This window comes from Stenotrophomonas sp. YJH_SMC_10 (genome assembly GCF_059371555.1).
This window is the reverse complement of sequence record NZ_JCAFUS010000017.1, coordinates 1-54,639: the sequence shown is the minus strand read 5'-3', so window position 1 is coordinate 54,639 and position 54,639 is coordinate 1. Positions and strand designations below refer to the sequence as shown.

The following is a 54,639-nucleotide window of genomic DNA, read 5'->3' as shown; positions in this document are numbered from 1 at the left end:
ATCAAGATCGATGATCTGCCTGGCGGCCTCCAGGACCCCCAAGCCAAGCTCCACCTCGCAAAGAGGAGGGGCTTGGTCCGCTTCTGAAAAGATTCCGTCCCTGTCATTCACAGGTTGCTGATTAGAGTCGCATCGGAAGGCCAGTGAAACCATATTTGGAACTGTCCCGCTACGATAGTAATAGGCGCTTAACAGCTTCAGTGATCGTTGGGGAGGCTCGCCGACTAGCATGCGCAGAAGCCACTTTGAAAAGCCGAGGGTAAAAACACGCAGTAGATCACTGCCATCAGCAGCCCATGCTTCTTCCAATTTCTCGGAAAGGTCATCAGATGATGTCGCTAGTGATTCTGCCAGCAAGCTTCTGAATTCATCGCTTGCATCTATGTTGGCTCGAATTGCGTTGTCAAATCCAAGTTTGACTTGTTCCGCGACCAACTGCGGCTCGACCTTAGTTGTTATGAATAGTAGCCACGGCTGATTGGACTGAAGTTGGTGAGCGAGTATTGAGCGCATCGCACCAAGAGCCCCGCCTTCAATGTCGCCGTGACTTAGCGATCTGCAGAAGTCAAGGTTTATTGCATGGCAATGACCGATCTCATTCAATCGTCGTCTGCTCGGGCTATTAGGGTTTGATAGAGTTTCAAGTCGATCCTCCTCGATATGCGAAAAATCATCTACTAGGCCGCTTGATCGAACCTCAGCTCGAGAAATATTCATCTCTCTCTGGCTTTGACTTCCTCGCGCAACCGAATTGAAACCGAGGTAGCGGAGCTTGCCTCGCGCGCGCTGCATTACGCCTACCAATGCGCGGATATCAAGGAGATCATCCCCAGGAAGAGTGAGGTAGTTGAACGTCTTTCCGTTTCCGATGGTAATCTCTCTCGCAAGCTGGGCAACTTCACGGCACCATTGGTGAATTCGGATGTACTGCTTTCTCGGCAGATGCCACTGCGAAAAATCCTTCTTTACGTTGGAATCAATTGGTGCCGGCTCACGATGGAAGAGTGCCGCATCCTCGTCATTGAGATCGTCCAGAGATTGGAGTCCATTCATCACTTGGCCTCCTCATAGAAGATTTCCATGATGGAATCAATGAGTGAGGATTGGCGCGAATAGTCCATTGTTTCAAGAATTCCGTATGCATCTAACACTACTGCCAAAGCCCGAGCGCGAGCCATTCTCGAATCGAGCTCTTTTCGTCCGCCCTTTTCAAGTGAAGGGATTTCCTCTAGAACTACGGCTAGTAGTCCTTCGCTCCTTAAGCGTGAAGCATCAGCAGTGGATGCAACTGTTGCCTCTGGGGGGAATGAGTCGCTTGAGCCGCGGAGCTTCAGCCACTTGTCTTCTGCCAGCCTTTCTAGCTTGGACGCTGTCGCCGCCCTCTGTTCCGTTCGGATTCTCTCGCGAATTTCATCGCCAATACCCTTGTGAGTATTGGCCAATTGCCGAAGAGCGCGGTGGGTCCACTGGGTTAGAATCTGATAATGCGGATGACCAAAATTAAACGACTCCCGATCAATATTAAGGGCCGCATCCATGCCCTGCTCAACAAACACCTCTGAAGTGATCTGCCGAAGCCTGGTCTGCTCTGATACTTGATACTTCATGAATGTATCGTCAAATAGTGCGCCGCTGGCTCCGTTAACTCTAACTATAATTCCGTTATTTTCTTTAGGGACTATCTTCTGATTCCAGAAGAGGTACGCTTCGAACTCAAGGTCCCCGCCCTTGAAGGCCGCCGGTATTTTTGAAAGATCAGGCCTGTAGGAGCCAACAAAAAGCATGGGACGTTGTTCTCTGTTTCCTCGTGCAAACTTCCTAAACGTAATGGGTCGCTTGAGTTCAACTTCATCGATGTAAACGTTGAACGCACCTGCTGGATCGCTGGATCCCTCCTTCAGGTTCAGGGCATCGCGCACGGTCTGCCCACTTTTCAGCTCGACACGATCTGACTTTCCCCTTCGATTGTTGACGATCTTGAAGACGTCAACTTCATCCTCAGATGTAATATCGAATGGGTGCTTCTCCACGTATGGAAGTGGCGCAGATACGCTCAAGGCCCAGAGAGTGCCGAGATAACCATCCAGGACGGTCTCTAAGTCTGGGCGCTCCTTTGTAGTATTGGCCAAGTCCACAACGCGGTTAAATAGCTTTTCAAATTTCTCCGTGGGCGAGTCAGACTGGAGCCAGGGTAGCGATGGTTCGACTTCGTACTCAGCATCGGTAGTTGACCCGATGCGCATGAAGCCGGAATGAAAATTTGGGGCTGAGAGTTTGGTCTGGGGTGACGCCTGGGCATTCTCCTCCGAAAGAATCTCTTCCCAACGATCCTTGCTTCTTAGAATATCTCTTACTCGCGTGGAAACATCCAGAAGTATGATCTCAGTTCCATGTGCTTCTGAGTCGTCCGCGTCTATTTGGGTGACTCGGACGGTGCCGCTTTCAAACAGGACGTTCGCTTGTTCTTGGCTTTCTTCGCTGTACTTTCTCAGCTGGATGTCAGCAACCAATCGGAACGGTGAGCCCTTCTTCTTGGTTATTATTTGAAACTGAGACGTGAGCTGGCTTACTGAGAAAAGCCCGATGCCAATTTTCCCAATAAGTCTTCGCCCCTTTGGCGACAAGTTCGAATCTTTCTCGTCAGTTGTGCCAACAGATTGGCCTTCTGCCGTACGCTTAGAGCTTCCCCCGATGTGATGAATGAGTCGCGACAACGCCACCTCATCCATTCCATTTCCATTGTCGCTTATGCGGATTGTGGAAAATCTAGGGGCGTCCGTGTCAATGAAGACAGAAGTGGCATCCGCATCATACGCGTTGGATATCAACTCACGCAGTGCTGCAGATGGTAGCCGGTAAATTCCATCTGTTACTCGTGCAAGCACTCGTTCGTCCGTCTGAAGCCTTGTGACAGCTGCTTCGCCTGTCTTATGGCTCAAACGTATGCTATCGACGAAATCTATTTCTTTGGGTATCGCAGTTGGCATCCGTGTCGCCCCTTGTGATCGCTCTACTAGCTACTTGCCTTTGATGGCTCAATGCCATGGGGAGGAGACTATCATCTGGCGAGGGGGCCTAGCTAGACTGCAGAGGGAATAGATAGTCGTGGATGTGTCGATATCTCGTCGGAAGAAAGCGTCAATTTTTCGACTCGACACCGGCCAATGCTGGTTGCAGTTTCTCCAGCTGGGACGGCGATCTTAGTTAACTTGGATGTGTCGCCCTACGACACTGCCAGATTCCCTTATTTGTCACTTAAAAGGCACAGTGAAATTGTAGTGCTTTCAGTTTCCAACGTGGTGGCAGGGATACCGCAATTTTCGGTTCTCCATTGCCGACGGAAGCTCTGGTTCGGTCTCCTCCCTAGTTCCCGCGACGCACGGCGTAGAATGGGTGAATGTGAATTAATATCTGACGCAGAGACAAAGCGATAGGGTCGACTACTACCTAGCGAAGTGTGCTGAAGAGTTTGATCTGCCCCTGCGTTAGGGCCGGGGTCTACTTCGTAGAGTCCGTGGCTGCGAGCTTATCGCCCGGGTTCGTGGTTGCAAGGGTTCCATGCTCGCGGAGCAAGGCGACGAACTCGGCGGGGGCGCTCTTGCCTAGCGAGCTGTGCGGGCGTGCTTCGTCGTAATCGCGTCGCCAAGCAGAGATCGTCGCCTTGGCATGCTCCAGTGAGGTGAACCAGTTTTCGTTGAGGCATTCGTCGCGGAACTTGCCGTTGAAGCTCTCGATGCAGGCGTTCTGGGTGGGTCTGCCTGGCTGGATCAGCAGCAGCTTCACGCCGTTGGCGACGGCCCACTGGTCGAGGGCTCGTCCGGTGAACTCCGGCCCCTGATCGTTCCGGATCATGGCCGGATAACCGCGGAAGCGGCACACCGTTTCCAGGATGTCGGCCATGCGCTGCCCGTTGATGCGGCGGGCGACCGCGATCTCCACGGCCTCCTTGGTGCAGTCGTCGACCACAGTCAGGCACTTGATCGGCCTGCCGTTGGCCAGGGCGTCGAACACGAAGTCCATCGACCAGGTGTGGTTCGGACCGGAAGGGACCTGCAACGGGCAGCGTCCGACCGCGACGCGCTCGCGCTTGCGCCGTTTGCGCACGGCCAAGACAGCTTCGCCATACAGCCGATGGACCCGTTTGTGGTTGGCCACGAAGCCCTGGCGCTCGACCAGGATGTGCAGCTGCCGGTAGCCGAACCGCCGACGCTTGTCGGCCAGTTCGACCAGGCGCTGCTGCAGCTCGTCATCCTTCCGCTGGGACTGGTAGTGCAGCACGCTGCACGCTGCGCGACAGGCCCAGCAGGCGGCAGGTCCGGCGCTCGGAGAGTTGGGTATTTGCCCGCACGGCCACCACGGCGTTGCGCCGTGCCTGCGCGCTCAGAATTTTCCCCGCGCCACCGACGTCCCCCCGAGATTGAGTAGCGCGACGGTTTGGGGTCCAATTCTCAACGACAGGGAGATTGGACGTGAAGAAGCGCTTTTCCGAAGAATAGATCATCGGCTTCCTGCGCGAGGCCGAGGCGGGCATGCCGATCAAGGACCTATGCCGCCAGCATGGCTTCAGTGAGGCCTCGTACTACCTGTGGCGCAGCAAGTTCGGTGGCATGAGCCTGCCCGACGTCAATCGGCTCAAGGACCTGGAGGCCGAGAACACGCGCCTGAAGAAGTTGCTGGCCGAGCAGGTGTTCGAGAACGACGTCATCAAGGATGCATTGCGAAAAAAGTGGTGACCGCACTGGCGCGCAGGTTGCTGGTGCGGAGCATGGTCGAGAAGGGGCTGAGCGAGCGGCGCGCGTTGGTGGTTGCACGCATGAGCGCCAGCGCGCTGCGTTACGAGCCCAGACCGGACCACAACATTGAATTGCGTGAGCAGATCGCTGTGCTTGCACACCGGCATCGACGTTACGGCGTAGGCATGATCCATCTGAAGTTGCGACAGAACGGGCTTGTCGTAAACTACAAGCGTGTGGTGCCTGTATTAGGAAGTGGGCCTGCAGGTGCGTCGCAGGAAGCGCAAAGAGATGCCTGTCGGTGAGCGTCAGCCCTTGCTGCGCCCGACCGCCGCCAATCAGGTGTGGTCGATGGATTTCGTGTTCGACAGCACCGCGGTAGGTCGAGTAATCAAGTGCCTGACTATCGTTGACGACGCCGCCCGTGAGGCCGTGGCCATTGAGGTGGAACGGGCCATTTCCGGGCAGGGTGTTGCCAAGGCGCTGGACAGATTGGCCATTCAACGCGGTTTGCCGCAAGTGATCAGGACGGACAACCGGAGAAGTTTTTGCGGCAAAGCGATGGTGGCGTGGGTTCACATGAAATGAATTGCCCTGCGCCTGATCGAGCCGGGCAAGCCGAACCAAAACGCTTACGTTGAGTCCTTCAACGGGCGGCTACGCGATGAATGTCTGAACGAGCATTGGTTCTCGACGTTGCTCCATGCCAGGACCAGCATCGAAAGCTGACGGCGTGACTACAACGAAGGAAGGCCAAATCGAGCACTTGGCGGGCTGACGCCCGCACAGTACTCCGCGCATTTGGCTGGCAAGAGGGATAGCATCAGCACCGGACTTTAAACCCGACCACTACTCAGGACGGGGGGAGGTCGGACAGCCATCAGGGTGATATCAGCCTAGTGGCACACGCTGCGCGTCATCCTGGATGCCAGTAGCGGTCTTGCCTCTGCACCAATCGATACGCACTACGGCTCCGGCACAATCCGCCTACTCCAATGCGACAGCAGCGGCACAACGCACAGAACATCAATCTCCCTGTCCGCATACAGCACAATCACAAGCTGCTCCAATGAGTTATCCACCAGCATCACGGGTACGCTGTCACAGCTGACCTCGAAGTATCGGTCTCCCGCGTACCGCGCGTGCTGTGCCAGGCCCTCGCGCACCAGTCGAACGGCTTCCTCGCGCATTACGGAAAATTCAGCGTCGGACACCTTCGGAAACGTCCGCAGTTCCGGACGGCCTTGGGTATATGCCGGCTGGCGATCGCCGAAGGCAGCGCCGCCGGCAGCACGGCGCCATAGATCAGAAGCTTCATTCGACGCTCTGCAAACAGGGAACGGACTCGAAGGCGAGCGGTCAGCCGATGGCGTGCGGGGGGCCGGCAGTCACGCGACAGACGGCCAGGTCCAACCGGGCTACTCCTGCACGTGCAACCGCTCACTCACCTGAGCAGTCAACGCCACGCACGCCATCTTCAACCCTTCCATCACCCGGTCCCCCAGGTACTCCTCGGGCGAACCATTCTGCCTAGTCCGCTCCGCAGCCAGCATCAGCTCTGCCACCACACGCAGCCCCGCCAACGCGCAATCCGCATCCGCCAGCTGAAGACAGCGCCCAGGCAGTTGATGCCGTTCCGGCCAAGGCTGGCCATCCGCAGCTGCACCAGATCCGATGCGGCGCAGCGTGGCGACGAAGGCGTTGGGATCGTGCGAGGGGTAGCGGTCGGCTTCGGCCTCAACCGGATCGTACTGCGCGTGCAGGGAACGGAAGTCCGATGTGTTCATGGCAATGCTCCGTACAGGACAGATAGCAACGCCACCGATAGAGGCGGCGGACGGTGCGTGTCTCGAAAACCGGTGAATACCCAATCCGGCGGGTCCGAGGACCCCCACGCACCGCCCGCCATGGATCGCGAACGGATTGCCAGCCGGCGCCATCCGAAGATGACGCCGACTGGCAAGCGCAAAGCACTGGGTATTCAGACGGGTTTTCGAGTCCTGCGCCACCTAGTGCGAGGTGGCACGCCAAGGTGTACTCGCATGGCTGCGAGATGCCAAGAAACCGTAGGCCGCAGAGGCCGCAAATGCTGACGCTTACGGCATTGTTGCATGGCGCGCGCGTGGCAGAACCCTTGCGGTGCAGTGGTTTCGGCCGGTGTTAAGTTACCGCCCGAAGGCGCATTAAAAAGCACGGTTTGCAGCTGTTCGGGGTCCCAAAAGCGACACGTAGCCCACAGGGCCCATTCGCACAGCGTGCCGATTGCGACACAACTTAACTTTGCAGCGCCACGCCCGTCCGTGGCCACAGCGCATCGTCGCGCTCCAGGTCGTAGTCGCTGCCGAACGCCAGTGCTGCTTCGCGTGGAGGAAGGTCTGCGTAGCAACTCAGCAAGTACTCATCTATGCCGGCATCGCTATGTTCAATGGCAAACAGGTAGTGACGCTCCTTGTCGAACGCTTCCAGCCATGCGGTGTCTATCGTGGTCATGGTCATCCTCCTGACTGCAGGAATAGTGCCTGCACCATCGCGTGCCTCTAACACCAGAACTGGCCCACGCAATGTTCATCGGCAGGAATCCCCATCCCACCCCAAGGTTATGTGAAGCCAGTTCAGGTCCTGCGGGCCGGTGCGGTGTATAAACTGCTGACACGTGAGTGCCCGAATGCGAGGAATGGATGCGACAGCTACTGAGGCCATGGATGGTACTGCTGCCCCTGCTCGCGGGTGGCTGCGGCGCCCAGGCACCCCAGATGTATGGCGATGGTTTTCCCGTCGCCAAGCCGATGGACCTAGTCCATGCAGGTGCGACGGTAGAGGCGCGTTTCGAACTGCCGCCGCCTTGGGAGAAGGATCCCAAGCCACGCACGTTCCTGATCGGCTTCCGTACCGGTGGGCCTGCAAAGCGCCCGGACATGAAACCGGGCGATGTCGACTTCCTTGAAGACGCCCGGATTCCCCTGAAGGTGCAGCTGTGGAAGCTGGAGGGCGATACCGACACGCCCATAGCGCTACAGGTATTGAATCGCGATCTGCCTAGTGTCTGGCAGGGCAGCCGATATCAACCGGCCAAGGGCGACGTGTACGAGTACAGGAGCGCCGTCGGCGCGGATTCGAACAGTCTGGTCAATGCAGGAAAGTACGACATGTCCCTGGCCTACAGGGAGTACGAGGTGGCCCGTGCTGATTCCGGGGATCTGACGACCGGGAATTACCGGCTGAAGGTGACCAACCTTCAGGGCAATCCGGACGTTGCACATCTCAACATCGAGCTTCTCGTCGCCAACTACAACGTGAAATAGGACTATGGACAGTCAACAGCCTCAACGATTGGCCGTTCCATAGGCTGCGCTAGGACAAGCCCGCATTGGGTCGTCAATGCTCCCTGCTCTGCAGCCCCCGGGCGACTGATCAGCAGCTGTCCCATTCGCTGTGGGCCCAGTTCTCTCGTTCTGTGGCGGCAGCCGTCATAGATTGCTTCCAGGCCTGCGTGTATAAGAAGGTCCGGCGAGAAAACACCTATCAATCAAAGCTGAAGCGAGGACGGACGATGCGGCGACTGGGACGACGGATACTGGGAGCAGGCGCATGCTTGGCTTTAATTCTGCTGAGCGCTTGCCAGGCACAGACCGCTCCGCCGCGTCCTGTGCCTTCTTCCAGTGCTGCGCAGAACAACGTGCCGCTTGTCAGGCCGCTTACGTTGGCGTCAATGGCCGAGCCCATGGTAGTAGAGTTCGATCTTGAGCCGCCCGGTAGAAGCGCCACGCCAACACTCCTGGTTGCCGTTCGCGTAAGTGGGGTGGATGGCGCAGCAGCGCTCGAGCGGGCCTTGACGATTCAACGCGCTGGTCTGCCTGCACGCGTGCTCCTCACTCGGCTCGGGGAAATGGGTGAGGCAAATGCTCCACTCGTGCGTGTTGAGCAGCAGCCAGGAACGACCGCGACTCTTGTGCCAATCAACACTGATGGGCACGTTTCAACAGTGTGGCTTGATGACGTGGACGACACTTCACTTGAGGCAGCGGGGCTGTCCAGTCCGCAAGGGCACTACAAGCAGTTGGCAATGGCATGGGGCCAGAACCTCTCTCCAGGTCGATATCGCCTGAGTGTGGAGTTACTTGACCCCTCGGTGCGCCTTGCGCCAATCCCGGCAGAATTGCTGGTCGCCTACAAGCATAGATCAAAATAGGAGCACTTCATGGACGAGCGATATCGCGTGACAGTCTACGTTGCGGCACCAGGAACCCCACTATTGGAGGGTGGAACATCTGCTGCGGGTCACGTCTACTACACGGTGGACGATGGCCGTGAGAGCATCAGCTATGGCTTTGCGCCGAAGGAGCATGGGGCAACGACCGGTCCCGGCAAGGTTTATGACTCTGACGCGCGGGAGTACCAGAACCCCTTCTATCAGCGGACGCTCGAAATCTCGAAAGATCAGTACGAAAAGCTCAAGGCATTTGGTGCTGCGCCGGATAAGCACGGGTTCAATACGGAGTATCACGGGCTCAACAACAGTTGCATTGATTTCACTTGGGGCGCCCTGAATCACGCGGGGCTTCATCGCACCAATGCGCTGTTCATGCAAGACAAGAGTTTCGAAGGTGGACTGAAGCCACTAAGCAATGTGGAACACATCCGCAGCATTCGCGCGCCCTTTCCAGATAGCGCGTTGAATACCGAGCACTACAACAAAATGCCGGAGAGAACGCTGTTCCAGCGAATCATCAGCGATGAGCAACTGCCGCGGGGCGATCGGGATATGCTCGATTCCATCCGCAAGGGAGTTGCGGGCATCGATGAGGCGCACGGCCGTTCCTATGACGGGACCAGCGAGCGGATTTCCTTGGGGTTGTTGGCCACTGCCAAGGAGAACGGGCTGGAGCATGTCGATCATGTGGTGTTGGGTAACGCTCCAAGCGATGGTTCGGCGCAGCGACTGTTCGTGGTGCAGGGGGAGCTCAACGATCCTGCCCATGTGCGGGCGTCGATGACGGCGGAGGAGGCTGCGCGAACACCGGTGGAGCAGTCATTCGCCAAGGTCGAGCAGATTTCGCAGGCCCAGCAGGAGCGCGCCTCCTTGGCGCCGCAGGAGCCAGCCCTGGAGCAATCCCGGGCGCCGCTGCAGATGGGCTGACTTCCAGCGACTGCACGGAAGATCACAGTTTCGAGCGCCTCGGCCTCGAAACTGCTTCCATCTCCACCTGCCCCCCATCCCACCTATGCCATCATCCGCCCAGGACCGCAGCACCCATCAAGGCTGAACAGGCATGGAGCAGGCAACACGCTACACCGTAACCCTTTATCTGGCCGCGCCCGGCACCCCGCTGAAAAGTGGGGGCATCTCGCCGCGCGGCCACATGTACCTGCAGGTCGCTGCGGGCGACGAGGCCCACAGCTACGGCTTCGCACCACCGCGCCAGGCACCGGGCGAAACCCGCACCGGCGTGCAGTACGCGCAGGTGCGCCACGACGATGCCGACGAGCATCTGGACCCGTACTACAGCCGCACCCTGGAAATCACCGAGGAGCACTACGGCTGCCTGCGTGATTTCGCCGAGGAACCGGCCGAGTTCGAATTCGATGTGGATCGCCCGGCCACCGTCAACCGTTGTAGCGATTTCGTCTGGGCGGCGCTGCACTATGCCGGCCTGCATCCGCTGCCGGCGCCGCTGGACGGCGGCAGCAACCTGGGCGAGTTCGCGGTGCTGTTCAACCTGCCGGAGATCCAGTGCATCGCCGCGCCGTTCCCGGGCAGCGATCTGAATGCCGAAACCCACCACGCGATGCCCGAGCGCGAGGCTGAGCATCATCGCCAGGGCGACCGCGCCAGCGATGAGCCGCCGCCGACGCCGATTGAAGTGGCCGGCACGCTGCTGGACCCCTCGCATCCCGACCATCGCCTGTTCTCGCAGCTGATCCAGAAGGTAGCGGAGCTGGACGCCGCGCATGGCCGTCCGTTCGATGCCGCCAGCCAGCGCATCAGCGCCAGCCTGCTGGTGCTGGCCAAGCAGAACAACCTCTCGCGCGTGGACCACGTGCTGCTCAGCGGGCCAACCCAGAACAGCCATGCCGCCGAGAGCATCTTCATCGTGCAGGGCGACCGCAACGACCCGGCGCACCGCCGCGCCAGCATCGCCACCGAGGTGGCGGCCAAGACCGATGTGGCCGATTCGCTGCGGTTGAAGGAGCAATGACGCGGCCACTTCGGCGGGGGCTGGTGGTACTGGCGGTGCTGGGCGCGCTGGCGGCATGCCGTGCGTCACCAGCGCCAGAGGTTGCGCCGCCCCTGCTGACGCGTGCACAGGCCGAGGCCCGCACGGTTGTGCCGTTCACGCGGGCCGTGCAGTTGCAGAAGGCCGGTCGGATTGCCGAGGTCACGTTTGATTTGCCGGCAGCCCAGAAGCCGGCCATTCCGATCCTGAACATTGGGTTGCGGCTGCAGGATACCGACGCGCGACGGCTGCTGGATGCTTCGGAGAAGATCACTCTCGGACGTTTGCCAACGCGGCTGCGCCTGGAACGGATTGATGGCAGCGCGCCTCGTCATGTACAGCTCTGGCGGCGTACCCGCGATGGACGCGACTCGCAGAAGATCGGGGATGATGGCGTGGTCACAGACCTGACGACGGCGAGCGTGGACATCAACAGCTTGGCCGAGGCCGGGTTGTACTCTGAAGACGTGCTCTATCGCACGCTGCAGCTGGCGCAGGTCGGAGGCGTTGCACCCGGGCGCTACGTTCTGCGGGTCGACCTTGTGGAGGATCGACCCCAGCTGGATGGCCTGAACGCAGAACTGATCGTTGGCTACCAATCACTAGGAAAGTAGACATGCACAAGGACGATGCCGAACGCTACAGCGTAACCATCCATCTGGCGGCCCCCGGCACGCCGCGCTACGGCCGTGATGCCGAGGGAAACAGGTTTCTGCTGGAGCCCTCGTTCGCGGGGCACATGTTCCTGTCGCTGCGCCGTTCGGGTGAACCCTTGCCGGAGAGCATTGGTTTCACCCACGCAGGCACCAAGGACGAGCCGAACAGGGGCAAAGTCGATGACATGGACGTGTCGGTCTACGACAAGCCCCGCTTCGAGCGCACGATCGAGATCAGCAAGGAGCAGTACGACCGCATCCTCGAGTTCTCCGCGGATCCGAAGAAGCACGGGTTCGACATGAACTACGACTTCTTCTCCAACGCTTGCACCGATTTCGCCTGGGGTGCCCTGAACCACGCAGGCCTGCGCCCGGTCGGGCTGGCCGGGGAGATCACCAACTACGAGGGCGCCACCAGGGTCCTGGACAACATCCGCGCCGTCAACGCCATTCCGCAGCAGGTGAAGGGCAGCGAGCTGGACAGGGTGCAGTGGAACCCGATGCCGAAGCAGACCTTCCGCGAGTGGATGTTCACCGAGAACGGCGAGCAGTGGCGCGGCAACAGCACCCTCGCGGCAAGCGGCACGCCCGCAGACCCGGCGCACGAGGATCATGCCCGCCTCAACCAGATCCACCAGCAGGTGGCCGACCTCGGCGCTTTCGGTGCACGCAACGGCAATGTCAGTGCCAGCCTCCTTGCGCTGTCGAAGGAGCAGCAGTTCTCGCGCGTGGACGAAGTGGTGCTGGGCGAGCAGCGCGGTGATACCGCGCCGAAGCTGTTCATCGTGCAGGGTGACCGCAGTGACCCGGCACACCAGCGCGCCAGCATGCCGGCGGAGTTGGCTGCGCAGGCACCGGTGGAGGCCTCGTTCGAACGGGTCGCGCAGTTGCAGCAGAATGAGCCGCAGCGAGACGCGCAGCGCCTGCAGGAAGAGCAGCAGCTGCAACAGAGCCACGGCCCACGGATGGCATAGCCGGAGGGCAGCGCCAAGGTCGAGCGTGTGCCATGCCTGCACCGGCGCACGCCACGCCCCCCACCTGCTACCATTCCCCGGCAACCCCAGCCAGCCCACCCGCGCAGACAGATGCAGGTCGGGCCGTCGCAGTACGGCCCAGCGAGCCAGGACACCTTCCCGTGCCCATTCAAGGACGCTCGCATGTTCCGTACTCCTCTCTTCCGCTCGGTCGCCCTGGCCGTTGTCGTTTCGCTCAGCCTCGGCGCGCCTTCTGCATTCGCTGACAATGCGCCCGCCGCCAGCGCCACCGCCGCCGTGCAGCGCCAGGCCGTGGCCAAGGGCCTGTACGAGCTGGCCTACAGCCCGAAGCAGAACGCCGTGTTCGTGGCCTCCTCCGGCGGTTTCGGCGAAGACGCCGGCCCGGCCCAGGTGCTGCGTTTGAACCCGGCAACGCTGGCCGTGGAAAACCGCATCCCGCTGGAGCGCAAAGCCTTCGGCGTGGTGCTGGATGACGCCCACAACCGCCTGTACGTGGGCAACACCGTGGACCTGTCGGTGACCGTGGTCGACACCGCGCAGAACAAGGCCGTCGGCACCATCCAGCTGATGGAGAAGAAGGCCGGCAAGGACGGCAAGGCCGCCTACACCCATGATCTGCGCGAGCTGGTGGTCGACAGCGCGGCCAACCGCCTGTATGTGACCGGCCACAGCAGCCAGCCGGACGTGAGCAGCGTGCTGTTCGTGATCGATACGAACACGCTGAAGGTGACCAACACCATCGACGGCCTGGGCAATGCCAAGGCACCGGGCCTGGCGCTGGATGCCGCCAACAAGCGCGTCTACACCAGCAACCTGCTGGCCGAGCTGGTGGTGGTGGGCACCGATTCGAACAAGGTGGTGGCGCAGTACAAGATCGCTGCCGAGCAGCCGATGAACATCGCGCTGGACCCGGCCGGCAAGCGCCTGTTCGTGACCGACCAGGGCTCGGAGATGCTGCGTGGCTACCAGGCCAAGAGCAGCGGCCTGGTCAGCAAGCATCCGGGCCAGCGCGTGCTGGTGCTCGACCGCAGCACCGGCAAGGAACTGGCCAGCATCCCGACCGACGCCGGCCCGCTGGGTATCCTGCTGGATGCACCGCGCAAGCGCCTGTACGTGACCAACCGCGAAGCCGGTACGGTGACCGCGTACAACAGTGACAGCTACCAGAAGGTGGCGACCTACAAGGTGCCGACCCACCCGAACAGCCTGGCGCTGGATGCGAAGAACAACGTGCTGTTCGTGAGCATCAAGAACGGCGAGAAGGATGACAAGGGCGCTGACGAGAGCGTGGCGCGCATCCAGCTGTAACGCGCTGACGCAAGGCCCCGCGCCGTCGCGCTTCGCGTGAAGAAGGCAGGGTGCAGACCCTGCCTTCTTCTTTGCCTGGTTGCAGTGCCCAGCACCAGCCCGCTAGGGTTGAACCCCATGGCAGGGAGCCGAAGGATCTGAATCATGCTGGGTATTCGCCGCTGGCTGCGCGTCGGCCTGATCTTCACGCTGGCGGGCGCACTCGGCGCCTGTAGCAGCCGCGTACCGGATGCGCCGGAGCCGTTGAATCTGATCAAGCCGATCAACGTGGCCGAGTCCGGCCAGGCGGTGCGGTTCGAGTTCGAGACGAATGCCCGCAACTTCCACCCGGGTCGCACCTATGCGCTGGATCTTGAGGTGCAGCGACATGGCCCCGGGCCTGACAGTGGGCCGGACATGGACAATGTTCATGTTCCCTTCCAGCTGTCCCTGCAGCGCTGGGTCGCAGGTGCCTGGCAGGACGTTGCAACGTCTGATGTCTATCAGGCAAGGGCGCGCAATCTGGGTCAGCCGCTCCCCGAATGGCATGAGTCGGCAGACTGGCGCTACGCGCAGCAGGTCTCGATGGACGCCAGCCGATACAGGTTGGGCATCGTCACGCTGCCGATGGAAACGGGTGCCCGCTACCGCCTGGATGTGCGCACGGTGCAGCCCACCGCTGCGCTCCAGCATTACCCGGCACAGCTGCGGGTCCACGCGGACCCTCTCTCGGGAAAATGATCATCGACTTGCGCGGCTCCGCCAGCAACACTGGAGGCGGCTCAGCCCAGACGGTGTGCCGGGTTCTGCTGCTGCTCCTGCTCACGGGCCTGCTGTTCGGGCACTAACCCCACGGCCGGCTGCTGCGGGGCCAACCCCAATTTCTGCATCGACTGCTCCACCGGCGTCTGCGCCGCCACGGCCGTCGGCATCATCGCGCGCAGGTGCGCCGGGTTGGCCGGGTCGCCCTGCACCACGAAGATGTTGTGCCCGGCCGGGTGCTGGGCCGTGGCGTTGCTGACCAGCACGTGGTCGACCTGCTGCAGGCCCTGCTCGCGGGCGAGTACGGTCAGGCTGGCGGTCAGGCGCTCACTGGTCTGGTCGAACGCACGGCCATGCTGGGCATCCAGAGCGGACACGCCCTGGCGGACCTGCTGATGGAGGCCATAGTCGGGGTGGTTGCGGGTGAGTTCTGCCATGGCGATCGAACGGTAGCGGTGGGTCGGGGTGAACCGCGCCAGTATAGATCCGGCCGGTGAAGGACGCCGGAAAGGTCAGTCCGCCGGCCGGTGGTCATAGCTGATCACCCGTTCGGCCAGCCAGTGCCCGTCCACGCGGCGCCAGACCTGGATGAAACGGGCCTGGCCGACCCAGCGTTCCACCCCGTCCTTGCCGCGCTCGTAAAAGCGGTGGTCGCCGATTTCCAGGGCTCGCTCATCATGCAGCGGGAACACCTGCAGCGAGGGCTCGACCCGCTCGCGGCGAAGGCGCCAGCCGCCCTTGCGCGTGCTGTCGCACAGGCTGGCCACGCTGCGGCGGAAGTCCTCGCGGTTGCTGGCCGATTTGCCATCCTTGTCATGGAAGAACTCCATGTCTTCGGTGGTCATCGCGGCGGCCTGGTCGGCGTCGCAGGCCTCGAAGGCCATGGCGAATAGTTGGCTATCGGCCTGGCGGATCTGCTCGCCCAGGTCGTCAGGCGGCGCGGGCGCGGCAACCAGGCCGGCGGCCAGCAGGGGCAGGGTGAGCAGCAGCATGGCGAAACTCCAGGAGACGGTGCGCGAAGGCTGGCATGCCGGTGACCGCGGCGGTACGGCCCTGCGACGAAACCGCCTGGGCGCGGTGCGAAGGCCGGCCAGGCCGGTGTGGCTTCGCGTGGCGGCATGTGCAGGCGATGTCATGAGGGGGCGTGATTCCCTCACGGCTGCCACAGGGCGCGGCCGCTAGCCTGCAATCCTCCCCTTCCACAGGAGCGCCCATGCCTGCTTCCCGCATCCGCCTGCATGTTGAAGATACCGGTGGCGACGGCCGCCCGGTGATCCTGATCCACGGCTGGCCGTTGTCCGCCGATGCCTGGAAGACCCAGGTGGCGATCCTGCGCGACGCCCAGTATCGGGTCATCAGCTACGACCGGCGCGGCTTTGGCCGCTCTGACAAGCCGGCCGAGGGCTATGACTACGACACCCTGGCGGCGGACCTGGCGGGCGTGATCGAGGAACGTGACCTGCGCGATGCCACCCTGGTCGGGTTCTCGATGGGCGGTGGCGAGGTGGCGCGCTACGTGGCCAACCACGGCCAGGATCGCCTGCACAGTGTCGTGTTCGCTGCGGCGGTGCCGCCATTCCTGCTGCGTAGTGACGACAATCCGGAAGGTCCGCTGACCCAGGACAAGGCCGATGAAATGCGCAGCGGATTGGAGAAGGACCGCGAGGCGTTCTTCGACGGCTTCACCCGCGACTTCTTCAGCGCCAACGGCCAGCTGATGGTGACCGAAGAAACGCGCCAGGCGGCGATCGCGCTGTGCCATCAATCCGACCAGACGGCGGCACTGGGCTGCATGCACGCGTTTGCCACCACTGATTTCCGGGATGACCTGAAAAAGATCACGGTGCCGACCCTGATCCTGCACGGTGACAGCGATGCCATCGTGCCGTTCGAGGGCTCCGGCCAGCGTACCCACAAGGCCATCAAAGGCAGCGAAGTGGTGATCCTGGAAGGCGCGCCGCATGGCTGCAACACCAGCCACGCCGACCGCTTCAATCTGGCCCTGCTGAACTTCCTGAAGCGCTAAGCTGCGGCCATGCGCCAGACTAGAACCCCCCCGTGGAAGAAGCCCAACCCCAAGGGCCAGACGTCGCAACCGCTGTCGGATGCGCAGAAGGCGGCGGCACGGCAACGTGCCGAGGAGAACGGGCGGCGCTATCCCAACCTGGTCGACAACATGTGGGCGGCGAAGCTGCCGCGTGGGTCGTGATTCATAGGCTGGGTGTGGCCCTGGTGTAGGGCCGGGCCGATGCTCGGCTGGGGCGCGCAGCGCGTGCCGTCCGGGAAAGGGGCAAAGGTCCGCCGAGCATGGGCTGGGCGCTACGGGCCGGGCAGTGGCTGCCAGCCCGACTCCCACCACGGTGCAACGTGGCGTTGCTGCACGTTGATCGCCTCGATCGGCAACCCGGCCAGCCGTGCCAGTTCCGCACGCAGCATTTCGGTGTCCACCGGCAGGGCGATGGCCACCTGCAGCCGGTCGGGCTGCTGGCGGACCTGCACGGGCACGACCGCATGGGCTTCATGCTCGCCACCGGTGCGGGCGATCGGGTAGCGCATCACTGTGGGCCGCCCCAGCTGGGCGAGTGTGGGCCGCCACGCCTGCAGCACCACCGGCTGTGCGGCCACGGGAGCCCGCACCTCGATGAGGGCACTCGGGTAGCCGATCAGGTTCCCCACCATCACCTGGAAGCGCGCGCCGTCGGGGATGGCCAGCACGGTGGCGATCAGCACCAGCAGCGAGAGGATGGCCGCGGCGACGTGCCAGCTGCGGGGTGCGGTGGCGGCGCGGGTTGCCGTACGCAGGCCCGGCCTGCGCCGCAGCGTGCGCGCGTAGATGCGCCGATCCTTCTTGCGCGGGCTGCTGCTGTGCGCCGGCAGATTCAACGGGACACGTGGCAGCCGGGCGGCGCGCGCATTGATCAGGCGTGCCAGCCACCACCACGCGAGCACGAACGCCAGCAGTGGCAGCAGCGCTCGTACGACCAGGTACAGCATCACCATCGGGAACACCTTGGGACTTGCGGACTCGGACAGCCCCGCCATCGTAGCGGTGCCCTGCGCGGCATGTCGCATCCGCCAGCCGACACGTGCGAAGCGCTTGGTTAGGATGGTTGTTTGCTGTCATGGATGAACCGATGAGCCCTGCCACGTCCCGAATCCGCCGCATCTGTGGGCAGGGGCCGATCCTGCTGACGCTGCAGCTGGTCGCACTGTTGTCCGTGGCACTGGCGTCCGGGTTCTTCCATTGTCGCGTCGATCTGCTGCTGGAACCGATCACCGGGGCCTGTGGTGGCCCGGATGCGCACGCGCGGCTGCAGATGGCCGAACAGGTGATGGCACGCGCCGGTGCGTTGGACGACTGGCAGCCGCTGAGCTGGATCCCGGTCGCGGGCATTGCATTGGCGCTGCTGGGTGCGATGGCCGTGTGTGCCAGCCGCGCGCTGTGGCTGCGTGACCGGCTGCGCACGGCGAACGTGGCACTGCTGGTGCTGCATGGCGCAGCGCTGGGCCTGGCCGGATGGACGCTGTACCTGTACGAGACTGCATGGAACAGCGTGGCACGGCTGTCACCCACGGCGTGCCTGATGGACCTGGTGGCGGAGGGCGATACCCCGTTGGCGCAGGCGCAACACGTGGTGTTCCATATCCTGGCGCGCGAGAACGCGACGTTGATGCGCAATCCGGATGACCTGGCGCTGGTGCTGGCGATGTTGCTGCTGGCGACGATGATGGGGGGCATCGGCCTGTGGCGTGCGATCGCGCGGGCCCGGGCGGGCTGATCCGAGCGCACGCTCGGCGGCGCACGCCAATCGCGTTACAGTCGACGCCTCGCCACTCCAGGATAGACCCGATGCGCTTGTTGCTGCGTGCGTTGCCGTTGTTGCTGCTGTCGCTGGCGGTGCACGCCGCCGAGGTGGACCGCCGCATCGCGGTGACCATCGATGATCTGCCATGGGCACGGTTGGACCAGATCGTGCCGCCGGACCTGCAGGCGCGGCATGAAGCGTTGATGGCCCAGCTGCGTCAGGCAGGCGTGCCGGTGGTCGGCTTCGTCAACGAGAACAAGCTTGAGGTGGATGGACAGGTGCAGCCGGCGCGGGTGCAGATGCTGCGCGACTGGCGCGATGCCGGCTACGTGCTGGGCAATCACACCTATTCGCACATGGATCTGAATGCGAAGGGCGTGGCGGCGTTCCAGCAGGATTTCCTGCGCGGCGAGACGGTGCTGCGGCCGTTGCTGGCCGAGAAGGGGCAGGCGCCACAGTGGATGCGCCATCCCTACCTGCGCGCTGGCCGTACCGTAGATGAGCGCATGCAGATGGATGGGTTCTTCAAGCAGCATGGCTACCGCGTGGCGCCGGTGACGGTGGACAACGGTGAGTGGGTGTGGGCGTTCGCCTATGCCAACGTGATGAACGAGCAGGCGGACTCGCCCGCGCGCGCAGCGACGCTGGCGCAGCTGCGCAAGGGCTACGTGCCGTACATGCTGAACAAGCTGGATTACTACGAGAAACAGTCGCAGGCGCTGCTGGGGTACGCGCTGCCGCAGGTGTGGCTGATGCACGCCAATGAGCTCAACGCGGCGACGTTTGCCGAACTGGTGGCGGCCACGAAGCGGCGCGGCTATCGCTTCATTTCGCTGGACGAGGCGATGCGTGACCCGGCCTACGCGCGGGGTGCCGAGGGCTACAACGGCCGCTATGGCCCGAGCTGGCTGCACCGCTGGGCGATGGCGGAGAACAAGCCCAAGGACTTCTACGCCGGCGAACCCGAGGTGCCGGCGTGGGTGATGAAGCTGGCCAAGGTCGATTCGGAGTGACGCTCAGCGCTTGACGGCCAGCACGCCGTCCAGCGCCAGTTCGGCCTTGAAACCCGCCTTTTCCAGGCGCTTGGCCACTTCACGCGGCACGTCGCGGCCGCTGGTCAGCTTGTTCGGCGCGCCGGTGTAATGGAACAGGCGGCCGCCCTTGCGGATGACGCGGGCGAGGTGGTCATAGAACACCTGGGAGTACAGCTCGCCGGCGATGCCGAAGCGCGGTGGGTCGTGCAGGATCGCATCGACGCTGTTGCTGGCCACCTGTTCGATCTGCTGCGAGACATCGCCGTGGCTGAACTGCAGGCGGCCACCGGCGGCAGCCGAGTCCGGATCCGGCGACCACGGGTTGAGCGTGCGCAGCCACATCACATCGGCGTTCTTCTCGAACGAACGGATCTGGCCGACTCCGGCTTCCAGCGCACAGGCGGCGAAGTAGCCGAGGCCACCGCAGGTATCGAGGATGACCTTGCCGGCCGGAGCGACCAGCTCCACCTTGCGGCGCGCATCCTCGAACGGCGACAGCTTCGAGGTCGGCAGCATCTTGATGCCGTCGATCTCGAAGGTCGGTGCGCCCCATTCGGTCGGCACCAGCTTGATCAGCGAGCCGCTGTAGCGCGAGACCGGTGCGAATTCCTCGCCATCCCAGTAGTACAGCGTGCGGTCCTTCAGCTTGCCCGGCCAGGGGTAGGGCTGGCCCCGGAAGTGGAAGCCGTCCGCATCGAGCGCCACGCTGTCCTGGCTGCGGCCGAGATCGAGCGAGCCCTGCCAGTCGGCGGCGCCCTTGTCATGGGCACGGCGCAGGGTGTCGGCGCTGTCGCGGGTCAGCAGGGGGCCGGTGTAATGGGGCACGGCGGGTACCGGGGCGGTTCGGGGGAGGGCATGGTACCGCAGCTGTTGTAGAGCCGAGCCCGCCCTTGGCTCCACCATGCCTGCATCCACGCATGGCGTGGATCTACTGCAAAAGCAGCCGAGCGTGGGCTTGGCTCTACAGTTCAATCGCACTTCACCGCATACACCGGCCCGGCCCCGATCAGCATCAGCGCCATGTAGTCGCTGTCGCTGGCCTTGTGCAGGGCTCTTGGGCCGCGCTGCCACGGGCCACCGCGGCCGAAGGAGCCGAAGTACTGGCCGCTTTCCTTGTCAATGCGGAAACCGACCGGAAGCCAAGGGCCAGCCGGTGAAATCATGAACTGAATGATGTACGTGATGATTGAAGCCGAATCATAAGCCCGAGTAGGAAAGGGCGCCTCGGCGCCCTTTCCTCCGCGGCGGGGGCCTGGTATCAGTCGGCCCTGATGGAACCGCGATCGCTTGCGCAGGCGCGCGGTACGCAGCCTTCCATCAACGTATTCATGGTCTGCGGAGTATGAGCAAAGCAGAGTACTCTTGCGGTGTGGTTTCCCACGGTATTCGGTGGGTAGTACTCGCTATAGAAGGTCTGGCACCTTCCGTTGTCGATTTGCGCGCTACCCTGGATGTTCCCGCTTACAGAGCTGTTGAATCTCACGGTTCCGTAGGAAACGAAGTTCTGGCCGGCTGATACCTGTCCATTTGGTGCATAGGCGAATACATAGTCAGTACTCTTTGCGTCACTAGCACCGTTCGACTCGATGCTTGAGCAATGCCATGCAGCGCTTCCAGGGCCCACCGTGATTGACTCTCCCTTGGCGGGATTCATCCCGATATCTGTGCAGGAAGCCTCGTGGTACCGCTTCGTTGCTTCCGATTGATCATCGTAGCGATATACATACTGACCCTTCGAGTTGCGGGTGAGGGACTGCTCCACACTGACCGTTCCCCCGATGGAGTCAGGCCATTCTGCGCTGCGAACAATTCTCGCTGGGAACGTCGCTTCGTCAGCGGTCTGTCGATCAGCTGGCATTCCATCTGCTGCCTGCACGGATGCTGAGACGATGAACATGAGAGCAGCTAGCTGCAATTTCATCTGGACCTCTCCTACCTGGGTGAGGGTCCATCTTCTCTACTTACCCCGTGGCGCACTGAGTAGCATCACGCAGTTGTGGGGATTTCAAACATTCCTCAAAAATCGGTGTCGCTAATCGCACTTCACCGCATACACCGGCCCGGCCCCTATCAGCATCAGCGCCATGTAGTCGCTGTCGCTGGCTTTTCCTTTCAACGTCGCGCCCTTGTTGAAGTGGAAGATGCCGAATCCGCCGGACATGCGGATCAGGGCACTGTCGATCTGGTCGGCGTCGTCGCGGAAGTAGCGGCTGATCTCGCTGGACGTGGCCTTGTGCAGGGCGTTTGGTTCGCGCTGCCACTGCGCGCCACGGCTGAAGGAAACGAAGTACTGGCCGCCTTCCTTGTCGATGCGGAAGTCGGCGGGCTTGCGCGCGGCGGTGGCGAAGCAGCCCTGCAATGGGTCGGCGGAGAAGGGAAGCCGCGCATCGTCGCCGCAGGCAGTGAGCAGCAGGAGGGCACCGGGCAGCAGCAGGCGGCGCGCGCGCATGGGATGTCCCTACAGGGCAGGTGCGGCTAGTGTAGGCAGCACGCGGGCGTGGCCCGTACAGAAATTCGGCAAGGACACAGGGGTTTTCGGATGGCGCAGGGCAAGGCACCGTGGTGCGGCGTGGCCAGTTGGCTGGGGATTGCTGTGGGCTGGGGCGCGGGCACCGTGGCGGCGCAGGCGGCAGTCGCTGCCGGTGGCAATGGCATGGCTGCCGGGCTGGGCGTGGGCGTGCTGGGCGCGGCCTTGGTGGGCGGCGGCCTGGCGGTGGCCTCGCGCGTGCGTGGCGAGCGCTGGCCATGGATCGGCATCGGCGGTGCGGTGCTGAGTGCGCTGCCGCTGCTGATGTACCTGCTGCGGATGATGCTGAAGCTCTAGCGATGGTGCCGGCCGCTGGCCGGCAACTGCAGATCGGGTCCGAAGCTCATGAGGGTGCCGGCCAGCGGCTGGCACTACGTGGCGTGGATCACTGGCTGCGGTGGATCTCCACCGTCACATGCACCAGCTCTTCATGGATCGCCAGCGCGTTGCGCACGGTATCGGCATCCAGCGTGGCGTCGCTGGTGACCACGCTGGCGCTGACCGCGTACTTGCCGCGACCGACCTGCCAGACGTGCAGGTCGGCCAGGCGTGCCGGCCACGGGCCCTGTTCGATCACTTCGCGCACTTCGGCCACCACCGGCGCGTCCATCTGCGCGTCGAGCAGGATGCGGCCGCTGTCGCGCAGCAGGCCGACCGCCCACACCGTGACCAGCACGGCGCCGACCAGGCCCATCACCGGGTCCAGCCAGGTCAGGCCGAGCAGCTTGCCGCCGAGCAGGGCGACGATGGCCAGCACCGAGGTGGCGGCGTCGGCCAGCACATGGACGTAGGCCGAGCGCAGATTGAGATCGTGACCGTGCGCATGGCCGTGGTCGTGGTGGTCGTGGCCATGCCCGTGGTCATGGTGATGGGCATGACTGTGGTGATGATGCGCGTGGCCCGGGCTGTCGTGCAGCCACCAGGCGCACAGCAGGTTCACGCCCAGCCCGACCGCGGCGATGGCGATGGCTTCGTTGTAGTGGATCGGCGCCGGTACCCACAGCCGCTCCAGCGATTGCACGGCCATCAGCGCGGCCACGCCGAGCAGGGCGATGGCGCTGGTATAGCCGGCCAGGATCTCGATCTTCCAGGTGCCGAAGGCGAAGCGCGGGTCGTGCGCGTAGCGGCGTGCACAGCGGTACGCAAACACTGAAAGCCCGAGCGCCAGCGCATGCGAACTCATGTGCCAGCCATCGGCGAGCACGGCCATGGAGTTGAACCACCAGCCGCCGACGATCTCCACGACCATCATGCTGACGGTGAGCCACAGGGCGCGGCGGGTATTGCGTTCGGCCAGCGGATTGCCGTCGTCGAAGCGGTGTTCGTGGCGACGGGCGGCGGCGAGGGCGTCCAGGTGCATGGAGGGTGACCAACGGAGGTGGAGTGGATACCCCCATAGGGTATATGATCCAGCCATGGCCCATGTACACAGGAATCGAAAGCAGCTGCTGACCCGGGTGCGCCGCATCGCCGGCCAGGTCGCGGCACTGGAGCAGGCACTGGACACGCCCGAGGGTGAGGCCGGCGACTGCGCGGACGTGCTGGTGCAGGTTGCCGCCGTGCGCGGCGCCGCCCACAGCCTGCTGATGGAGCTGCTGCACGAGCACCTGCAGGAACACGTGGTGGGCGCCGAAGACCCGCAGCAGCGGGCGGCCGAGGCCGAGGTGCTGGTCGAGCTGCTGCGCCGCTACGGCAAATAGGCCGAGGGCGGGTAGAGTCGACTGTTAGTCGACTGCTCTTCGCTCAGGCGTCATGAGATCCCGCGCTTCGCGCGATAGTCGACTAACAGTCGACTCTACCCCCGTGGCGGTGCCGCGCGTTCCAGATATGCGTGGCGGCCAGCAGCAGGCTGCCAGTGACCGTCATCGGTGTTTCCCAGTCGTGCGAGGGCAGCGCCAGTGCACCGGCCAGCAGCAGGCCGAGCCCGGCGCCGGCGGTGGCCCAGGCCAGCACCGGCAGCGGGTGACGGCGTTCGGCGCGCCACAGCGCGTAGCCGGTCAACGGCAAGGCGATGGCCACGAACAGCAGGTGGACCCATTCCGCTTCGGCCCAGGTGCCGAACAGGGGCAGCGCGGCGGCAAGCAGGGGCAACGCCAGGCAGTGCAGCAGGCACAGGCTGGACAGGGCGACCGCGCCGGCATCAAGCAGGGCGGCTGACGGGGACTTCATCGGGGAGGCTCCTTGCGCAACAAGTGTTATACAGTAACATTTCCGTCCCGCAGCCAACCCGCTCCGACATGAACACTGCTTCCCGCGCCGACCGTCGCCTTCCGGTCACCGTGCTGTCCGGCTTCCTCGGGGCCGGCAAGACCACCCTGCTCAACCAGATCCTGCGCAACCGCGAGGGCCTGCGCGTGGCGGTCATCGTCAACGACATGAGCGAGGTCAACATCGATGCGCAGCTGCTGCGCGAGGGCGGCGCCGAACTGCGCCGCACCGAAGAGACACTGGTGGAATTCAGCAATGGCTGCATCTGCTGCACGTTGCGCGACGACCTGCTGCAGGAAGTGCGGCGGCTGGCCGATGCCGGGCGCTATGACTATCTGCTGATCGAGTCGACCGGGATCGGTGAGCCGATGCCGGTGGCGGCCACCTTCGCGGTACGCGACGAGCAGGGCTTCAGCCTGAGTGACATCGCGCGCCTGGACACGATGGTGACGGTGGTGGATGGCAGCGCGTTCCTCGCCGACTTCGGCTCGACGCTGCGCCTGGCCGAGCGTGGCCAGCAGGCCGGGCCGGACGACGATCGCGGCGTGGTCGACCTGTTGTGCGAGCAGGTCGAGTTTGCCGACGTGATCGTGGTCAGCAAGGTCGACCAGACCGATGACGAATTACTGCAGGACACGCTGGCCGTGCTGCGCGGCCTGAACCGCGACGCGAAGCTGCTGCTGTCCCGCTTCGGTGACGTGCCGCTGGCCGAGCTGCTGGACACCGGTCGCTTCGACTTCGAGCGTGCACAACGTGCGCCGGGCTGGGTGAAGGAACTGCGTGGCGAGCACACGCCGGAAACCGAGGAGTACGGCATCGGCAGTTTCGTCTACCGCTCGCGGCGACCGTTCCATCCCGCCCGCTTCGCCCGCGCGCTGCAGTCGGGCATGCCTGGCGTGATCCGCAGCAAGGGCTGGTTCTGGCTGGCCAACCGCATGGACTGGGTGGGTGAGCTGAGCAGCGTCGGCGCCGCGACACGCACGCAGGCCGCAGGGTTCTGGTATGCCGCGCGCGATCGCGTACGCGCAGGGCTGGAGGACACGCCGCCGTTGCTGCCACCCACGCCGCTGCCGTACAGCGACCTCGGCTGGGCGCGGCAGCAGGCCGATTGCTGGAGCGCACCGTTGCCGGGGCCGGAGGACTTCCCGGACGCGGCCGCGCATCTGGCGATGCAGCGTCTGTGGCACCCGCTGTGGGGGGATCGCCGCCAGGAACTGGTGGTGATCGGCGTGCACATGGATGAGCGTGCGGTCCGTGCGGAACTGGATGCCTGCCTGCTCAACGACCAGGAACTGCGTGCCGGACCGCTGCTGTGGCAGCAGATGCCGCAGGCATTCCCGGTGTGGAAGCGGTGACGGTGCACTGAGGATCCATGGGTTGCCGGCCAGCGGCCGGCACTACCCCTGGTCGATACGCCATCCACGCATGGCGTGGATCTACAAGGCGTCGCGCCACTGCCAACCCTCGGCGCTCACCTGCAACACCTGCGTCGGCCGCAACGCCTGCAGCAGATGCCGGTCGTGGCTGACCATCATCAATGCGCCCGGCCAGGCCACCAGTAGTGCTTCCAGCGCCTGCAGGGCACCCAGATCCAGCGCATTGCCGGGCTCGTCGAGCAGCAGCAGCTGCGGTGCCGGTTCGGCATACAGTACGCTGGCCAGCGCGCCTTTCACCCGCTCGCCGTCGCTGAGGTGGTGGGCGGCACGCTGGATGCGCTGGGCGTCCAGCCCGAGCAGGGCCAGCCGTGTGCGCAGTTCACCGGTATCGGCCGCCGGGTTGGCAGCCTGCACGGTGTCGAGAATGCTGCGTTCGCCGGAGAGCCCCAGCAGCTGCTGGTCGAGCAGCGCCAGCGGCGCATGCCGTTGCACGGTGCCACTGCGTGCAGGCAGCTGGCCGGCCAACACGCGCAACAGCGTGGACTTGCCACTGCCGTTGTCGCCGACCACGGCGATGCGCTGGCCGCGGCGGATCTCCAGCTGCAATGGCGCGCGGCAGCCATGCGGCAGCACCAGCGACTCGGCCTGCAGCAGTCGTGCGCTGCCGCGCTCGCCGTCACTGGCAAACAGTGCCAGCTCCGGTGTGGCGTGAACCGCCGAGGCCGCTGCGCGCAGCTGCTCTGCGCTGGCCTGCAGGCGCTCGGCCTGTACCTGCTGCGCGCGGCCATGGCTGGCCTCGGCACGCTGCTTCTGCCGGCCGAGCAGGATCGGTGCCTGGTTGGCCTGCTTCGCATCACGATTGCCGCGCGCCTGGCGTTGCTGTTGCCGTTCGTGCTGTTCGCGCGCACTGCGCTGCTGCTGCCGGTGCTGGGCGCGGGCGTGGTCGAGCTGCGCAGCGGCCGCTTCGCGCTCGGCGGCCCGCGCGTCGGCGTAGTGTTGCCACGGCCCGCCATAGCGATGCAGTCCGCGCGCGTCGAGCTCGACGATCTGCTGCATGTGCGCCAGCAGTTGGCGATCATGGCTGATCACCAGCAGGCCGCCGCGCCACTGCTGCAACCGTTCGTACAACTGCTGGCGATGACGGGCATCGAGGTGGTTGCTGGGTTCGTCCAGGATCAGCCACTCGGCACCGCTGGCCCAGGCGCCGGACAGCGCCACCTGCATGGCCTGCCCGCCACTGAGGCGCGCAGCGGGCTGGGCGGGATCGAGATCGCCGGGTAGCCCGAGCACCTGCCATTGCTGCCGCAGGCGCTCGCGCAGATCCCAGCGCTCGCCGACGCAGGCGAAATCGGCTTCGTCCACGCCGCCGGCTTCGATGCGTTGCAGCGCGGCCAGTGCCTCGCCGACGCCGGCCAGTTCGCCGACCGTGCCGGCGGGTGGATAGCCGGGTGTCGGTAACAGGAACATGCGGCCGCTGCCGCGGATCTGCCCGCTGTCGGGCAGCAGCCGGCCGGCGAGCAGGCGTGCGAGCACGCTCTTGCCGGTGCCATTGGCACCGACCAGACCGGTGGCGACGGGTTCGAAGGAAAACGTCAGATCGGCGAACAGCGGGCGGCCGTCTGCCAATCGATACGACACGCGATCGAGCGTGAGGGAATGCGGGGTCATGCGACCTCCATGGATGCCGGGTTCTCCCCTGCGCGCAGGGGCGGGAAGAGTCAGGCCGTCTAATGGGAAGACGGCGGCATCAATGGCGCATCGGTCGCGAGCCTCTTGGAGGAATGAGAGGCCAGTATAGCGGGGCTGGCTGAATGGCTGCGTGCAGCCGCAGAGCCAAGCCATGCTCGGCTGACCTTGAGCATCCACGCATGGCGTGGATCTACGGCACGGTACCCAGCCGGGCGCCGACGAAGTCGATGAACACCCTCAGCTTCGGCAGCACGTGGCGGCCCGAGGGCCACAACAAGTGGAAGGTGCCGCAGGAGTGCACATGATCTTCCAGCACGGTGACCAGGCGGCCGTCGGCCAGCGCCTCGCGCACCGAGTGCACCGGCACGAAGGCCAGGCCGGTATCGCGTAGCGCCAGCGCCACCCGTGCTTCGATGGTGTTGGCCACCATGTGCACCGGAAGTTCCTGGGGCGTTTGATCGTCGGGCCAGTGGATCGGCCACGGCTCCAGCTTGCCGGTGGTGGGGAAGCGATAGTGCAGCAGCGTGTGCTGCATCAGTTCCGCCGGCGTGTGCGGAACCCCGCGGCGCTGCAGGTAGCCCGGCGAGGCGATGACACGGCGCGGGAACACCCCCAGCCGGCGTGCGTTCATCCGCGAGTCGCTGGGTTCACCCACGCGCAGCACCGCATCGAAGCCTTCCTCGATGACATCGACCAGGCGATCGCTGAAGTCGAGATCCAGGCGGATATCCGGGTACGCCGCCATGAACTCGGCCATCAACGGCAGGGTGAGGTCGCCGACCAGCGGCAGGCTGATGCGCAGCGTGCCGCTGGGCGTGGCGTGCGGTTGTGCCAGCTCGGTGCGGGCCGCATCGCGTTCGTCGAGGATGCGCCGGCAGCGCGCCAGGAACAGCTGGCCTTCGGCGGTGAGGGTGATGCTGCGCGTGCTGCGGTGGAACAGGCGCACGCCGAGTGCATGCTCCAGCCGCGCAACGCACTTGCCGGCAGCGGAAGCAGAGATGCCCTGCAGGCGCCCGGTCTCGACGAAGCTGCGGGTGTCGGCGGCGTGGACGAAGGTCTGCAGGTTGGCGAGGTTGTCCAGGACTGACATCGGCGTAGGGGCAATGAAAGCGGCAGGGTAGGGCGGGTGATCGCGGCGGGCGGCGGCGCCACCGCAACACTGTGGTGCGGGACGGGCGGTGGCCCTTGCGGCCTTGGAGTTCCGGCCATCATGCCGATTGCGGACTGCACGGTCCATGATGCCCGGAGCCGCAACCGGCTTTTTGCGCCGCGCCGTGCTGCCTAACGTGGCGGGCCTCTCCCCACGGATCACCGCAATGAATGCCGCTCTTTCCCTTGAACGCGCACCGACGCTGCCTTCGGTGCAGCGCGTGCTGCAGCAGGTCCACCCGACGCGCCTGGTCGGTGCGGTGGTGCTGGTGCGCGAACATGGCGTGCTGCGCCACGCCAGCGCGACCGGGCTGGCCGAGCGGGAGTCGGGCATGCCGATGCAGCGCGACCAGCTGTTCCGGCTGGCCTCGGTCAGCAAGCCACTGCTGAGCACGGTGATCCTGCGCCTGGTGGCCGAAGGCGTGCTCGACCTCGATACGCCGGTGCAGCGCTGGCTGCCGGATTTCCGGCCGGCGCTGGCCGATGGCCGCAGGCCGCCGATCAGCCTGCGCCAGCTGCTCAGCCACAGCAGCGGGCTGGGCTACCGCTTCCTGGAAGCCGATGCGCACGGACCGTACGCCCGGGCCGGCGTCAGCGATGGCATGGACGCCAGCCCGGTGTCCCTGGCCGAGAACGTGCGCCGTATCGCACAGGCGCCGCTGCTGTTCGAACCGGGCAGCCAGTGGCTGTACTCGCTGGGTGTGGACGTGGCCGGTGCGGTGGCCGAAGCGGCGACCGGTGAAACGTTGCAGGCGCTGTTCGAGCGTCTGCTGGCTGCCCCGTTGGGCCTGCGCGATACGGCGTTCGCTACGCGCGCTGCCGAGCGCCTGGCAACGCCCTACGTGAGCGACACGCCGCAGCCGCATCGCCTGCAGGAAGGCGAGATGGTCGCCCCGTTCGAGGGCACGGTCGGTATCGAGTACAGCCTTGCGCGCGCCACCGATGCCAGCCGCTTCGCCTCGGCCGGTGCGGGCCTGGTCGGCACCGCCGACGAGGTGATGGCAGTGCTGGAGGCGCTGCGAGACGTGCGCACATCCGACCTGCTGCCGCCCGCGCTGGCGGCAGAGATGGCCAGCCCGCAGGTGGGCGAACAGGGGCCGCCGGAGCCTGCCGGCTGGGGCTTCGGGCTGGGCTTTGCGGTGCTGCGTGATGCCGCCGCCAGTGGTACCCCGCAGGGCATGGGCAGCTGGCGCTGGGGCGGTGCGTACGGGCACAGCTGGTTCGTCGATCCGACGCGCGGGCTGAGCGTGGTGGCGCTGACCAACACGCTGTACGAAGGCATGGATGGCGCCTTTGTCGATGAACTGCGCGACGCGGTCTATGCCGATCTGGAGACCACGCGATGAGCGGCCATGCCATCGATGCCGCCAGTCCGGCGGGCGAGGCCACGCGCCTGCCGTGGGCCGGCCTGCTGGCGCTGGCCGGCGGCGGCTTCATCACCCTGCTGACCGAGACCCTGCCGGCCGGCGTGCTGCGGCCGATGGGCGAGAGCCTGGGCGTGAGTGATGCCGCCGTCGGCCAGCTGGTCAGTGTGTATGCGCTGGGATCGGTGATGGCGGCGCTGCCGATGACCGCGTTGACCCAGCGCCTGCCACGACGCCCGCTGCTGCTGGCGGCCATCGCCGGCTTCGTGGTGGTCAACACGCTGACCGCGTTGAGCAGCAGCTATGCACTGATCCTCGCTGCGCGTTTCCTGGCCGGGGTGAGTGGTGGCCTGCTGTGGTCGCTGGTGGCTGGCTACGCCGCGCGCATGGTGGTGCCGTCGCTGCAGGGACGGGCCATCGCGGTCGCGATGGTCGGTTCGCCGCTGGCGCTGTCGCTGGGGGTGCCGGCGGGGACACTGCTGGGCCAGCAGATCGGCTGGCGCTGGGCGTTCGCGCTGATGAGCGTGCTGGGCCTGCTGCTGCTGGCCTACGCGCGCTGGGCGTTGCCTGCGCTGCCGGCCGCCGGGGCCGGGCAACGCACTTCGCTGGCGACCGTGTGGCGCCTGCCCGGTGTACGCAGCGCGCTGCTGGTGATGGCGCTGTACGTGCTGGCGCACAACGTGCTCTACACCTACATCGAGCCGCTGGCGGTCGATGCGGGCGCCGGTGCATGGCTGGACCGGCTGCTGCTCGCCTTCGGCGTGGCAGCCATCGCTGGCATCGGCATTGCCGGCTGGGGCGTGGATCGCCACCTGCACGCACTGGTGTGGGCAGCGGTGATCGGCTTCATCGTGCCGGTGCTGGCGTTGCTGGTGTGGCCCGGCGTGGCAGCGGTACTGCTGCTGGCGACGATCCTGTGGGGGGTGGCATTCGGCGCGGTGCCGACCCTGTTCCAGACCGCATTGGCCCGGCGTGCCGGGTCTGCGGCCGATCTGGCGCAGTCGATGCTGGTGACCGGCTGGAACCTGGCCATCGCCGGCGGGGGCGTAGCGGGCGGCGTGCTGCTGCAGGCCAGCGGCCCCCGTCAGCTGGGATGGCTGCCGTTGCTGTTGCTGGCGGTGACCGCCGCGTGGCTGTTGGCACGCCCGAAGGCGTGGGCGTAGGCGCCGGTCACGGGTCAGGTGGTGCCGGCCAGCGGCCGGCACTGCCGGGTTGCCTCACTCCAGTGGCACCTGCTCGATCGGCACGCTGCGCGGGTTCTGCATGTGTTCGCGTGCAGGACCGTACTGCTGCTGCCGCTTGTGATGGAAGGCAATGAATTCATCGCGTGGCAGTGGCCGCGAGAACAGCCAGCCCTGGCCGAATTCCACATGCCGGCTGTGCAGGTAGGCCAGCTGCGCTTCGGTTTCCACGCCCTCGGCCACCACCCACAGGCCCAGCTCCTTGGCCATGTCGATGATGTGCGGGGTGACCGGGCTGGTCGCGCTTTCGGTGCCGATCGCATCGATGAACGACTTGTCGATCTTCAGCGCATCCAGTGGCAGCTGTTCCAGGTACTGCAGGCTGGAGAAGCCGACGCCGAAATCGTCGATGGCCACGCTGTGGCCAGCGCGGCGGGCGGCGGCGAGCATGGTGCGCGCGCGGTCCAGGTCGAGGAAGCCGCGTTCGGTGGCCTCCATCCAGATCTGCTGCGGCAGGATGCCGCTGCCGGCCATGTGCCGGGAGATCATCTTCAGGGCGCGGCCGCTGCTGATGTCTTCGGCGGCGAGGTTGATCGCGATGTGGGCGCTGCGATCGGCCACCAGCAGCTCGCGCATGTCGCGCACCACGTTCTCGATCACCAGGTCGGTGACGTCGGCGATCATGCCCGCCTCTTCGGCCAGTGGAATGAACAGGTCCGGTCGCACCTGGGTGCCATCCGGGCGCTGCCAGCGGACCAGGGCCTCGGCGCCGACGCAGATGCCGGTGTCCAGTTCGATGATCGGCTGGTAATGCAGGTACAGCTCGCGGCGACGGATGGCGGTGGCCAGTTCACCGCGCAGCGACAGGCGGCGGCGCGAGAGCCAGATCACCAGTCCGGCGCCGGCGGCGGCCAGCAGCAGGCCCACCGGCACGTACAGCCACGCCTGCTGGCGGAACGCGGCGGCCAGCGCGGTGCGCGGGGTGGTGGCGATCGCCAGCCATTCCTCGTTGCGCGCGGTGGCGAACAAGGTGGTGTGGTCCAGGCCCTCGCCGGGGTCGCGCAGCAGCGTCTGCAGCAGCTCCGGATCCAGGCCCGACTGCTTGGCCAGCAGGCGTCCATCGGGGCTGGCCAGTGCCAGCCGCACGTTCGGGTCGGCGATGACATCGACGAAGCGGCGCGGGTCCACCAGGGCGTCGTAGGACCCATACAGGACCGCCAGCACCTGGCGACGCCCGCTGACTTCCGGGCGCACGTCCACCACGATGCCGGCGCCGTCGCTGGTGACGTGGTCCGGCGTGGGTTGGTCGACGTCGGACAGGAAAGGCCCCCAGGACGTGCAGCGCAGCTTGCCGCCTTCGAAGTAGCCCATCTGGTCGATCGACGGGGTGGTCATCACCAGGGTCTGCATGCGCCGGATGTGCTCCGGACCGCAGGGCACGTAGGCACCGGCCTCGGCCGATTTCAGCGCGGCCAGCGCCTCCTGGTAGGACAGGTCGGAGCGGCGCAGGGTGCGGTCGGCGATGTCGCGCAGGCGCTGCTGTTCGACGCTGACCGCGCGGTCCCAGGTGGCGTAGGCCATGACCGCGATCGGTACCGCAGCGGCCAGCAGGGCCAGCGCGGTGGCGCCGATGATGACGCGCAGGCGGCTCATGGCCGGGGCTCCGGCGGGGCGGGCGGGGCAGGGCGCATGGTCGGGCCGGTCCTTGGGCAGGTGCGGCTATCTGAGCATGGCGCCGGGCCCGGCGGAATGGGATCAATACGGTATTCGGTCACATTGTGGTGAAAGCGGCCAGCTTTGACGTAATGGGCCGGTCTGGTGCTGGCGCTCGGCGCCGTGGAGGACTACCGTCGAACGCTTCGCCCACCCCTGTGCCCGCGCCCATGACCGAGCCCGCAACGCCCCCCGAGCACCTGCGCCGCAGCCTGTCCAACCGCCACCTGCAACTGATCGCCATCGGCGGTGCCATCGGCACCGGCCTGTTCATGGGCTCGGGCAAGACGATCAGCCTGGCCGGCCCCTCCATCATCTTCGTCTACCTGATCATCGGCGCGATGCTGTTCTTCGTGATGCGCGCGATGGGCGAACTGCTGCTGTCCAACCTGCAGTACAAGTCCTTCATCGACTTCTCCACCGACCTGCTCGGCCCGTGGGCCGGGTTTTTCTGTGGATGGACGTACTGGTTCTGCTGGATCGTCACTGCGATCGCGGACGTGATCGCGATCGCTGCCTACGCACAGTTCTGGTTCCCCGGGCTTGACGCCTGGATACCGGCGCTGGCCTGCGTGCTGCTGTTGCTGGCGCTGAACCTGGTGACGGTGAAGCTGTTCGGCGAAATGGAATTCTGGTTCGCGCTGATCAAGATCGTGGCGATCTGCGCGCTGATCATCACCGGTGCGGGGCTGGTGGCCTGGGGCTTCACCTCGCCGAGCGGCCACACCGCGTCGCTGTCGAACCTGTGGAATGACGGCGGACTGTTCCCGATGGGGCTGGTCGGCTTCTTCGCCGGCTTCCAGATTGCCGTGTTCGCCTTCGTCGGCATCGAGCTGGTCGGCACCACCGCCGCCGAGACTGCCGACCCCGAGCGCAACCTGCCCAAGGCGATCAACTCGATCCCGGTACGCATCATCATCTTCTACGTACTGGCGCTGGTCGCGATCATGGCCGTCACCCCGTGGCGCCAGGTGGTGCCGGACAAGAGCCCGTTCGTGCAGTTGTTCGTGCTGGCCGGCATTCCGGCCGCTGCCAGCCTGATCAACTTCGTGGTGCTGACCTCGGCCACGTCCTCGGCCAACAGCGGCATCTTCTCCACCAGCCGCATGCTGTACGGCCTGGCCGAAGAGGGCCATGCCCCGCGCGGGCTGTCGAAGCTGTCGCGCGCGGCGGTGCCGGCCCGCGGCCTGTTGTTCTCCTGCCTGTGCCTGCTGGGCGGCACCCTGCTGATCTACCTGATCCCGAACCTGGTGACCGCCTTCACCCTGGTGACGACGCTGGCCACCGTGCTCTTCATCTTCGTCTGGTCGCTGATCCTGGTGGCCTACATGGTCTACCGCCGCCGCTACCCGGAGCGCCACGCCGCCTCGATCTTCAAGATGCCCGGCGGCATCGCCATGTGCTGGGCCTGCCTGGTGTTCTTCGCCGGCGTGCTGGTGCTGCTGAGCCTGCAGGGCGACACCCGCCAGGCACTGATCGCCAGCCCGGTGTGGTTCGTGCTGCTGGGCGTGGGGTACTGGGTGCGGCGGAGGACCGCGAAGTGATCCGAAGTGGGGTCAGATCCCGTTCCCCGGCAACGGGATCTGACCCCGGCAGGTCGCGGGACCGACCCCGCCTCCTCGCAGGAAATCGGCTGTTGCCGTTGAGGTTGCCGGCCAGCGGCCGGCACTACCGCAGGTGCAGGGCGCAGCCCTGCCGGCCCCCATTCACCCAACATTAGCGGGCACGGCCGGATCATCCGGCCGCCATGTCCCGTCGCCCGCTCTTGCTCGCGCTGTTGCTGCTGCCCAGCCTGTGGCCCGGGCCAGCCGCCGCGCGCACCGTCTACCGCTGCGTGCAGGGCAACACGGTCAGCCTGGCCACCGCGCCGGAGCCGGGATCGCGGTGCACGCCGAAGGAGATCGACGACAACGCCGTCCAGACCCCCAACCTGTGGGGCAACATGGGCGTGTTCAGCGGCGTGCTGTACGAGCGCGAACAGGACGGGGCGCTGGTCTATTCCACGCGCAACCTGCCCGGCTCGCGGGTGTTCCTGAAGTTCACCGTGGCCACGCCGCCGGGCGAGCCGGCGCATGAAGGGCTGGGCAAGGTCGGCAAGCCGCAGCTGGCGCAGCATGCGCGGCAGTTCAAGGCGGCGGCCAAGGCGACCGGCGTCGATGACGCCTGGCTGCGCGCGATCGCCCATGCCGAAAGCAATTTCGATCCGCTGGCGGTTTCCAGCAAGGGCGCACAGGGGGTGATGCAGCTGATGCCCGATACCGCGCAGGAGTACGGGGTGCGCGATCCGTTCTCGCCACAGCAGTCGATCGAGGGCGGCGCGCGCTACATGCGCGCGCTGCTGCGCCGCTACAACGGCGACCGTCCGTTGGCGGCGGCCGCCTACAACGCCGGCATCGGTGCAGTCACCCGCTACAAGGGCGTGCCGCCCTACGCCGAAACCCTGGCCTACGTGGACAAGGTGATGGCGCTGTACGCACGCTACCGCGAAGCCATGGGCATCCGCAGCGAGGTGCCGGCGCGCTAGCGGGAGGTGTGGGGCCGAGCGCACGCTCGGCTCCGGATGAAGCAGCCGAGCGTGGGCTCGGCGCTACAGGCAATCGGCTCAGCGCGAGGTGGAGGTGCTGACCAGATCGTAGCGCTCGATGCGGCCGACGCGTGCCACCTCGGCCTGCACGTCGGCACGCTGCTTGAGTGCACGCCATGCGGCATCGATGCGCACGTCGCCCGGCCATGATGCATAGGTGCGCATGTCCTGCAGGCTGGCCAGGGTTTCACCGCGTTCAACCGGCGAACGCAGCTGTTCGATCAGGACGGCGGCGGCCCCGTCCAGGTCGCCTTCCTCCAGCAGCATTTCACGATGGAACAGGCGTGCGTCATTGCGCTGGGCCAGGATCACCGCGCGCGCCGCGTCGCGCGCCGCGGCGTCGCCGCGCTCGCGGGCGGCGGCGAACTGCAGCAGCGCCTGCGCGGCCTTGCCGTAGCCGGCGAGGCCTGGCATGTCATTCACTGCCTGCGCAGCATCCTGCATGCGTCCCATCGAACTGAGCACGAAGCCGACATTCATCTGGTGCTCGATGCCATCGGGGCCGAGCGCGCCGATGCGGGCGGCCTGCCTGGCCGTGGCCAGTGCCTCGTCCGTGCGGCCCAACCGGCGCAACGCGGTGAGCCGGCTGTTGAGCAACCAAGCCACCCATTCCGCTTCCGCCGCCGCCGGCGACTCACCGTCGTTCGCGGCGCGGGCCATGCCGTCGGTCAGCGACAGCACTTCCTCATTGCGGTCCAGCATCAGCAGGGTGGTGCCGAACTCGGCCATGCGCGCGTCCAGTGCGCGGTCGAGCAGGCCGGAGACACGCAGTTCATCAAGGTGCCGCTGCGCCGCCTGCACCGGATCGAAACGCGCATCGCCGCGATCGACGTAGCGGTCGAAGCGCTTGTCGCTGCGCAGGCGGATGATCTCGGCCGGGCTGTCGATGCGTGCCAGCGTGGCTGCAACACTGCCGCTGCGGCCGTGGTCGGCCTGCAGCGTGGCCAGCGCCAGCCACAGCCCGGTCGGCTCCAGGCCGCCGCTCTTCCAGCCGTTGTCGAACAGTGCCTGCAGCAGGTCCATGCGCTGCTGCGGCTGGTCCCGCAGGCGGTATTGCAGGTAGTTGATGGCATGGTGATCGACCGGCAGCGGTGCCTCGGCATGCTTCAGCGCCTTCACCAGGAACGTCGTCGCTGCAGCCGGCTGGTTGTCCGACAGCTCCACCGACACCTGGGTGAGCAGGACCTGCGCATCTTCCGGCAACGCCTCCTGCGCCCGCTGCAGGTAACGGCGGGCCAGCGCCGGCTTCTTCTGCATCAGTGCGGTCCAGCCGGCGACCTGCGCGGCGCGGCCGCGATGCTCGGCATCGAAGTCGTCCAGCAGCGGATCCTCCATCAGCCGCTCCATGCTGATCAGCGCGCCGAGCGTATTGCCACTGCGTGCCTGCTGGATCGCTTCATCCCAGCGTGTGGCGTACGCCGCGTGTACGGCATCGGCGGTGGCCGATGGCTTCTGCGGGACCACCGTGATCGAGGCGGCGGCGGGCGCGCTGGCCAATGCGGCCAGCAGCAGGGCGGTGAGCGGGAGAAGGCGGGGCATGGAGGATCTCCATCCGTGGGAACCGCATTGAACCTGCTGCCGCCAGCGAGGACAAGCGCGGGAAAGCGAATTCTGGCGTTCAGGCGCAGGATCGTTCGTGGCGGAACGCCTGCGCAGCGTCTATTGTCGGTGCCTCTTCAAACAGCAGGCAGAGGCGGCGCAACGCGATGGCACGGTGGCAATGGATGGCGGCAGGGGTGGCATTGGCAACAGCGGTGGGCTTGGCTGCAACGTGGTGGGATACACCGCTGAATACGCTGGCCGGCCCCACGGGCCCGGCGCCCACGCCGTTGGCCTGGACCGCGCAGATCGAGCCGCTGGCCGGCGATGGCCACCCGGGTGACCGTGATGGTGCGTCTGCACAGGCCCGCTTCGCCGACCCGTATGCACTGCTGCGCACCGCCGATGGCAGCGTCTACTTCACCGATGCCGGGGACAACAACCGGATCCGCCGCCGCCTGCCCGATGGCCGTGTTGAAACGGTGGCCGGGCAGGGCGAGGGCCGCGTTGATGGCCCGGCGCTGCAGGCCAGCTTCAATACGCCCTCGGGCATCGCCGCTGACGCGCAGGGCAACCTGTACGTGGCCGACACGGGCAACCATGCGATCCGCCGCATCGGTGCCGATGGCCTGGTGACCACCCTGGCCGGTGGCGAGCAGGGCGTTGCCGATGGCCCTGCGGCGCAGGCCCGCTTCGATGCGCCGATGGGCATCGCGGTGGACGCACAGGGGCAGGTCTACGTGGCCGATACGTTCAACGACCGCATCCGGGTGATCGGTACCGATGGCAGCGTGCGTACCCTGGCCGGGGGTGACCGGCCGGGCTTTGCCGATGGCGCGGGCGCCGCCGCGCGCTTCGACACGCCGGTGGCGCTGGCCTTCGACGCGCAGGGCGCGTTGCTGGTGGCCGACCTGTTCAACAATGCGGTGCGCCGCGTAGGCGTCGACGGCACGGTCAGCACCGTGGTCGCCGCCGGCGGCGTGATCAATGGGCCGCTGTCGCTGGCCACCACGCACGACGGCGTGCTGTACGTGGGTGACCTCGATGGCCGCATCGTGCAGGTGACGCCGCAGGGCCATCAGATCGCCCTGGTCGGCAATGGCCGCTTGCCGCGGCTGGCCCGCCCCAGCGGGTTGGCCATGGATGCCGATGGCAGCGTGCTGGTGGCCGACGCCGCCAGCTATCGCCTGCATCGCCTTCGCCCGCTGCCGGTCGGCGACCTGCCGGCGCCGGCACTGGTCGGCCCGGCTGCCGATGCCGCGCTGCCGGAGACCGGGGGCCGTTGGCCGCTGGCACCGCAGGACGGCTGGCACGAAGTGGTCGGCACGCTGGGCGAGGTGCGTGGCAACTTCACCGGTGAGAGCCGCCACCATCTGCATGGCGGCTTCGATGTGCGGGGCGATGTCGGCCAGACCGTGCTGGCGATCGCCGATGGCAAGATCAGCAGCCCGGTGGCGGCCTGGAACCTGGGCGAGCAGGCCGAGGGCCTGGCCGTGGATCGCCTCAAGTACATCCACATGCGGGTCGGCCGCACCCCGCGCGACGAACCCTATGACGCGCGCTGGCAGGCACTGTACGACGAGCAGGGCAAACTGGAGCGGATGCGCGTGCGCCGCGGCATGCGCATCCACGTCGGTGATCGCCTGGGCAGCATCAACAACCAGGCGCACGTGCACCTGGCGGTGGGTACCGGTGGCTTCGAGACCAACGCGGTGGCGCTGGGCTTCCAGGGCTACGCCGACCACTTCGCACCGCGCATCACCGATGTGGCCCTGCTGGACGACAACGACCAGCCGATGGCCGCTGGCAGCGATGGCGTGGTGATGGTGGCGCGCCAGGGCCGCGGCGTGCAGATCGTGGTCGAGGCCTGGGACCAGGTCGACAACAACCTGCCGCGCCGCCGCCTGGGCATGTACCAGGTGGGCTACCAGATCCTGGACGCCGGTGGCCGAGCGCTGCAGGGCTATGAACAGCCACGCTGGAACATCGTGTTCAACCGCATGCCGCCGCAGAAGGAAGCGGTGCGGGTGGCCTACGCCCCCGACAGTGGCATCACCGTGCACGGCAGCGCGGTGACCCGGTTCCGCTACCTGGCCACCAACACCGTGCGCGACGGCCTGATGGAAACCGGGCGCTGGCAGCCGGCGGCGCTGCCGCCGGGCGAGTACATCGTGCGCGCCAGCGTGCGCGACTACAGCGGCAACGAAGGCATCGGCCCGCGCGAGATCAGGGTGCGGCTGCTGCCATAGCCGCAGCTGGGGCGCCGCAGCGTTCGCGCTCGGCGTCCATGTCTTCCAGCGGCCGCACCTCGATGCTGCCGAAGCGTGCCCACGGGAAGTCGCGGGCGATGCGCATGGCTTCGTCGCGGTCGCGCGCGACGATCAGGTTGAAGCCGGCCAGCAGCTCGCGGGTTTCGGCGAACGGGCCATCGAGCACGCGGCTGTGTCCATCGCGCACGCGCAGGGTCTGTGCGGTATCGACCGGCTGCAGCTTCTGGGCGGCCAGCAGCGTGCCTTCGGCCTGCAGCTGGTCGGCGTGCGCCAGGCAGTCGCGCATCAGCGCGTTGAATTCTTCGGTGGGCAGCGCCTGCAGCAGGGCAGGCTCGATATAGATCAGAAGCAGGTACTGCTGCATGGCACGGTCCTGGCGGGGGCGGGTGTCCATGATCGCGCAGGATTGCGCATGGGCATGTTGCAGCGCAGAAGCGCGCCTTCGGCGGAGATCGGCGAACGGCGGAGCCCCTCCGTGGTGGGTTTGGGTGGGTCGCTGAAAGCGGGTTTCCTGAGGGTGGGGCGGGCGGGTGGGATTGGCGGGGACGCCGTGAATCCGTCCCTGGAGGCTTAGCCGCGCCATCCATGGCGCGGATACCCCGCCAACCCCACCCGCCCGGCCCCAGACAGATTCCGGCGGCCGATCCACCACGGGAAATCAACAAGCAAGAGCAAAAGCGGGTCGCTCCGCTCGCAAAGCCGAGCCCGCCAGCCAACCGCCTTTGCTTTTGCTGTTGCTGTTGCTGTTGCTGTTGCCTTTTCTCTTGATCTTCCCGTGGTGGGTGCCGGAGGCAGGAAACTGTCCAGGGCCGGGTGGGTAGGCGGGGCGGGGGTGTCCGCGGCATGGATGCCGCGGCCAAGCCCCCATGGATGGGTTTACGGCGTCCCCCGACCCGCCTACCCACCCGGGCAAATCCATGAACCCGCGCTTTCAGCGACCCACCCAAACCCACCACGGAGGGGCTCCGCCGTTCGCCGACCTCCGCCGAAGGCGCGCTTTCCGCGCAAGAAAAAATTTCCAACCGACGTGTCGATTCCCCGCCCCCTGGTTCGTTGTACCCAGTGAAGGGCACGCACCACGCGTCCCACGGGAGACCGCAATGAAAGTGATGGTGATCGTGAAGGCCAACGCCGACTCCGAAGCCGGCCGCATGCCCAGCGAACAGGAATTGTCCGAAATGGGCGCCTTCAACGAGCAACTGGTCGCGGCCGGCATCATGCTGGCCGGCGAAGGCCTGCACGCCACCCAGCGCAGCCGCCGCATCCATTTCGGTGGCACCGCCCCCCGGGTCGAGGCCGGTCCGTTCGGCCCGGCCAGCGAACAGATCGCCGGCTTCTGGCTGTGGGAGGTGCGCTCGCTGGAGGAGGCGGTCGAATGGGCCAGCCGTGCGCCGTTCGGCAGCGGCGGCACGCTTGAACTGCGCCCGCTGATGTCCGCGGAAGACTTCGGTGAGGCCTTCACCCCCGAATTACAGCAGCAGGAACAGCGTCTGCGTGCACAGCTGGAAGGTTGACCCGATTCATCTCCATGCCGGGCACGATCCGGCGCCATCCCCTTGAACCACACACGGAGCATTGCGATGAAACTGATTCCCTTCCTCGGCTTCAGCGGCCAGGCCCATGAGGCGATGGCGTTCTACGCCAAGGCACTCGGTGGCCAGGTCACTTCGGAAATGAAATACCGCGACATGCCGCCGTCCGATGGCTCGCCGGGCTGCAACGAGATGCCGCCGGAAACCCTGGACCACGTCGCCCACAGCCAGCTGGAGATCGGCAACGCCATCGTGATGGCGGCCGACGGCCCCGGCGGCGGCGAGGGCAGCTCGACCACCATCAATGTCGACGTCGACAGCGTCGAAGAAGCCGAACGCGTGTTCGCGGCACTGGCCGAAGGCGGGCAGGTGCAGATGCCGATCGCCGAAACGTTCTGGGCGCACCGCTGGGGCATGCTGATCGACCGCTACGGCAAGCCGTGGATGGTCAACTGCATGAAGCAGCCCTGATCCCACCTTCTCCATCCACCCAGGAGCTTCACCGATGAGTGCACCACAACCGCAGATGATCTTCGTCAACCTGCCCGTGCAGGACCTGAACGCGTCCAAGGCCTTCTTCGCCGCGCTGGGCTACAGCTTCAACCCGACCTTCACCAACGACGATGCCGCCTGCATGGTCATCAGTGAAAGCATCTTCGTGATGCTGCTGACCCAGCCGTTCTTCAAGCAGTTCACCACCAAGCCGATCGCCGACGCGCGCAGCCAGACCGAGGTGATCACCTGCCTGTCGGCGGACAGCCGCAAGGCGGTGGACGCGATGGTGGACAAGGCACTGGCCGCCGGTGCCAGCGAACCGCAGCCGGCGCGCGATTACGGCTTCATGTACCAGCGTGGCTTCCAGGACCTGGATGGCCATCTCTGGGAAATCGCACACATGGACGGCGAGCCGGGCTGACCGCCGCCGCAAGGGAGAACCCTCATGGCTTACGTGGATGCTTACGTGCTGCCGTGCCCACAGGACAAGGTGGCGGCTTACCGTCGCCTTGCCCGCAAGGCCGGCGCGGTGTGGAAGGACCATGGCGCGCTGCAGTACATGGAATGCGTGGCTGACGATGTGGAACCGGGCAAGCGCACCTCGTTCCCGCGCGCGGTCAAGGCAAAGCCCGGCGAAACGGTGATCGTTGCGTTCGTGGTGTTCCGTTCGCGCGCGGCACGCGACCGCATCAATGCCAGGGTGATGGCCGACCCGCGGCTGGCGTCGCTCGGCTCGAAGGACATGCCGTTCGATACCAAACGCATGTTCTGGGGCGGCTTCAAGCCCATCGTCGAAGCGTGAGCCATGGCGCTTGTGCGGGACGGGCGTGCGTGCTGTGATCGGCGCATGCTCGATCCCGCACTGACGCAGCGTCTGGAAACCCTCTGGCGGATGGAGTCGCCAGTGTTGATCGCGCGCCTGGCGCGGCTGCTCGGCGGCGATGTCGGCCGTGCCGAGGAGCTCGCCCAGGACACCTGGCTGGCCGCGCTGGAGCGCTGGCCGGAGCAGGGCATCCCGGACAACCCCGGAGCCTGGCTGATGACCACTGCGCGCAACCGCGCCATCGATGTACTGCGCCAGCACCAGCGGGTGGCACAGCAGCATGCGCAGTGGGGCGAGGAACTGCATCCGGCGGCGCTGCCGGCGCCGGATGACAGCCAGGCACTGGAGGACGATCTGGGCGATGACCTGCTGCGGCTGATGTTCGTGGCCTGCCATCCGGTGCTGCCGGCCGATGCGAGGGTGGCACTGACCCTGCGCCTGCTCGGTGGCCTGACCACCGTCGAGATCGCGCGTGCGTTCCTGCAGCCGGAGCCGACCATCGCCCAGCGCATCGTGCGCGCCAAGCGCACGCTGGCGCAGAAGCAGGTGCCCTATGAAGTGCCGCGCGCGGACGCGATGCCGGAGCGGTTGGCCTCGGTGCTGGAGGCGGTCTATCTGGTGTTCAACGAAGGCTATGCGGCCAGCGCCGGTGACGACTGGATGCGTCCGGCGTTGTGCGAGGAGGCGCTGCGGCTGGCGCGCATCCTGGCCCATCGCCTGCCGGTGCCGCCGGTACTGGGCCTGCTGGCGCTGATGGAACTGCAGGCCTCGCGCGCGGCGGCACGCATGGATGCACAGGGCGCGCCGGTGCTGCTGGACCAGCAGAACCGCGCGCGCTGGGACTGGTTGCAGATCGAACGCGGCCAGCAGGTGCTGGCGCGCGCGCTGGCGGCCGGTGGTGGCGACGATCCCTATGTCCTGCAGGCGCGCATCGCCGCCTGCCATGCGGCTGCGCGGCGCGCCGACGCTACCGACTGGCCGCGTATCGCCGCGCTCTATGCACAGCTGCTGCAGGCGCAACCTTCGCCGGTGGTGGCACTGAACCGGGTGGTGGCGATCCTGCGCAGCGAAGGCCCGTTCGCTGCGTGGGCGCAGCTGCAACCCCTGCTGGTCGACGCGCGCCTGCGCGACTATGCGCCGCTGCAGGTGGTTCGTGGCGAGCTGTTGCAGGCACTGGGGCGTGAGCAGGATGCGCGTGACGCTTTTGCCGCGGCCGCCGAACTCAGCCAGAACCGGGCCGAGCGCGGACTGTTGCGGCGACGGGCGGGACTGCCGCCCACAAACTGAGCCGACAAGGACAGCACTTGTCGCCGGGCGCCTGAGCGGCTATGTTTCGCGCCCAGCGGACGCATCAGCGTCCGCATTCCATGCGTATTGACCGAGGAGCGGTTGGATGTATTCAAGGACGAAGAGCGCATCGCGCGCTTTTGCGCGCCTGCTTGCCTGTGCTCTGTGCCTGGCCGTGTGGCCGATGGCCGTGCAGGCCGCCGACAAATCACAGCAGGCCTATTGGGCCGGGTTTGCCTACACCGCCGACGCCGCTGCCGTGCAGGCGACCACGCCGCATGCGCACGCCGTGCTGGAAAAGCGCGGCTTGATCCCGCTCAACCAGGCGCTGGCACAGTCGCTCAAGCGCCGAGCCCCGGCCCACCTGGAGCTGATCGACCAGCCGGTGGCGATGCTGGACGGCACCACCAGCGCGACCGTGCTGGCCGCCGCGCTGGACCGCGAACTGGTGTCGGTCGAGCCGATCGGCGACCAGTACAAGGTGCTGGTGGAAGTGGCGCTGCAGGCGCTGTTCTTCGACTTCCGCGAGCGCCAGGTGATTGCCTCCTATCCGCTCACCCTGCAGCGCATCGACGTGCAGGACTACCGTCCTGACAACGATGATATCGACGCGATCGTCGCCGATCTGCTGTACGGCAGCGCCGAGACCAGCCTGTCGCAGGTACTCGCGGCGAGCCTGGCACAGGCCCGGCTGCCCGACGCCGCCGTGCGCCGCCTGCAGGTGGGCGGGGTGACCCTGTCCGATGCGGTGCGCGCCAAGCTGCCCGACCCGAACTGGGAAGCGACGCTGCGCGCGACGCTGGCGCACGAGTTGTCCAAGACGCTGTCGTCCAACACCGGCGTCGGCCTGCTGCCACCGGCCTCGGGCCAGGCGATCGGCGGTGCGATGGCCGCCCGCTTTGCCGATGGCAAGGTCTACCAGCTGAAGATTCCCGAACCCGACTACGTCATCACCCTGCAGGTCGACGCGCTGAAGAACGGCGTGATCCAGGAAACCCCGGCGATGAAGACGATGCTGTTCGGTGCGTTCTTCACCGCCAAGGTGACCGAGCCGTTCTCGGGCAAGGTCTATTTCGAACAGCCGCTGCGCAAGGGGGCCACCAAGGTGGTGCCGGTCACGCAGTGGCAGGTTGACCAGTGGTCGGCCAGCTACGAAACCCTGCTGGCCGGGCTCGACGCCTTCGCCGGCGCCGCTGCCAGGCGCGCCGATTCGCGCGCGTGGCTGGACGAACAGAAGCCGGGCGGCCGCCCGTTGCAGCAGCAGACCCAAGCCCTCCAGGAGTTGATCAAGTCATGTCGTTGATGCGTACCATCCTGCTCATCCTCATCGCGCTGGTGGTGGCCTCGCCGGTCGCTGCACAGACCGCCAGCTCGCGCGGCACCGGCTCGGCCAGCTACGGCCTGCGCCTGAGCGCCGATACCCGCGCCCAGGCCCTGAACAAGGCCAAGGTCAACGCACTGGAGGCATACATCGCCGAAACCGGTGCGGCCAAGCTGCGCCTGTTCGAAGCCCGCCGCGCCGAGTTCATCGGCGAGATCGACCGCTACGTGCTCAGCGCCGTGCAGCTGTCGGACACCGAAGACAAGAAGGCCAAGACCTACACCGTCACCGTCCGCGCCGAGATCAACACCACCCTGCTGCAGACCAAGCTGGATGCGGGTTCGGCCGTGGCCGGCGCCACCGCCGCACAGCGCTCGCTGCTGACCTTCCTGTTCATGGCGCGCTCGCAGGACACCGTGCAGTCGTTCCAGGACAAGGAATACCGCCGCGTCGACGCCAGCAGCAGCTATAGCGAGAACACCCGCGAAGGCGACAGCTTCCGCGGCAACTCGGTCAGCACCAACGGCAGCATCAACCAGAACGGTTCGGTGTCGGTCACCAGCGGCGGCAGCACCACCGCGCGCGCCGACAACATCACCTGGAAAGTGGCCAACGCCGCCGAAGTCAACACCGCGATGACCGGTGCCTTCAGTGCTGCCGGCTACGAAGTGGTGGAAGCGGAGTACGTGGAAGGCGAGTCGCGCGGCCTGCTCAGCATCGAGCGCATCCGCAAGGACTTCAGCACCGGCAACGACCTGGCCCCGGCCACCCTGCGTGACACCGCCAACGGCATCCGCGCGGCCAACATCCCCTACATCGCCGTCGGCACGCTCGACGTCGGCATGCGCGACCGCGATCCGGCCAGTGGCAACACCCGCGTGTTCGTCACCGTCACCGGCAAGGTGCTGGATGTGACCGGCCGCTTCCCGCGCACCGTGTCGTCGGTGGGCCCGGTGCAGTTCTCCGGTACCGGCCCGAACGAAACCGTGGCCCGTACCAATGCCCTGCAGCTGGCTGCCGAAAAGGCGGCCCAGCAGATGATCAACGAACTGAACGTCAAGGCGGTCCGCTGATCCGCCGCCCCCGGCAGGTGCCGAGCTCGCTCGGCATCGCCCCAGGGTTCACCGATTCCCCGCGTGCCGCACCGCGGCCGTCTCTCCCAAAGGACATCCTCATGATCCGCAATACCGCTCTTGTCGTGGCCATCGCCGCCGCTACCCTGTCGATGCCGGCGCACGCCGGCCTGGGCAAGCTGAAGGACCTGGCCGGTGCCGCCACCGGTTCCTCCACCAGCAGCGCCTCCAGCGCCGCCGCTCCGGACGAAGCCGCGCAGGAAGCGCTGGTGCGCCGTTTCGTCAGCTCGCAGTCGCACTCGCTGCAGGCCCAGACCTCGTTCGCCCGCGCCTTCGGCCTGGCCGAGCAGGTGCAGCTGCTGGAAGCCGAGCGCCAGGCGCTGTCGTCGGGTTCGGTCAGCGTCGATGCGATGAAGAAGTCGGTGTCGGTCAGTGAAGCCGCCCAGGCCGCGATCAACGAGCGCCAGGCCGCGCAGCCGGAACTGAACGCTGAATCCAAGCAGCACTACGCCGAAGGCCTGGTCTCGCTGCTGGCGTCGGCCGCCGAAGCGCAGAAGCTCGGTGGCGAGGCGAGCAACTTCACTGCCGGCATGAAGAACCTGGGCGCAACCCAGATGGCGACCGTTGGCCGCAAGCTGGCGGCAGGTGCCTGGGTTGCCAAGGAATCGCCGGGCTTCATCCAGGGCCTGTACGGCTCGACCAAGTCGGCCGTGACCTTCGCCAAGAAGAGCAAGGTGAAGGTGCCGTCGAACGCCGATTCGATGCTTGACTCGATCTGATCCGAGGTTCAACCCCATGCGTACGACCTCCCGCCTGATCGGCCTGGGCCTGGCCACAGTGCTGCTTGCAGCCTGTGGCAAGCAGGACACCCCGGCCGCCGATGCGCCCGCACCCGCCAAGGAAAAGGCAACCAGTGCACTGGCCAGCAATGCGCCAGTGGAAGCAGCGCCCCTGCGAGGCACGCCGGATTTCGGCGGCACCACCCAGGTCGCGCGCGAGGCCGACGGTATCGGCAGCACCCCGGAACTGGCGGTGCTGGCGGCACTGCAGTCGGCGGTGGCGCAGGTCAACGGCGTACGCGTGGCCAGCCAGATGCAGAGCCTGCGTGCAGGCCTGCATGTGGACGTGGATGACGAACACGTCGGCGATATCCGCGCCGACGCGTTCACCCAGCAGATGATCGCCGGCTCGCAGGGCGCAGTGCTGGGCTATGAAATCCTGTCGCAGGACGAAGTGCGGCAGCTGGATGAAGAAACCATCGCCCGCGTGCGCGCCAGCGACGAAGGCTGGAGCTTCAAGGGTTCGGCCTCTGCCAGCGCGTCCGGCGAGGCCACGGCCAAGGGCGGCGGTGCCTCGGCCAGCGTCAAGGAGAGCTACGACGAGAAGGTCAGCGTCGATGCCCAGCGTGGCGCACGCTCGTTGGATTCGGACGTGACCCACCGCAGCATGCGCAGCTACTGGAAGGTGCGCGTGCGTGCACAGATTGCCCAGTACCGCGCACCGGACGAGCAGGGCAAGCCGAAGATCGTGGTCGCGCTGCCGCGCACCAGGGCCGGCAGCTATGCCGTGGGCGATGGCCGCGTGAGTGCCGATGAAGTGGCCGACGCGATCCGCGCGCGCCTGTCCGACACGCTGACCCAGACCCAGCGCTTCATCGTGCTGGACCGCGAATTCGGCGACGAACTGCAGGCCGAGATCGACCACATCAACAGTGGCAACGTGCGTTTGCAGGACACGGCCCGCGTCGGCCAGCAGCTGGCGACCGACCTGATCCTGATCCCGACCATCGAACGCTTCGAGTACCCGCGCAGCGTGCGCAACCTGCGCATGTCCGACCGCCAGGTGACCTCGTATTCCGGTGGCGGCCGCATCACCCTGCGCCTGATCAACGCCACCACCGGCCAGGTGGTGATGTCCGACAGCTTCGACCACCAGCTGGCCTCGACCGGCCCCAGCACCCTGCCGCGCGTGGTCAACGGCCGCAACATGGCTGCGGCGATGATGGAATCGTTGTCCGGCCAGATCGGTACCACCATCGTCACCACGCTGTTCCCGGTATCGGTGGTATCGGTGGACGGTGACCAGGTGGTGCTGAGCCAGGGCGGCGAGACCCTGCAGGCCGGCCAGCGCTGGCAGGCCGTGCGCCTGGGCGAGGAACTGAAGGACCCGCAGACCGGCCGCTCGCTGGGCCGCAGCGAACACCCGTGCTGCACCATCCGCATCGACCGCGTGGCTGCACAGACCTCGTACGGCACCCTCGAAGACGGCGTCGACGCGATGCGCGGCGGTTTCCGTCCGGGCCAGATCGAACTGCGCCAGAAGCTGGGCAGCAAGCCCGCTGCCGCCGCCAGCGCGACCGCTTCGGCGGCCCCGGCTGCCGCCGCCCGCCCGGCCGCCAAGCCGAAGCCCAAGCCTGCTGCCGCCCCGGCCGAAGACCCGAACTGGTAACACCAAGCAACACACAGATGGGGTCAGAGCCCTTTCCCGCCGGGAAAGGGATCTGACCCCTTCGTGTTTTCGTCCGTGTCGACCCGGGTCGACAGCCAGCAACAGCAGCGGGACCGACCCGCCATCCCACGGAATGCCGCTGTTGCTTCGGCTGTTGCCCCCGACGTTGCCGGCCAGCGGCCGGCACTACCGCAGGTGCAGGGCGCAGCCCTGCCGAATCCCATTACACTCCAGAAGGATTTTCCTGCTGGAGAGAGCAATGAAACGAGCGGTACTGGGCGTGCTGGCCCTGTCGGTGTCGAGCGCACTGATGGCGGCCACCCCGAAATTCGATGGCGCGCGGATCTCCGCCGACGTCAAGGAACTGGCCTCCGATGCCTACGAAGGCCGCTCGCCGGCCACCGCTGGCGAAGCGAAGACCATCGCCTATCTCAGCAAGCAGTTCGCCGATGCCGGGCTGCAGCCGGGCGGCGACCTGAAGGACGGCAAGCGCCTGTGGACCCAGGCCGTACCGCTGCGCAAGGGCGACATCGTCGGCACGCCGCAGCTGGCGCTGCACCAGGGCGGAAAGACCGTTGCACTGGAGCAGGGCAAGCAGATCGCCGTGCGCGCGGCCATGAATGGCGCCAGCAGCGTCGACATCAGCAAGGCCCCGCTGGTGTTCCTCGGCTACGGCGTGAAGGCACCGGAGCGCAACTGGGACGACTTCAAGGGCGTGGACCTGAAGGGCAAGATCGCCGTGGTGCTGATCAACGACCCGGACTTCGAAACCGGCCAGGGTGATTTCGACGGCAAGGGCATGACCTATTACGGCCGTTGGACCTACAAGTACGAGGAGGGCGCCCGCCAGGGGGCACTGGGCGTGCTGATCGTGCACGAGACCGCACCGGCGTCGTACGGCTGGGCCACCGTGGCCGGTTCCAACACCAACACCATGTTCGACGTGGTGCGTGACAACCCGGCAGAAAGCCATCCGCTGCTGGAAGGCTGGATCCAGCGCGACCTTGCCGTGGAGCTGTTCCGCTCGGCCGGGCAGGACTTCGAGGCACTGAAGAAGAAGGCGCAGCAGCGCGACTTCACCCCGGTGCCGCTGACCGGCGCCAGCCTGGACGCGACGTACGCGGTGAAGACCGAAGTGATCACCTCGCACAACGTGGCCGCGCGCCTGGAAGGCAGCCGCCATCCGGACGAGACCATCATCTACAGCGCGCACTGGGACCACATCGGCGTGGGTGAGCCGGATGCACGGGGTGACCGCATCTTCAACGGCGCGCTGGACAACGCCAGCGGCACCGCCTCGCTGGTCGAGCTGGCCCGTGGCTTCGCCAAGGAGAAGCGCCCGCAGCGCTCGCTGCTGTTCCTGGCGGTCACCGCCGAGGAAAAGGGCCTGCTGGGTTCGGAGTACTACGCCACCCATCCGCTGTACCCGCTGGAAAAGACCGTGGCGGTGATCAACATGGACGGCATGGCGCCGTTCGGCCCGTCGCGTGACTTCGGCATCTACGGTGCCGCGCGCTTCGAGCTGCTGGACCAGCTGAAGGACGTGGCCAAGGGCTGGGACATCCGCTACACGCCGGACCCGAAGCCGGAAGCGGGCCTGTTCTTCCGCTCCGACCACTTCCCGTTCGCCAAGCGTGGCGTGCCGGCGCTGTCCTGGTCGGCCGGCCAGGACTGGGTGGACGGTGGCGTGGCCGCAGGCAAGAAGGCCTCCGAGGACTACACCGCCAAGCGCTATCACCAGCAGGGCGACGAATGGCAGCCGGACTGGGTGTTCGCCGGTGCCGCCCGCGACCTGGAAGTGCTGTACACGCTGGGCAACCAGCTGGCCAGTTCCCGCGATTGGCCGAACTGGAGCAAGGACGAGGCGTTCCGCGCCGTGCGTGACGCCAGCGCCGGCCAGCGCAAATAACGGCGTCCGGTAGTGCCGGCCGCTGGCCGGCATTGCCGCCCCCGGAACGCCGGGCCGTGCCCGGCGTTTCCATAACGGCTTCCATCCCCACTTTCCCGGCCTTCGTCGCAGGCCGCTTGTTTGCCCGGCCGGCCGCCCTATGCTCGGCTCACCCTCTTCCTCCAAGGCGCCGCCGTGTTCGCCAGCCTTTCACTCCTGTTCCGTCACCTGCTGGCCTGGGCTGCGGCGCTTTTCGTCGCGGGCATGGTCTGGAGCGGCATCTTCAGTGGCATGAACGATGGCCCGGGCTGGATCTTCGGGCTGCTGGCGATGTTCCTGATCATTTCCGCGCTCGGCAGTGCCATCACCCACATCCGCCGGGTCTGGCTGGTGGCCGGTCGCCTGGATGCCACCACCCTGTCCGGCCGCCAGCGCCGCCAGATCGAACTGCCGATGGACGCCGGCCACGCCTTCTCGGTGGTGGAGGCGGCGATCTCCGAACTGCCCCGCGTGGAAGACGTGGAAAGTTCGGCCGGCAGCCTGCAGGTGCGTGCCTATGTCCGCCGGGTCGACCTCTGGAACGGTCGCCAGCCCTCGCGCTGGAACCTGCCGGCGCGGCTGGCGATCAAGCGCAACAGCGTGCTGGCCACGGTGACACCGGGGCAGGGCACCAGCACCGTGACCCTGCTGTTCGAACCCGACGCGGGTTGGTGGGCCGACCTGCTGGCGCTGGATGAAGGCAGCAACTACGAGAATGCCGAAGCGGTCACCCGCGCGATCAGCCGCCGCGTCGGTGACCAGCGCCGCGACGAGCAGGCTGCGGCCGAACAGACGCAGGTGGAAAAGGAACTGTCGGTGGCGCGGTTGAACCTGCTGCACGCGCAGGTGGAACCGCACTTCCTGTACAACACGCTGGCCAACGCGCAGGTCCTGACCCGCACCGATCCGGCGCGTGCCGAGCAGATGCTCGGTCACCTGATCCAGTACCTGCGCAGCTCGCTGCCGCAGGTGGACGAGTCGGTATCCACGCTGGGCGTGGAGCTGGAACGCACCCGCGCCTACCTGGAGATCCTGCGCATCCGCATGGGGGCACGCCTGGCGGTGGAAGTGCAGGTGCCCAACGAACTGCACAGCGTCCACCTGCCGGCGATGGCGCTGCAGACACTGGTGGAGAACGCGATCAAGCACGGCCTGGAACCCAAGCCCGGCGGCGGTACGATCTGGATCCTGGCGCGCGGCTTCGACGACCACGTGACCGTGACCGTGGCCGATGATGGCCTCGGCTTCGGCCACGGTACCAGCGGTACCGGCATCGGCCTGAAGAACCTGCGCGAGCGCCTGCGCCTGACCTGCGGCGAGCAGGCTGGCGTGGCGATCGTGGCCAACTTCCCCAGCGGCGTGGCCGCGACCATGACCCTGCCGCAGTCGAACAAGGAGCGCAGCCATGCCGCTTGAAGCCCTGATCGCCGAAGACGAAGAGCTGCTGCGGCAGTCACTGGTGGAGCAGCTGGGCCGGCTGTGGCCGGAGCTGAAGCTGGTGGCCGAGTGCGAGGACGGCGCCAGCGCGCTGGAGCAGCTGGCCGAAAAACAGCCGGACATCGCCTTCCTCGACATCCGCATGCCCGGCATCAGTGGCATCGAGGTAGCACGTTCGCTGTCCGAGCTGAGCCCGCGCACCCAGGTGGTGTTTGTCACCGCGTACGACCAGTACGCTATCGACGCGTTCGAGCAGGGCGCGATGGATTACCTGTTGAAGCCGGTCAGCGACGAACGCCTGTTGGCGACGCGCGAGCGCATCCTGTCGCGGCTGCCGTCGACGCGGCAGGACGATGCCGTGCTCGAGCGCCTGCTGCAGCGGTTGGGCACCCCGCAGGGCGCGGCGGAGCGCCCGCCGCTGGCCTGGATCACCGCCAGCAACGGGCGCGAGACGCAGCTGATCATGCTCGAGGACGTGGCCTACTTCCGCGCCGACAACAAGTACACCACCGTGGTCACCGCCGCTGGCGAGAGCCTGTTGCGCACGCCGTTGCGCGAGCTGCTGGAAGTGCTCGATGCGCAGCATTTCCGCCAGATCCACCGTTCGACCATCGTCAACATGAAGGCGGTGGCGGCGGTCAGCCGCGACGATACCGGGCGCGGCGTACTGCGCCTGCGCGGGCGCACGGAGACGCTGGTGGTCAGCCAGCCGTTCATGAGCCTGTTCCGCGGCATGTAGCCGCACCGTCACTGCACCTGCACCGAGGAGCAAACATGTCCCGTCTACTGATTGCGTGCGTGGCCGCGCTGGCACTGGCCGGCTGCGAAAAATCCCGCAACACCTCGATCACCCGGACCCAGGCCAACGGCGTGGATACGCTGTACAGCAAGAGCACGGTGGTCGAGGGCGAAGCCCGCTTCCAGTGCATCGCCAGCAGCAGTGGCGCCTGCCACTACCTGGTGCTTGATCCGGCCTGCAGCCCCGATGCCGCGTGCACCTCGCCGCCGCTGCACCGGTTCACTGTTGCAGTGGGCAAGACCGAGGCCATGCGTGACCTGCCCGACGGCTTCCGCCAGTGCGTCAGCCAGGACCCGATGGAACACTGCCACCGTGAGTGATCACGGTGGCAGTGTGGATCCCCCGCTACCCGGACGGGTCAGTAGGCAGGCTGCAGCGTCAGCTCGTGATGGTGTTCGGTTTCGCCGACGTGGTTCAGGCGCCCGACCAGTTCCGAGTGCTGCTTCATCCGCCCGATCTCGGTCATGATGCGGATGTCCTCGTGGCGCAGTTCGCGCTTGGCGGTGACCGCCTGCTTGTAGTCCAGCACTTCCGGGTAGTGCTCGGCCAGGTCCAGCGCCTCGGCCACGTGCTCGACGCTGTCGGCCTTGGAACTGATGCGCGCGCGGCTGTTGAAGGCCTTCATCCAGCGCTCGAAACCGGCCTGCTGATCGAACATGTTGGCCATGAACCAGATCACGAACAGGATCGAGACCCAGGAGCCGAAGACGATCACCACGCGGGTGAAGGTGATATGGAAATCGTCGCGCCACAGGTAATTGGCGATCAGGCCGAGGATCAGCAGCGAGGCCGCCTGCCAGCCAACGATCGACGCGATCAGCCACTGGCACTTCGCCTGGGCCAGCACCGCCACTTCATCGCGGATCTGCTGCTCGCTCAGGTTGCGCCAGTGCGCCACCTGTTTGTCGAACGGGCTGCTGTAGAGCTCGTTGTCGCGAAGCAGAATTCCCAAACCCTTGAACAAAGCAATCATGGCTGGCTCCTTGTGGAACGTGCGTCGATCAGCATTGGACGGTGTGGCAGGTCCAGTTCTAGCACTTCCAGCGGGCCGTGCAACGGGGGCAATGCCAAGCGGCGCAAGGGTTTGCCCGGCGGGGGTGAAAATTGATGCATTGCATCATCGCAGTCGCAGCCTGCGACAGGATGTCGCAGGGTGAAACGTGCTGCGGCCGCACATGAAACCCTGGCTGAGTGCGAAGACTCGCCGCCGGCGCCGTGATCGCCGAGAATCGGGGCCGACCGCGCAAGATGCGACCGTTCCTCCGCCTTCCCTGGACCTGTGATGCCGGCCTTGCTGCAGCGACTCTCCCGCCCCGTGACCGCGCCGATCCGGCGCTGGGTACTGGAGGCCTTCCCGCGCGGGCAGAGCGGCATCGATTACGACCATCCGCAGGGTGATCCGGGCTGGTTCGGCCCGGACAGCGTGACCTGGCGCGTGCATGCCGAGCTGCCGTCGATGCTTGCCGGCGGCCTGTGCGCATTGATGCTGCAGACCCTGCACCCACGCGCGCTGGCCGGGGTCTACGACCATTCCAACTTCCGCCAGGACCTGGTGGGCCGGCTGCGCCGCACCACGGCCTTCGTGGCCGGCACCAGCTATGCGCCCACCGGTGAGGTGGAAGCGCTGGTGGCCAGGGTGCGCCGCATCCACGCGCAGATCCGCGGCCGCACCGCGCAGGGCGAGCCCTATGCCGCCGACGATCCGCAACTGCTGACCTGGGTCCATGTGACCGAAGCCTTCGGGTTCCTGCAGGGCTTCCGCCGCTATGGGCGCGAGGTCCCCGCGCACATCGCCGACCGCTACTACGATGAGTACCGCTGCGTGGCAGAGGCGCTGGGTGCGGTGGATGTACCGCGCAGCGAAGCGGAGGTGGCGGCGTATTTCTGCGCCCGGCAGCCGGAACTGCGTGTGGATGATCGCTCGCGCGAGGTGCTGGAGGTGCTGTCCGGCGTGCGCCTGCCGGTCCCGGTGCCGGGGCTGTCGCGCGACGTGTTCCTGGGGGCGGGCGCGGCGTTGCTGCCGGACTGGGCCGCAGGCATGCTCGAGCGCAGCGGCCGCCAGCGCGCGCAGGCGGCGGCATCGGCGAAGCTGATGCAGGGCATGGCACCGCTGTTCCGCCGCGCGCTGCCCGATGGCCTGGCCAGCCATGCCTGCGCGCGCATGGGCGTACCGGTGGAGATCCTGCGGGCGTGGCCCGCGGATGCCTGGTAGGAGCCGACCCGGGTCGGCACGCGTTTCGTGCGGCACCGCAGAAGCGCCAATCCAGGGTGGATCTTATCTCTTGCCGATCTGGCACCTTGGGTGCCGAGAGCCCGGCGTGGGCGACCGTGTGGATCCAGGTCTTGCGACCGAGAAGTAGCTTGGGTCCCCACGCCGGATTCTCCCTGAACCGCCCGAACAGTTGGTTG

General features: G+C 66.1%; 53 protein-coding genes and 2 pseudogenes (1 of these 55 only partly in view). 34 read left to right on the top strand and 21 right to left on the bottom strand.

Annotation, left to right across the window (positions count from 1 at the left end):
• From AC5P9C_RS18155 to AC5P9C_RS18145, 3 genes and pseudogenes are all read right to left on the bottom strand, one after another.
• Positions 1-1,053 carry the 5' portion of a PP_RS20740 family protein gene (locus tag AC5P9C_RS18155; protein ID WP_262088296.1) on the bottom strand. Its footprint begins 150 nt before the window's first position, so only the first 1,053 of its 1,203 coding nucleotides appear in the window; its start codon is at positions 1,051-1,053; its stop codon lies beyond the left edge, outside the window.
• A complete protein-coding gene (locus tag AC5P9C_RS18150; RefSeq protein WP_262088295.1) occupies positions 1,053-2,939 on the bottom strand; it encodes an ATP-binding protein in 1,887 nt (628 codons plus the stop codon). The genes AC5P9C_RS18155 and AC5P9C_RS18150 overlap by 1 nt, the downstream gene beginning before the upstream one ends.
• A gap of 559 nt (positions 2,940-3,498) precedes the next feature.
• Positions 3,499-4,393: pseudogene (locus AC5P9C_RS18145) on the bottom strand (IS3 family transposase); the annotation flags it as partial.
• A 103-nt stretch (positions 4,394-4,496) separates the two neighbouring features.
• On the opposite strand from AC5P9C_RS18145, the pseudogene AC5P9C_RS18140 reads away from it, so the two are divergent.
• A pseudogene (locus AC5P9C_RS18140) lies at positions 4,497-5,573 on the top strand (IS3 family transposase).
• A gap of 125 nt (positions 5,574-5,698) precedes the next feature.
• On the opposite strand, the gene AC5P9C_RS18135 reads toward AC5P9C_RS18140, so the two are convergent.
• The 3 genes from AC5P9C_RS18135 to AC5P9C_RS18125 all read right to left on the bottom strand — a co-directional run bounded on the left by AC5P9C_RS18135 (position 5,699) and on the right by AC5P9C_RS18125 (position 7,223).
• Entirely contained in the window at positions 5,699-5,923 is a 225-nt protein-coding gene (locus AC5P9C_RS18135; RefSeq protein WP_262088294.1) for a hypothetical protein, read from the bottom strand.
• 228 nt (positions 5,924-6,151) lie between these two features.
• Positions 6,152-6,520, bottom strand: coding sequence for a hypothetical protein (locus tag AC5P9C_RS18130; RefSeq protein ID WP_414615215.1), 369 nt, complete (start codon positions 6,518-6,520; stop codon positions 6,152-6,154).
• Positions 6,521-7,007: 487 nt separating this feature from the next.
• Positions 7,008-7,223, bottom strand: coding sequence for a hypothetical protein (locus AC5P9C_RS18125; RefSeq protein WP_414615214.1), 216 nt, complete (start codon positions 7,221-7,223; stop codon positions 7,008-7,010).
• Between the two features lie 212 nt (positions 7,224-7,435).
• On the opposite strand from AC5P9C_RS18125, the gene AC5P9C_RS18120 reads away from it, so the two are divergent.
• The 7 genes from AC5P9C_RS18120 to AC5P9C_RS18090 all read left to right on the top strand — a co-directional run bounded on the left by AC5P9C_RS18120 (position 7,436) and on the right by AC5P9C_RS18090 (position 14,627).
• Positions 7,436-8,035, top strand: coding sequence for a hypothetical protein (locus AC5P9C_RS18120; RefSeq protein WP_414615213.1), 600 nt, complete (start codon positions 7,436-7,438; stop codon positions 8,033-8,035).
• An 896-nt stretch (positions 8,036-8,931) separates the two neighbouring features.
• The gene (locus tag AC5P9C_RS18115) at positions 8,932-9,870 is read left to right on the top strand and encodes an XVIPCD domain-containing protein (protein WP_164688848.1); all 939 of its coding nucleotides are present in this window, start codon (positions 8,932-8,934) and stop codon (positions 9,868-9,870) included.
• Between the two features lie 133 nt (positions 9,871-10,003).
• The gene (locus tag AC5P9C_RS18110; protein ID WP_414615212.1) at positions 10,004-10,930 is read left to right on the top strand and encodes an XVIPCD domain-containing protein; all 927 of its coding nucleotides are present in this window, start codon (positions 10,004-10,006) and stop codon (positions 10,928-10,930) included.
• Positions 10,927-11,562 (top strand): hypothetical protein, encoded by a 636-nt coding sequence (locus tag AC5P9C_RS18105; RefSeq protein ID WP_414615211.1) that lies wholly within the window; start codon positions 10,927-10,929, stop codon positions 11,560-11,562. Before AC5P9C_RS18110 ends, AC5P9C_RS18105 begins: the two co-directional genes overlap by 4 nt.
• A gap of 2 nt (positions 11,563-11,564) precedes the next feature.
• Positions 11,565-12,578, top strand: a complete 1,014-nt coding sequence (locus AC5P9C_RS18100) for an XVIPCD domain-containing protein (RefSeq protein ID WP_414615210.1) — start codon at positions 11,565-11,567, stop codon at positions 12,576-12,578.
• Positions 12,579-12,761: 183 nt separating this feature from the next.
• Positions 12,762-13,907, top strand: coding sequence for a YncE family protein (locus AC5P9C_RS18095; RefSeq protein WP_414615209.1), 1,146 nt, complete (start codon positions 12,762-12,764; stop codon positions 13,905-13,907).
• 144 nt (positions 13,908-14,051) lie between these two features.
• Positions 14,052-14,627, top strand: a complete 576-nt coding sequence (locus tag AC5P9C_RS18090) for a hypothetical protein (protein WP_414615208.1) — start codon at positions 14,052-14,054, stop codon at positions 14,625-14,627.
• Positions 14,628-14,668: 41 nt separating this feature from the next.
• Here AC5P9C_RS18090 and AC5P9C_RS18085 read toward each other — a convergent pair whose 3' ends face one another.
• A complete protein-coding gene (locus AC5P9C_RS18085; RefSeq protein WP_414615207.1) occupies positions 14,669-15,085 on the bottom strand; it encodes an XVIPCD domain-containing protein in 417 nt (138 codons plus the stop codon).
• Positions 15,086-15,160: 75 nt separating this feature from the next.
• Positions 15,161-15,640, bottom strand: a complete 480-nt coding sequence (locus tag AC5P9C_RS18080; RefSeq protein WP_414615206.1) for a nuclear transport factor 2 family protein — start codon at positions 15,638-15,640, stop codon at positions 15,161-15,163.
• 221 nt (positions 15,641-15,861) lie between these two features.
• Between AC5P9C_RS18080 and AC5P9C_RS18075 the strand changes: the two genes are divergently transcribed.
• Together AC5P9C_RS18075 and AC5P9C_RS18070 are read left to right on the top strand one after the other, a co-directional pair.
• Positions 15,862-16,674, top strand: coding sequence for an alpha/beta fold hydrolase (locus AC5P9C_RS18075; RefSeq protein ID WP_343543565.1), 813 nt, complete (start codon positions 15,862-15,864; stop codon positions 16,672-16,674).
• 9 nt (positions 16,675-16,683) lie between these two features.
• The gene (locus tag AC5P9C_RS18070; protein ID WP_005415066.1) at positions 16,684-16,857 is read left to right on the top strand and encodes a hypothetical protein; all 174 of its coding nucleotides are present in this window, start codon (positions 16,684-16,686) and stop codon (positions 16,855-16,857) included.
• A gap of 110 nt (positions 16,858-16,967) precedes the next feature.
• On the opposite strand, the gene AC5P9C_RS18065 is transcribed toward AC5P9C_RS18070, so the two are convergent.
• A complete protein-coding gene (locus tag AC5P9C_RS18065) occupies positions 16,968-17,648 on the bottom strand; it encodes a hypothetical protein (RefSeq protein ID WP_343543562.1) in 681 nt (226 codons plus the stop codon).
• A 134-nt stretch (positions 17,649-17,782) separates the two neighbouring features.
• Here AC5P9C_RS18065 and AC5P9C_RS18060 point away from each other — a divergent pair, with 134 nt between their 5' ends.
• Both AC5P9C_RS18060 and AC5P9C_RS18055 read left to right on the top strand, forming a co-directional pair.
• The gene (locus tag AC5P9C_RS18060; protein WP_343543560.1) at positions 17,783-18,427 is read left to right on the top strand and encodes a hypothetical protein; all 645 of its coding nucleotides are present in this window, start codon (positions 17,783-17,785) and stop codon (positions 18,425-18,427) included.
• Positions 18,428-18,498: 71 nt separating this feature from the next.
• Positions 18,499-19,467, top strand: coding sequence for a polysaccharide deacetylase family protein (locus AC5P9C_RS18055; protein WP_164688857.1), 969 nt, complete (start codon positions 18,499-18,501; stop codon positions 19,465-19,467).
• 3 nt (positions 19,468-19,470) lie between these two features.
• Here AC5P9C_RS18055 and AC5P9C_RS18050 read toward each other — a convergent pair whose 3' ends face one another.
• The 4 genes from AC5P9C_RS18050 to AC5P9C_RS18035 form a co-directional block, all read right to left on the bottom strand.
• Positions 19,471-20,391 carry a class I SAM-dependent methyltransferase gene (locus AC5P9C_RS18050; protein WP_414615205.1) on the bottom strand — a complete coding sequence of 307 codons (921 nt, stop codon included), beginning with the start codon at positions 20,389-20,391 and terminating at the stop codon, positions 19,471-19,473.
• Between the two features lie 65 nt (positions 20,392-20,456).
• Entirely contained in the window at positions 20,457-20,651 is a 195-nt protein-coding gene (locus AC5P9C_RS18045; RefSeq protein WP_414615217.1) for a hypothetical protein, read from the bottom strand.
• 95 nt (positions 20,652-20,746) lie between these two features.
• Positions 20,747-21,409, bottom strand: coding sequence for a hypothetical protein (locus AC5P9C_RS18040; protein WP_130768654.1), 663 nt, complete (start codon positions 21,407-21,409; stop codon positions 20,747-20,749).
• A 111-nt stretch (positions 21,410-21,520) separates the two neighbouring features.
• Positions 21,521-21,937 carry a hypothetical protein gene (locus AC5P9C_RS18035; protein ID WP_150827453.1) on the bottom strand — a complete coding sequence of 139 codons (417 nt, stop codon included), beginning with the start codon at positions 21,935-21,937 and terminating at the stop codon, positions 21,521-21,523.
• A 90-nt stretch (positions 21,938-22,027) separates the two neighbouring features.
• Here AC5P9C_RS18035 and AC5P9C_RS18030 point away from each other — a divergent pair, with 90 nt between their 5' ends.
• Complete coding sequence (locus AC5P9C_RS18030) at positions 22,028-22,312, top strand: hypothetical protein (protein ID WP_005415073.1); 285 nt, start codon at positions 22,028-22,030, stop codon at positions 22,310-22,312.
• Positions 22,313-22,400: 88 nt separating this feature from the next.
• Here AC5P9C_RS18030 and dmeF read toward each other — a convergent pair whose 3' ends face one another.
• Positions 22,401-23,375: a CDF family Co(II)/Ni(II) efflux transporter DmeF gene (gene dmeF, locus AC5P9C_RS18025; RefSeq protein ID WP_049466064.1), complete on the bottom strand. Its 975-nt coding sequence runs from the start codon at positions 23,373-23,375 to the stop codon at positions 22,401-22,403.
• Positions 23,376-23,430: 55 nt separating this feature from the next.
• Here dmeF and AC5P9C_RS18020 point away from each other — a divergent pair, with 55 nt between their 5' ends.
• Positions 23,431-23,715, top strand: coding sequence for a metal/formaldehyde-sensitive transcriptional repressor (locus AC5P9C_RS18020; RefSeq protein ID WP_049466065.1), 285 nt, complete (start codon positions 23,431-23,433; stop codon positions 23,713-23,715).
• Positions 23,716-23,797: 82 nt separating this feature from the next.
• Here AC5P9C_RS18020 and AC5P9C_RS18015 read toward each other — a convergent pair whose 3' ends face one another.
• Complete coding sequence (locus tag AC5P9C_RS18015) at positions 23,798-24,184, bottom strand: MerC domain-containing protein (protein WP_049453406.1); 387 nt, start codon at positions 24,182-24,184, stop codon at positions 23,798-23,800.
• Positions 24,185-24,252: 68 nt separating this feature from the next.
• On the opposite strand from AC5P9C_RS18015, the gene AC5P9C_RS18010 reads away from it, so the two are divergent.
• Positions 24,253-25,578, top strand: coding sequence for a GTP-binding protein (locus tag AC5P9C_RS18010; protein ID WP_343542713.1), 1,326 nt, complete (start codon positions 24,253-24,255; stop codon positions 25,576-25,578).
• 81 nt (positions 25,579-25,659) lie between these two features.
• Here AC5P9C_RS18010 and AC5P9C_RS18005 read toward each other — a convergent pair whose 3' ends face one another.
• Positions 25,660-27,267, bottom strand: coding sequence for an ATP-binding cassette domain-containing protein (locus tag AC5P9C_RS18005; RefSeq protein WP_343542715.1), 1,608 nt, complete (start codon positions 27,265-27,267; stop codon positions 25,660-25,662).
• A gap of 211 nt (positions 27,268-27,478) precedes the next feature.
• Entirely contained in the window at positions 27,479-28,378 is a 900-nt protein-coding gene (locus AC5P9C_RS18000) for a LysR family transcriptional regulator (protein WP_154329961.1), read from the bottom strand.
• A 226-nt stretch (positions 28,379-28,604) separates the two neighbouring features.
• Between AC5P9C_RS18000 and AC5P9C_RS17995 the strand changes: the two genes are divergently transcribed.
• Both AC5P9C_RS17995 and AC5P9C_RS17990 read left to right on the top strand, forming a co-directional pair.
• Positions 28,605-29,783 carry a serine hydrolase domain-containing protein gene (locus tag AC5P9C_RS17995; protein WP_343542201.1) on the top strand — a complete coding sequence of 393 codons (1,179 nt, stop codon included), beginning with the start codon at positions 28,605-28,607 and terminating at the stop codon, positions 29,781-29,783.
• Positions 29,780-30,964, top strand: coding sequence for an MFS transporter (locus AC5P9C_RS17990; RefSeq protein ID WP_057494930.1), 1,185 nt, complete (start codon positions 29,780-29,782; stop codon positions 30,962-30,964). The genes AC5P9C_RS17995 and AC5P9C_RS17990 overlap by 4 nt, the downstream gene beginning before the upstream one ends.
• A gap of 54 nt (positions 30,965-31,018) precedes the next feature.
• On the opposite strand, the gene AC5P9C_RS17985 is transcribed toward AC5P9C_RS17990, so the two are convergent.
• The gene (locus AC5P9C_RS17985; protein ID WP_049466080.1) at positions 31,019-32,635 is read right to left on the bottom strand and encodes an EAL domain-containing protein; all 1,617 of its coding nucleotides are present in this window, start codon (positions 32,633-32,635) and stop codon (positions 31,019-31,021) included.
• A 230-nt stretch (positions 32,636-32,865) separates the two neighbouring features.
• Between AC5P9C_RS17985 and cycA the strand changes: the two genes are divergently transcribed.
• A complete protein-coding gene (gene cycA, locus AC5P9C_RS17980) occupies positions 32,866-34,239 on the top strand; it encodes a D-serine/D-alanine/glycine transporter (RefSeq protein WP_049466082.1) in 1,374 nt (457 codons plus the stop codon).
• A 203-nt stretch (positions 34,240-34,442) separates the two neighbouring features.
• Positions 34,443-35,219 (top strand): lytic transglycosylase domain-containing protein, encoded by a 777-nt coding sequence (locus tag AC5P9C_RS17975; protein ID WP_049467499.1) that lies wholly within the window; start codon positions 34,443-34,445, stop codon positions 35,217-35,219.
• A 78-nt stretch (positions 35,220-35,297) separates the two neighbouring features.
• Here AC5P9C_RS17975 and AC5P9C_RS17970 read toward each other — a convergent pair whose 3' ends face one another.
• Positions 35,298-36,818 (bottom strand): tetratricopeptide repeat protein, encoded by a 1,521-nt coding sequence (locus AC5P9C_RS17970; RefSeq protein WP_103281955.1) that lies wholly within the window; start codon positions 36,816-36,818, stop codon positions 35,298-35,300.
• Between the two features lie 167 nt (positions 36,819-36,985).
• On the opposite strand from AC5P9C_RS17970, the gene AC5P9C_RS17965 reads away from it, so the two are divergent.
• Complete coding sequence (locus tag AC5P9C_RS17965) at positions 36,986-39,067, top strand: NHL repeat-containing protein (protein WP_103281956.1); 2,082 nt, start codon at positions 36,986-36,988, stop codon at positions 39,065-39,067.
• Here AC5P9C_RS17965 and AC5P9C_RS17960 read toward each other — a convergent pair.
• Complete coding sequence (locus tag AC5P9C_RS17960) at positions 39,045-39,452, bottom strand: YciI family protein (RefSeq protein ID WP_049467505.1); 408 nt, start codon at positions 39,450-39,452, stop codon at positions 39,045-39,047. The two genes, AC5P9C_RS17965 and AC5P9C_RS17960, sit on opposite strands and share 23 nt — an antisense overlap.
• A gap of 736 nt (positions 39,453-40,188) precedes the next feature.
• Between AC5P9C_RS17960 and AC5P9C_RS17955 the strand changes: the two genes are divergently transcribed.
• The 13 genes from AC5P9C_RS17955 to AC5P9C_RS17895 all read left to right on the top strand — a co-directional run bounded on the left by AC5P9C_RS17955 (position 40,189) and on the right by AC5P9C_RS17895 (position 52,550).
• A complete protein-coding gene (locus tag AC5P9C_RS17955; RefSeq protein WP_343541948.1) occupies positions 40,189-40,602 on the top strand; it encodes a YciI family protein in 414 nt (137 codons plus the stop codon).
• A gap of 66 nt (positions 40,603-40,668) precedes the next feature.
• A complete protein-coding gene (locus AC5P9C_RS17950) occupies positions 40,669-41,091 on the top strand; it encodes a VOC family protein (RefSeq protein ID WP_049464589.1) in 423 nt (140 codons plus the stop codon).
• Positions 41,092-41,125: 34 nt separating this feature from the next.
• Entirely contained in the window at positions 41,126-41,536 is a 411-nt protein-coding gene (locus tag AC5P9C_RS17945) for a VOC family protein (protein WP_053506710.1), read from the top strand.
• 24 nt (positions 41,537-41,560) lie between these two features.
• Entirely contained in the window at positions 41,561-41,917 is a 357-nt protein-coding gene (locus AC5P9C_RS17940) for a DUF1428 domain-containing protein (protein ID WP_343541951.1), read from the top strand.
• A gap of 45 nt (positions 41,918-41,962) precedes the next feature.
• Complete coding sequence (locus tag AC5P9C_RS17935) at positions 41,963-43,225, top strand: RNA polymerase sigma factor (RefSeq protein ID WP_343541952.1); 1,263 nt, start codon at positions 41,963-41,965, stop codon at positions 43,223-43,225.
• Positions 43,226-43,331: 106 nt separating this feature from the next.
• Positions 43,332-44,528, top strand: a complete 1,197-nt coding sequence (locus AC5P9C_RS17930) for a hypothetical protein (RefSeq protein ID WP_182067881.1) — start codon at positions 43,332-43,334, stop codon at positions 44,526-44,528.
• The gene (locus AC5P9C_RS17925; protein WP_049464579.1) at positions 44,519-45,619 is read left to right on the top strand and encodes a hypothetical protein; all 1,101 of its coding nucleotides are present in this window, start codon (positions 44,519-44,521) and stop codon (positions 45,617-45,619) included. The genes AC5P9C_RS17930 and AC5P9C_RS17925 overlap by 10 nt, the downstream gene beginning before the upstream one ends.
• A 101-nt stretch (positions 45,620-45,720) precedes the next feature.
• Entirely contained in the window at positions 45,721-46,398 is a 678-nt protein-coding gene (locus AC5P9C_RS17920) for a hypothetical protein (RefSeq protein ID WP_049464577.1), read from the top strand.
• Positions 46,399-46,414: 16 nt separating this feature from the next.
• Complete coding sequence (locus AC5P9C_RS17915; RefSeq protein ID WP_343541955.1) at positions 46,415-48,067, top strand: CsgG/HfaB family protein; 1,653 nt, start codon at positions 46,415-46,417, stop codon at positions 48,065-48,067.
• 259 nt (positions 48,068-48,326) lie between these two features.
• The gene (locus AC5P9C_RS17910) at positions 48,327-49,976 is read left to right on the top strand and encodes a M28 family peptidase (RefSeq protein ID WP_343541956.1); all 1,650 of its coding nucleotides are present in this window, start codon (positions 48,327-48,329) and stop codon (positions 49,974-49,976) included.
• 174 nt (positions 49,977-50,150) lie between these two features.
• Positions 50,151-51,410 (top strand): sensor histidine kinase, encoded by a 1,260-nt coding sequence (locus AC5P9C_RS17905; RefSeq protein ID WP_049464571.1) that lies wholly within the window; start codon positions 50,151-50,153, stop codon positions 51,408-51,410.
• Positions 51,400-52,170: a LytR/AlgR family response regulator transcription factor gene (locus AC5P9C_RS17900; RefSeq protein ID WP_049464569.1), complete on the top strand. Its 771-nt coding sequence runs from the start codon at positions 51,400-51,402 to the stop codon at positions 52,168-52,170. Before AC5P9C_RS17905 ends, AC5P9C_RS17900 begins: the two co-directional genes overlap by 11 nt.
• A 35-nt stretch (positions 52,171-52,205) precedes the next feature.
• On the top strand, positions 52,206-52,550 hold the full coding sequence (locus AC5P9C_RS17895; RefSeq protein ID WP_343543599.1) for a hypothetical protein: 345 nt from the start codon (positions 52,206-52,208) through the stop codon (positions 52,548-52,550).
• A 38-nt stretch (positions 52,551-52,588) separates the two neighbouring features.
• Here the strand turns inward: AC5P9C_RS17895 and AC5P9C_RS17890 are convergent, their stop codons facing one another.
• On the bottom strand, positions 52,589-53,203 hold the full coding sequence (locus tag AC5P9C_RS17890; RefSeq protein WP_049464567.1) for a hypothetical protein: 615 nt from the start codon (positions 53,201-53,203) through the stop codon (positions 52,589-52,591).
• Between the two features lie 309 nt (positions 53,204-53,512).
• Between AC5P9C_RS17890 and AC5P9C_RS17885 the strand changes: the two genes are divergently transcribed.
• Positions 53,513-54,442 carry an oxygenase MpaB family protein gene (locus tag AC5P9C_RS17885; RefSeq protein WP_074725494.1) on the top strand — a complete coding sequence of 310 codons (930 nt, stop codon included), beginning with the start codon at positions 53,513-53,515 and terminating at the stop codon, positions 54,440-54,442.
• Positions 54,443-54,639: the final 197 nt, after the last annotated feature.

Bases quoted from the DNA above. Each gene is read 5' to 3' on its own strand.
- AC5P9C_RS18135 (WP_262088294.1), bottom strand. From the start codon at position 5,923: ATGCGCGAGGAAGCCGTTCGACTGGTGCGCGAGGGCCTGGCACAGCAC.
- AC5P9C_RS18130 (WP_414615215.1), bottom strand. From the start codon at position 6,520: ATGAACACATCGGACTTCCGTTCCCTGCACGCGCAGTACGATCCGGTT.
- AC5P9C_RS18125 (WP_414615214.1), bottom strand. From the start codon at position 7,223: ATGACCACGATAGACACCGCATGGCTGGAAGCGTTCGACAAGGAGCGT.
- AC5P9C_RS18120 (WP_414615213.1), top strand. From the start codon at position 7,436: ATGGTACTGCTGCCCCTGCTCGCGGGTGGCTGCGGCGCCCAGGCACCC.
- AC5P9C_RS18115 (WP_164688848.1), top strand. From the start codon at position 8,932: ATGGACGAGCGATATCGCGTGACAGTCTACGTTGCGGCACCAGGAACC.
- AC5P9C_RS18110 (WP_414615212.1), top strand. From the start codon at position 10,004: ATGGAGCAGGCAACACGCTACACCGTAACCCTTTATCTGGCCGCGCCC.
- AC5P9C_RS18105 (WP_414615211.1), top strand. From the start codon at position 10,927: ATGACGCGGCCACTTCGGCGGGGGCTGGTGGTACTGGCGGTGCTGGGC.
- AC5P9C_RS18100 (WP_414615210.1), top strand. From the start codon at position 11,565: ATGCACAAGGACGATGCCGAACGCTACAGCGTAACCATCCATCTGGCG.
- AC5P9C_RS18095 (WP_414615209.1), top strand. From the start codon at position 12,762: ATGTTCCGTACTCCTCTCTTCCGCTCGGTCGCCCTGGCCGTTGTCGTT.
- AC5P9C_RS18090 (WP_414615208.1), top strand. From the start codon at position 14,052: ATGCTGGGTATTCGCCGCTGGCTGCGCGTCGGCCTGATCTTCACGCTG.
- AC5P9C_RS18085 (WP_414615207.1), bottom strand. From the start codon at position 15,085: ATGGCAGAACTCACCCGCAACCACCCCGACTATGGCCTCCATCAGCAG.
- AC5P9C_RS18080 (WP_414615206.1), bottom strand. From the start codon at position 15,640: ATGCTGCTGCTCACCCTGCCCCTGCTGGCCGCCGGCCTGGTTGCCGCG.
- AC5P9C_RS18075 (WP_343543565.1), top strand. From the start codon at position 15,862: ATGCCTGCTTCCCGCATCCGCCTGCATGTTGAAGATACCGGTGGCGAC.
- AC5P9C_RS18070 (WP_005415066.1), top strand. From the start codon at position 16,684: ATGCGCCAGACTAGAACCCCCCCGTGGAAGAAGCCCAACCCCAAGGGC.
- AC5P9C_RS18065 (WP_343543562.1), bottom strand. From the start codon at position 17,648: ATGGTGATGCTGTACCTGGTCGTACGAGCGCTGCTGCCACTGCTGGCG.
- AC5P9C_RS18060 (WP_343543560.1), top strand. From the start codon at position 17,783: ATGAGCCCTGCCACGTCCCGAATCCGCCGCATCTGTGGGCAGGGGCCG.
- AC5P9C_RS18055 (WP_164688857.1), top strand. From the start codon at position 18,499: ATGCGCTTGTTGCTGCGTGCGTTGCCGTTGTTGCTGCTGTCGCTGGCG.
- AC5P9C_RS18050 (WP_414615205.1), bottom strand. From the start codon at position 20,391: ATGGTGGAGCCAAGGGCGGGCTCGGCTCTACAACAGCTGCGGTACCAT.
- AC5P9C_RS18045 (WP_414615217.1), bottom strand. From the start codon at position 20,651: ATGATTTCACCGGCTGGCCCTTGGCTTCCGGTCGGTTTCCGCATTGAC.
- AC5P9C_RS18040 (WP_130768654.1), bottom strand. From the start codon at position 21,409: ATGAAATTGCAGCTAGCTGCTCTCATGTTCATCGTCTCAGCATCCGTG.
- AC5P9C_RS18035 (WP_150827453.1), bottom strand. From the start codon at position 21,937: ATGCGCGCGCGCCGCCTGCTGCTGCCCGGTGCCCTCCTGCTGCTCACT.
- AC5P9C_RS18030 (WP_005415073.1), top strand. From the start codon at position 22,028: ATGGCGCAGGGCAAGGCACCGTGGTGCGGCGTGGCCAGTTGGCTGGGG.
- dmeF (WP_049466064.1), bottom strand. From the start codon at position 23,375: ATGCACCTGGACGCCCTCGCCGCCGCCCGTCGCCACGAACACCGCTTC.
- AC5P9C_RS18020 (WP_049466065.1), top strand. From the start codon at position 23,431: ATGGCCCATGTACACAGGAATCGAAAGCAGCTGCTGACCCGGGTGCGC.
- AC5P9C_RS18015 (WP_049453406.1), bottom strand. From the start codon at position 24,184: ATGAAGTCCCCGTCAGCCGCCCTGCTTGATGCCGGCGCGGTCGCCCTG.
- AC5P9C_RS18010 (WP_343542713.1), top strand. From the start codon at position 24,253: ATGAACACTGCTTCCCGCGCCGACCGTCGCCTTCCGGTCACCGTGCTG.
- AC5P9C_RS18005 (WP_343542715.1), bottom strand. From the start codon at position 27,267: ATGACCCCGCATTCCCTCACGCTCGATCGCGTGTCGTATCGATTGGCA.
- AC5P9C_RS18000 (WP_154329961.1), bottom strand. From the start codon at position 28,378: ATGTCAGTCCTGGACAACCTCGCCAACCTGCAGACCTTCGTCCACGCC.
- AC5P9C_RS17995 (WP_343542201.1), top strand. From the start codon at position 28,605: ATGAATGCCGCTCTTTCCCTTGAACGCGCACCGACGCTGCCTTCGGTG.
- AC5P9C_RS17990 (WP_057494930.1), top strand. From the start codon at position 29,780: ATGAGCGGCCATGCCATCGATGCCGCCAGTCCGGCGGGCGAGGCCACG.
- AC5P9C_RS17985 (WP_049466080.1), bottom strand. From the start codon at position 32,635: ATGAGCCGCCTGCGCGTCATCATCGGCGCCACCGCGCTGGCCCTGCTG.
- cycA (WP_049466082.1), top strand. From the start codon at position 32,866: ATGACCGAGCCCGCAACGCCCCCCGAGCACCTGCGCCGCAGCCTGTCC.
- AC5P9C_RS17975 (WP_049467499.1), top strand. From the start codon at position 34,443: ATGTCCCGTCGCCCGCTCTTGCTCGCGCTGTTGCTGCTGCCCAGCCTG.
- AC5P9C_RS17970 (WP_103281955.1), bottom strand. From the start codon at position 36,818: ATGCCCCGCCTTCTCCCGCTCACCGCCCTGCTGCTGGCCGCATTGGCC.
- AC5P9C_RS17965 (WP_103281956.1), top strand. From the start codon at position 36,986: ATGGCACGGTGGCAATGGATGGCGGCAGGGGTGGCATTGGCAACAGCG.
- AC5P9C_RS17960 (WP_049467505.1), bottom strand. From the start codon at position 39,452: ATGCAGCAGTACCTGCTTCTGATCTATATCGAGCCTGCCCTGCTGCAG.
- AC5P9C_RS17955 (WP_343541948.1), top strand. From the start codon at position 40,189: ATGAAAGTGATGGTGATCGTGAAGGCCAACGCCGACTCCGAAGCCGGC.
- AC5P9C_RS17950 (WP_049464589.1), top strand. From the start codon at position 40,669: ATGAAACTGATTCCCTTCCTCGGCTTCAGCGGCCAGGCCCATGAGGCG.
- AC5P9C_RS17945 (WP_053506710.1), top strand. From the start codon at position 41,126: ATGAGTGCACCACAACCGCAGATGATCTTCGTCAACCTGCCCGTGCAG.
- AC5P9C_RS17940 (WP_343541951.1), top strand. From the start codon at position 41,561: ATGGCTTACGTGGATGCTTACGTGCTGCCGTGCCCACAGGACAAGGTG.
- AC5P9C_RS17935 (WP_343541952.1), top strand. From the start codon at position 41,963: ATGCTCGATCCCGCACTGACGCAGCGTCTGGAAACCCTCTGGCGGATG.
- AC5P9C_RS17930 (WP_182067881.1), top strand. From the start codon at position 43,332: ATGTATTCAAGGACGAAGAGCGCATCGCGCGCTTTTGCGCGCCTGCTT.
- AC5P9C_RS17925 (WP_049464579.1), top strand. From the start codon at position 44,519: ATGTCGTTGATGCGTACCATCCTGCTCATCCTCATCGCGCTGGTGGTG.
- AC5P9C_RS17920 (WP_049464577.1), top strand. From the start codon at position 45,721: ATGATCCGCAATACCGCTCTTGTCGTGGCCATCGCCGCCGCTACCCTG.
- AC5P9C_RS17915 (WP_343541955.1), top strand. From the start codon at position 46,415: ATGCGTACGACCTCCCGCCTGATCGGCCTGGGCCTGGCCACAGTGCTG.
- AC5P9C_RS17910 (WP_343541956.1), top strand. From the start codon at position 48,327: ATGAAACGAGCGGTACTGGGCGTGCTGGCCCTGTCGGTGTCGAGCGCA.
- AC5P9C_RS17900 (WP_049464569.1), top strand. From the start codon at position 51,400: ATGCCGCTTGAAGCCCTGATCGCCGAAGACGAAGAGCTGCTGCGGCAG.
- AC5P9C_RS17895 (WP_343543599.1), top strand. From the start codon at position 52,206: ATGTCCCGTCTACTGATTGCGTGCGTGGCCGCGCTGGCACTGGCCGGC.
- AC5P9C_RS17890 (WP_049464567.1), bottom strand. From the start codon at position 53,203: ATGATTGCTTTGTTCAAGGGTTTGGGAATTCTGCTTCGCGACAACGAG.
- AC5P9C_RS17885 (WP_074725494.1), top strand. From the start codon at position 53,513: ATGCCGGCCTTGCTGCAGCGACTCTCCCGCCCCGTGACCGCGCCGATC.